The organism is Streptomyces sp. NPDC104226, from assembly GCF_055584085.1.
In genome coordinates this window covers 1-57671 of the sequence record NZ_JBVJMS010000018.1, presented here as the reverse complement: position 1 = coordinate 57671, position 57671 = coordinate 1, and the positions used below count along the sequence as shown (strand labels likewise).

Annotated in this window: 47 protein-coding genes, 1 pseudogene and 1 CRISPR repeat array (1 of these 49 running past the window's edge); of the genes and pseudogenes, 15 read left to right on the top strand and 33 right to left on the bottom strand. The window is 70.0% G+C overall.

What is annotated here, in order from left to right; translation table 11 throughout:
* Together ACZ60J_RS38360 and ACZ60J_RS38355 are read right to left on the bottom strand one after the other, a co-directional pair.
* On the bottom strand, positions 1-938 hold the 5' portion of the coding sequence (locus ACZ60J_RS38360; RefSeq protein WP_469688802.1) for a DNA polymerase Y family protein. It extends 91 nt beyond the left edge of the window; the window shows 938 of its 1029 coding nt (coding positions 1-938); it begins with the start codon at positions 936-938; its stop codon lies beyond the left edge, outside the window.
* Positions 939-940: 2 nt separating this feature from the next.
* Complete coding sequence (locus ACZ60J_RS38355) at positions 941-4393, bottom strand: DNA polymerase III subunit alpha (RefSeq protein WP_469688801.1); 3453 nt, start codon at positions 4391-4393, stop codon at positions 941-943.
* Positions 4394-4684: 291 nt separating this feature from the next.
* Between ACZ60J_RS38355 and ku the strand changes: the two genes are divergently transcribed.
* Complete coding sequence (gene ku, locus ACZ60J_RS38350) at positions 4685-5653, top strand: non-homologous end joining protein Ku (protein WP_469688800.1); 969 nt, start codon at positions 4685-4687, stop codon at positions 5651-5653.
* Between the two features lie 280 nt (positions 5654-5933).
* Here the strand turns inward: ku and ACZ60J_RS38345 are convergent, their stop codons facing one another.
* Positions 5934-6482 (bottom strand): GNAT family N-acetyltransferase, encoded by a 549-nt coding sequence (locus tag ACZ60J_RS38345; protein WP_469688799.1) that lies wholly within the window; start codon positions 6480-6482, stop codon positions 5934-5936.
* Positions 6483-6493: 11 nt separating this feature from the next.
* The gene (locus ACZ60J_RS38340; RefSeq protein WP_469688798.1) at positions 6494-7768 is read right to left on the bottom strand and encodes a hypothetical protein; all 1275 of its coding nucleotides are present in this window, start codon (positions 7766-7768) and stop codon (positions 6494-6496) included.
* 335 nt (positions 7769-8103) lie between these two features.
* On the opposite strand from ACZ60J_RS38340, the gene ACZ60J_RS38335 reads away from it, so the two are divergent.
* Genes ACZ60J_RS38335 through ACZ60J_RS38320 form a run of 4 tightly spaced genes read left to right on the top strand, consistent with a single transcriptional unit; the run spans position 8104 to position 12085 of the window.
* Positions 8104-9015, top strand: a complete 912-nt coding sequence (locus ACZ60J_RS38335; RefSeq protein ID WP_469688797.1) for a zinc-dependent alcohol dehydrogenase — start codon at positions 8104-8106, stop codon at positions 9013-9015.
* A gap of 18 nt (positions 9016-9033) precedes the next feature.
* Positions 9034-10176 (top strand): hypothetical protein, encoded by a 1143-nt coding sequence (locus tag ACZ60J_RS38330; protein WP_469688796.1) that lies wholly within the window; start codon positions 9034-9036, stop codon positions 10174-10176.
* Complete coding sequence (locus ACZ60J_RS38325; RefSeq protein ID WP_469688795.1) at positions 10170-11072, top strand: radical SAM protein; 903 nt, start codon at positions 10170-10172, stop codon at positions 11070-11072. The genes ACZ60J_RS38330 and ACZ60J_RS38325 overlap by 7 nt, the downstream gene beginning before the upstream one ends.
* Entirely contained in the window at positions 11069-12085 is a 1017-nt protein-coding gene (locus ACZ60J_RS38320; RefSeq protein WP_469688794.1) for a nucleotidyl transferase family protein, read from the top strand. The genes ACZ60J_RS38325 and ACZ60J_RS38320 overlap by 4 nt, the downstream gene beginning before the upstream one ends.
* An 88-nt stretch (positions 12086-12173) precedes the next feature.
* On the opposite strand, the gene ACZ60J_RS38315 is transcribed toward ACZ60J_RS38320, so the two are convergent.
* Positions 12174-13115 (bottom strand): phosphotransferase, encoded by a 942-nt coding sequence (locus ACZ60J_RS38315; RefSeq protein ID WP_469688793.1) that lies wholly within the window; start codon positions 13113-13115, stop codon positions 12174-12176.
* A gap of 452 nt (positions 13116-13567) precedes the next feature.
* Positions 13568-14488 (bottom strand): hypothetical protein, encoded by a 921-nt coding sequence (locus ACZ60J_RS38310; RefSeq protein WP_469688792.1) that lies wholly within the window; start codon positions 14486-14488, stop codon positions 13568-13570.
* Between the two features lie 381 nt (positions 14489-14869).
* On the opposite strand from ACZ60J_RS38310, the gene ACZ60J_RS38305 reads away from it, so the two are divergent.
* Entirely contained in the window at positions 14870-15616 is a 747-nt protein-coding gene (locus ACZ60J_RS38305; protein WP_469688791.1) for a DUF5131 family protein, read from the top strand.
* Between the two features lie 44 nt (positions 15617-15660).
* Here ACZ60J_RS38305 and tcmP read toward each other — a convergent pair whose 3' ends face one another.
* The gene (tcmP, locus tag ACZ60J_RS38300) at positions 15661-16845 is read right to left on the bottom strand and encodes a three-Cys-motif partner protein TcmP (protein WP_469688790.1); all 1185 of its coding nucleotides are present in this window, start codon (positions 16843-16845) and stop codon (positions 15661-15663) included.
* 113 nt (positions 16846-16958) lie between these two features.
* Between tcmP and ACZ60J_RS38295 the strand changes: the two genes are divergently transcribed.
* Complete coding sequence (locus ACZ60J_RS38295; RefSeq protein WP_469688789.1) at positions 16959-17285, top strand: hypothetical protein; 327 nt, start codon at positions 16959-16961, stop codon at positions 17283-17285.
* 236 nt (positions 17286-17521) lie between these two features.
* Here ACZ60J_RS38295 and ACZ60J_RS38290 read toward each other — a convergent pair whose 3' ends face one another.
* The 6 genes from ACZ60J_RS38290 to ACZ60J_RS38265 form a co-directional block, all read right to left on the bottom strand.
* Positions 17522-18679, bottom strand: coding sequence for a fatty acid desaturase (locus ACZ60J_RS38290; protein WP_469688788.1), 1158 nt, complete (start codon positions 18677-18679; stop codon positions 17522-17524).
* A gap of 106 nt (positions 18680-18785) precedes the next feature.
* Positions 18786-19565 (bottom strand): leucyl/phenylalanyl-tRNA--protein transferase, encoded by a 780-nt coding sequence (locus ACZ60J_RS38285; protein WP_469688787.1) that lies wholly within the window; start codon positions 19563-19565, stop codon positions 18786-18788.
* Complete coding sequence (locus ACZ60J_RS38280; RefSeq protein WP_469688786.1) at positions 19562-21376, bottom strand: non-ribosomal peptide synthetase; 1815 nt, start codon at positions 21374-21376, stop codon at positions 19562-19564. Before ACZ60J_RS38280 ends, ACZ60J_RS38285 begins: the two co-directional genes overlap by 4 nt.
* 118 nt (positions 21377-21494) lie before the next feature.
* Positions 21495-22763, bottom strand: coding sequence for an MFS transporter (locus ACZ60J_RS38275; protein WP_469688785.1), 1269 nt, complete (start codon positions 22761-22763; stop codon positions 21495-21497).
* Positions 22764-22830: 67 nt separating this feature from the next.
* Complete coding sequence (locus tag ACZ60J_RS38270; RefSeq protein WP_469688784.1) at positions 22831-23583, bottom strand: thioesterase domain-containing protein; 753 nt, start codon at positions 23581-23583, stop codon at positions 22831-22833.
* A 221-nt stretch (positions 23584-23804) separates the two neighbouring features.
* Positions 23805-23939 (bottom strand): hypothetical protein, encoded by a 135-nt coding sequence (locus ACZ60J_RS38265; protein WP_469688783.1) that lies wholly within the window; start codon positions 23937-23939, stop codon positions 23805-23807.
* A gap of 192 nt (positions 23940-24131) precedes the next feature.
* On the opposite strand from ACZ60J_RS38265, the gene ACZ60J_RS38260 reads away from it, so the two are divergent.
* The 3 genes from ACZ60J_RS38260 to dapF all read left to right on the top strand — a co-directional run bounded on the left by ACZ60J_RS38260 (position 24132) and on the right by dapF (position 26530).
* On the top strand, positions 24132-24416 hold the full coding sequence (locus tag ACZ60J_RS38260) for a hypothetical protein (RefSeq protein WP_469688782.1): 285 nt from the start codon (positions 24132-24134) through the stop codon (positions 24414-24416).
* A gap of 200 nt (positions 24417-24616) precedes the next feature.
* Positions 24617-25606, top strand: a complete 990-nt coding sequence (locus ACZ60J_RS38255; RefSeq protein ID WP_469688781.1) for a helix-turn-helix domain-containing protein — start codon at positions 24617-24619, stop codon at positions 25604-25606.
* A gap of 48 nt (positions 25607-25654) precedes the next feature.
* Positions 25655-26530 (top strand): diaminopimelate epimerase, encoded by an 876-nt coding sequence (dapF, locus tag ACZ60J_RS38250; RefSeq protein ID WP_469688780.1) that lies wholly within the window; start codon positions 25655-25657, stop codon positions 26528-26530.
* A gap of 850 nt (positions 26531-27380) precedes the next feature.
* Positions 27381-27872: a CRISPR direct-repeat array (repeat unit 26 nt; unit sequence GTTGTGACCCCTCGGAGGGTCGATGA).
* 42 nt (positions 27873-27914) lie between these two features.
* Here the strand turns inward: dapF and ACZ60J_RS38245 are convergent.
* The 6 genes and pseudogenes from ACZ60J_RS38245 to ACZ60J_RS38220 form a co-directional block, all read right to left on the bottom strand.
* A pseudogene (locus tag ACZ60J_RS38245) lies at positions 27915-28172 on the bottom strand (Dna2/Cas4 domain-containing protein); the annotation flags it as partial.
* Positions 28093-30516 (bottom strand): CRISPR-associated helicase Cas3', encoded by a 2424-nt coding sequence (cas3, locus tag ACZ60J_RS38240; protein WP_469688779.1) that lies wholly within the window; start codon positions 30514-30516, stop codon positions 28093-28095. The gene cas3 and the pseudogene ACZ60J_RS38245, both read right to left, overlap by 80 nt.
* A 63-nt stretch (positions 30517-30579) precedes the next feature.
* Positions 30580-31242, bottom strand: a complete 663-nt coding sequence (gene cas5, locus ACZ60J_RS38235; protein ID WP_469688778.1) for a CRISPR-associated protein Cas5 — start codon at positions 31240-31242, stop codon at positions 30580-30582.
* Positions 31239-32264 carry a type I-B CRISPR-associated protein Cas7/Cst2/DevR gene (gene cas7i, locus ACZ60J_RS38230; protein WP_469688777.1) on the bottom strand — a complete coding sequence of 342 codons (1026 nt, stop codon included), beginning with the start codon at positions 32262-32264 and terminating at the stop codon, positions 31239-31241. Before cas7i ends, cas5 begins: the two co-directional genes overlap by 4 nt.
* The gene (locus ACZ60J_RS38225) at positions 32261-33715 is read right to left on the bottom strand and encodes a hypothetical protein (RefSeq protein WP_469688776.1); all 1455 of its coding nucleotides are present in this window, start codon (positions 33713-33715) and stop codon (positions 32261-32263) included. Before ACZ60J_RS38225 ends, cas7i begins: the two co-directional genes overlap by 4 nt.
* A complete protein-coding gene (locus tag ACZ60J_RS38220) occupies positions 33712-34422 on the bottom strand; it encodes a CRISPR-associated endoribonuclease Cas6 (protein WP_469688868.1) in 711 nt (236 codons plus the stop codon). The genes ACZ60J_RS38225 and ACZ60J_RS38220 overlap by 4 nt, the downstream gene beginning before the upstream one ends.
* Positions 34423-34712: 290 nt before the next feature.
* Between ACZ60J_RS38220 and ACZ60J_RS38215 the strand changes: the two genes are divergently transcribed.
* Positions 34713-35357 (top strand): hypothetical protein, encoded by a 645-nt coding sequence (locus tag ACZ60J_RS38215; protein ID WP_469688775.1) that lies wholly within the window; start codon positions 34713-34715, stop codon positions 35355-35357.
* A 206-nt stretch (positions 35358-35563) separates the two neighbouring features.
* Entirely contained in the window at positions 35564-37327 is a 1764-nt protein-coding gene (locus ACZ60J_RS38210; RefSeq protein ID WP_469688774.1) for a zeta toxin family protein, read from the top strand.
* Here ACZ60J_RS38210 and ACZ60J_RS38205 read toward each other — a convergent pair.
* Positions 37285-37512 (bottom strand): hypothetical protein, encoded by a 228-nt coding sequence (locus ACZ60J_RS38205; protein WP_469688773.1) that lies wholly within the window; start codon positions 37510-37512, stop codon positions 37285-37287. The genes ACZ60J_RS38210 and ACZ60J_RS38205 overlap by 43 nt on opposite strands.
* Positions 37513-37726: 214 nt before the next feature.
* Here ACZ60J_RS38205 and ACZ60J_RS38200 point away from each other — a divergent pair, with 214 nt between their 5' ends.
* The 3 genes from ACZ60J_RS38200 to ACZ60J_RS38190 all read left to right on the top strand — a co-directional run bounded on the left by ACZ60J_RS38200 (position 37727) and on the right by ACZ60J_RS38190 (position 40970).
* Entirely contained in the window at positions 37727-40369 is a 2643-nt protein-coding gene (locus ACZ60J_RS38200) for a YfgM family protein (protein ID WP_469688772.1), read from the top strand.
* A 67-nt stretch (positions 40370-40436) separates the two neighbouring features.
* Positions 40437-40676 carry a hypothetical protein gene (locus ACZ60J_RS38195; protein WP_469688771.1) on the top strand — a complete coding sequence of 80 codons (240 nt, stop codon included), beginning with the start codon at positions 40437-40439 and terminating at the stop codon, positions 40674-40676.
* A gap of 96 nt (positions 40677-40772) precedes the next feature.
* Complete coding sequence (locus tag ACZ60J_RS38190) at positions 40773-40970, top strand: hypothetical protein (RefSeq protein ID WP_469688770.1); 198 nt, start codon at positions 40773-40775, stop codon at positions 40968-40970.
* Positions 40971-41376: 406 nt separating this feature from the next.
* Here the strand turns inward: ACZ60J_RS38190 and ACZ60J_RS38185 are convergent, their stop codons facing one another.
* From ACZ60J_RS38185 to ACZ60J_RS38125, 13 genes are all read right to left on the bottom strand, one after another.
* On the bottom strand, positions 41377-42669 hold the full coding sequence (locus ACZ60J_RS38185; protein ID WP_469688769.1) for a hypothetical protein: 1293 nt from the start codon (positions 42667-42669) through the stop codon (positions 41377-41379).
* A gap of 899 nt (positions 42670-43568) precedes the next feature.
* On the bottom strand, positions 43569-43931 hold the full coding sequence (locus tag ACZ60J_RS38180; RefSeq protein ID WP_469688768.1) for a hypothetical protein: 363 nt from the start codon (positions 43929-43931) through the stop codon (positions 43569-43571).
* Positions 43932-43978: 47 nt separating this feature from the next.
* Positions 43979-46123, bottom strand: a complete 2145-nt coding sequence (locus ACZ60J_RS38175) for a type IV secretory system conjugative DNA transfer family protein (RefSeq protein ID WP_469688767.1) — start codon at positions 46121-46123, stop codon at positions 43979-43981.
* Entirely contained in the window at positions 46120-46590 is a 471-nt protein-coding gene (locus ACZ60J_RS38170; protein ID WP_469688766.1) for a hypothetical protein, read from the bottom strand. The genes ACZ60J_RS38175 and ACZ60J_RS38170 overlap by 4 nt, the downstream gene beginning before the upstream one ends.
* Before the next feature lie 217 nt (positions 46591-46807).
* The gene (locus ACZ60J_RS38165; protein ID WP_469688765.1) at positions 46808-47974 is read right to left on the bottom strand and encodes a C40 family peptidase; all 1167 of its coding nucleotides are present in this window, start codon (positions 47972-47974) and stop codon (positions 46808-46810) included.
* Positions 47971-50262: a hypothetical protein gene (locus tag ACZ60J_RS38160; RefSeq protein WP_469688764.1), complete on the bottom strand. Its 2292-nt coding sequence runs from the start codon at positions 50260-50262 to the stop codon at positions 47971-47973. Before ACZ60J_RS38160 ends, ACZ60J_RS38165 begins: the two co-directional genes overlap by 4 nt.
* A complete protein-coding gene (locus ACZ60J_RS38155; protein ID WP_469688763.1) occupies positions 50259-52775 on the bottom strand; it encodes an ATP-binding protein in 2517 nt (838 codons plus the stop codon). Before ACZ60J_RS38155 ends, ACZ60J_RS38160 begins: the two co-directional genes overlap by 4 nt.
* Before the next feature lie 32 nt (positions 52776-52807).
* Positions 52808-53398, bottom strand: coding sequence for a hypothetical protein (locus tag ACZ60J_RS38150; protein ID WP_469688762.1), 591 nt, complete (start codon positions 53396-53398; stop codon positions 52808-52810).
* Positions 53395-53673: a hypothetical protein gene (locus tag ACZ60J_RS38145; RefSeq protein WP_469688761.1), complete on the bottom strand. Its 279-nt coding sequence runs from the start codon at positions 53671-53673 to the stop codon at positions 53395-53397. Before ACZ60J_RS38145 ends, ACZ60J_RS38150 begins: the two co-directional genes overlap by 4 nt.
* A 14-nt stretch (positions 53674-53687) precedes the next feature.
* Positions 53688-54749: a conjugal transfer protein gene (locus ACZ60J_RS38140; protein WP_469688760.1), complete on the bottom strand. Its 1062-nt coding sequence runs from the start codon at positions 54747-54749 to the stop codon at positions 53688-53690.
* Positions 54746-55012: a hypothetical protein gene (locus ACZ60J_RS38135; RefSeq protein WP_469688759.1), complete on the bottom strand. Its 267-nt coding sequence runs from the start codon at positions 55010-55012 to the stop codon at positions 54746-54748. The genes ACZ60J_RS38140 and ACZ60J_RS38135 overlap by 4 nt, the downstream gene beginning before the upstream one ends.
* A 43-nt stretch (positions 55013-55055) precedes the next feature.
* Complete coding sequence (locus ACZ60J_RS38130; RefSeq protein ID WP_469688758.1) at positions 55056-55961, bottom strand: hypothetical protein; 906 nt, start codon at positions 55959-55961, stop codon at positions 55056-55058.
* 504 nt (positions 55962-56465) lie between these two features.
* Positions 56466-57671, bottom strand: a 1206-nt coding sequence (locus tag ACZ60J_RS38125) for a DUF2637 domain-containing protein (protein WP_469688757.1), incomplete at its 5' end; no start/stop codon positions are given.

Sequence of the window (57671 nt, the reverse complement as noted above, 5' to 3'; positions counted from 1 at the left end):
CGGGCACGGGCGCGGTCGGTGACGGCCTCGATCGCGCGGGCTCGGTCGTCGGCGGGGTCGAAGGTGAGCTGCTCTCGGGCCTCCGTGAGGTGGCGGAGGTCGTGGGCTCGCAGGGTGATGGAGCGGACGCGGGCGCGCTGGAGGCCGAGGAGGTCGTAGAGCTCGTAGGCGGTGGTGGCGAGCGGGCGGGTGTGGGCGGTGGGTTCGGGCAGCGTACGGCTGCGTGAGCTGGCGGAGCGGTCGGCGTACCGGACGGACAGGCTGAGGCTTGTGGCGGCTTGGTGGTCGTCGCGCAGGCGGGCGCCGAGTTCTTCGGCGAGGTCCAGCAGGGCTCGGCGGTGCTCGTCGGGGTCCAGGACGTCGTGTGCGAAGGCGCGTTCCGCGCCGGCCGACTTCGCGACCGGCTCCCTTTGGACGGTGCGGAGGTCGTGTCCTTGGGCGTGGGCGTGCAGGGAGCGGCCGGTGGCGGCGCCGAAGATCCGGGTCAGGGCGGGCAGGGGTGCGTCGGCGAGGTCGCCGATCGTGTGCAACCCGAACGTACGGAGCTTGGCCGCGGTGGCCGGTCCGACTTGGTGGAGGGCTGCGACGGGGCGCGGGCGCAGCCACCGCTGGACGTCTTCGGCTTCGAGGACGGTGGTGCCGCCCGGCTCGGTCACGGTGGCCGCCATGGCCGCGAGCATGCGGTTCGGGGCGATCGCGCAGGTGGTCTGTACCCCGTACAGGGCCAGGGTCCGCATCCGCAGGAGCGCGGCAATGCCTTCGCAGTCACGATCGAAGTAGCGGAGCGCGCCGGTGATGTCCAGGTGTGCGGCGTCCGGCGGAAGGGCCTGGACTTTGGGGGTCAGGTTCTCGGCGAGGGCGAGGAGCTGCTCGTACAGCCCCGGGCGGCTGCCCGGCGGGATGTGGAAGTAGGCGTGGAGGATCCGTCGCTTGCTCATGGTCAGCCTGCCGATCCGGGGCTGGTGTAGCCGAGGGCTTTGAGGTCGGCGGCGCGGGTGCCGGCGGGCTGGAGGTCGGCGTAGGGGTGCAGGCGGGCCCCGCTGGTCCCGTTCGCGAGGGTTCGGGCCGGCCGGCTCTGTGCTGGTGTGGGGGCGAGCTGCTTCTGGCCGAGGAGGGCGAGGACGGCATCGGGGCCGTGATCACGGCGGGCAGCGGCGAGTTCGTCGAGGTTCCACACCATCTGGCCGACGACGGTCCGCCGAGGACCACGGGCCTCCACCGTCCCGCGGACGAGAAGCAGCCCGGAGTGGAAGGTGGTGTGGGCGACGGCGCCGTGGCTGTCGTCGAAGAACGCGACGTCCACCATTCCGAAGCCGTCCTCCAGGGTCACGAAGATGACGCGGCGGCCCGAGGGGATCGGGGGTGTCTGGGTGGAGGCGCGGACGCCCGCGACGAGGACCTGCTGACCGGGGTGCATCTGCTTGAGGTGGGCGGAGTCGGTGGCGCCCACCTCGCGCAGCAGCCGGTGGTGGTGCTCCATCAGGTGCTGGGACACGTCGATCTTCACGATGTTGATCTCCGCGTCGAGCGTCTCGCGGCTGGTCATCTCCGGCAGCCCGGACGGTTCGGCGGTGAGGAGTTCACCGTCGAGGGGCAGCTGGCCGGTGGCAGGCCGGGCCAGGGTGTGGCGGTGGAGCTCGGTGGTCTGCAGGAGGAGGTCGCGTCGGGTGAGGGGTCCGCGCAGGCTGTCGAGGGCGCCGATCTGGATGAGGCGCTCGGCGATGGGCAGGGCGGGGCGGCCGCGCTGCCACAGGTCCTGGAGGCCGGTGTAGGGCTGGGCGGCGGCGATCCGGGCGACCTGGTCCTGGTCGATGCCCTTCACCGAGGCCAGCGACATCCGCACCGCCCACACCCCGGACTCGGTCTCCTCGATGCGGTAATCGGGCGCCGAGAGGTTGATGTCGACGGGCAGGACCGGTACGCCGTGGCGGCGGGCATCGGAGACGATCACACGGGCCGGCCACATCCCGGGGTCGTGCTCGAGCAGCCCGGCGTAGAGGGCGGCGGGGTGGTGGGCCTTGAGCCAGGCCGACTGCAGCGCGGGGACGGCGAAGGCCACTGCGTGCGCGCGGCAGAACCCGTACGCGCCGAAGCTCTTGATGACCTCCCACACCTCATCGAGGACCGCGGGGGAGTAGCCGCGCGCGCCGGCGTCGCGCCGGAACCACGCTTCGACCTTGGGGAGCCGGTCGGGGTCGGCGAGTGCGCGGCGGGCGACCTCGCCGAGCGCGCGGTCGCAGCCGGTCATGACCGCGAGGATGCCGATGATCTGCTCGTGCCAGATCGTCACCCCGTAGGTGTCGGCGAGGACTGGTTCCAGGCTGGGGTGGGGGTAGCGGGCTGCGGCGCCGTGGCGGGCGGCGATGTAGAGGGCGGGCATGCCGCCCTTGACCGGGCCCGGCCGGAAGAGGCTGATGTCGGCGATGACGTCCTGGACGTCTCGGGGCTGGAGCCGGCCGACGAGGTCCTGCTGGCCGGGGCTTTCGAGCTGGAACATGCCCACGGTCGCGCTTGCCCGGATGAGCTCGAAGGCCGCGTGGTCACCGAGGGGGACGTGGTCGGGGTTGTCGAGGTCGAGCTGGCGGCCGGTGGTGCGGCGGATCTCGGCGACGGCGTGCGCCATCGCCGACTGCATCCGCACCCCCAGGACATCCAGCTTGAGCAGGCCCAGGTCTTCAACGTCGTGCTTGTCCGCCTGGACCATCGGGTACTGGCCGCCCGGTGTCGGCTGCACCGGGAGCCGGTCCAGGAGCGAGGCGTTGGAGATGATGACGCCGCAGGGGTGCATCGCGTAGCCGCGCGGCAGGGCATCCAGCCCTGAGGCGAGCTCCCACAGCGGCCCGTACGCGCCGGCTTCCGCGTTGAGGTGTTTGAGTTCGGGCAGGGTGGTGAGGGCGTCGCGGATGTCGCAGGCCCGGATGTGTGGGAAGGACTTCGCGATCATGTCCACCGTCTGCGGGGCGATCCCCAAGGCGAGGCCCGTGTCGCGCAGGGCGTGGCGGGCCCGATAGGTCTCCGGCATCCCGGTGACCGCGACCCTCTCGAGTCCGAAGCGCTCGATGATCCGGTCGTAGACCTCCAGCCGGCGTGCGGACTCGACGTCGATGTCGATGTCCGGCATCGAGCGCCGTCGGACGCTGAGAAACCGTTCGAAGAGCAGATTGTGGTCGAGCGGGTTGGCGGTGGCGATGAACAGAGCGTGGTTGACCATGCTTCCCGCCCCCGAACCGCGCGCGGCGACCCTGATCCCCATCGCCCGCACGTCCGCGACGACCTGCGCGATCGCCAAAAAGTACGCCTCGAAGCCGAGCCGGCCGATCACACCGAGCTCGTACTCCAACTGCTGGACCGCCCGCTCGTCGCGGTCCAGGCCCCGCGCGAACATCCCGTCCTCGCAGCGGCGCCGCAGCAACTCCAGCGCCCCGCCCTTCCCGGGCCGGGCGCCGACGACGGACGGCTCGGGGAAGTGCGGGGTCCCCATCCCGAGATCGGTTCTCGGGTCGATGACGCACGCCTGCGCCGCGGCGGTGGTCTCGGCGAGCAGAGCGCGGCCGCGGTCGCGGCCGGCACCCGCGGCCTCCGCGATCCGCTCGGCGGCCTGCGCCATCGCCTGCGGCCCTTTCAGCCAGCGCTCGCCGCAGTCCAGGCGGCGGCGGTCGATCGGCCTCAGCAGCCGGGCCGCGTCCAGGACATCGGCGATCTTGTGCTGGGCGGGGTCCGCGTAGCGCACGGCGTTGGTCAGCACAGCGGGGATGCTGAGTTGGTCGGCGAGGCCCAGGGTGCGGGCGGCCAGCCGAAGTGAGCCCGGGCCCGTGCCCGCAAGGCCCCACCACACCGTCTCCAGCCGCAGCCCCTCACCCACCACCTCACGCCACGGAGCGAGCAGGTGCTCGGCCAGGTCCGGACGCCCTCCGGCCAGCGCCCGAACCGGCTCCGAGGAGGGCCCCAGCAGGACCAGGAGGCCGTCGTCCGCGTATGTGCGCAAGCCCTCCCAGGACACCACCGGCCACCCGCCTGCCGCTTCCGCGTGCGCGGTGGACAGCAGACGGCACAGCCTGGCCCACCCCCGGGCATGCTGCGCCAGCAGCGTCACCCGCAGCCGCGGCTCCACCACGTGCGCGCCGCCCCGGTCCGGAGTTCGCACACGGGCGGCACTTCCCAGTGCGGGGGGCACCGCAGGTTCGACGGCGACGTCGACGCCGAATACGGGGCGGATCCCGGCCGCCGCGGTCGCCTTCGCGAACCGGACCGCGCCGGCCACGGTGTCGCGGTCGGTGAGAGCGACCGTGCTGATGCCCCGCTCGGCGGCACGTTGCACCAGGTCAGACGGGTGAGAGGCGCCGTAACGCGCCGAGAAGCCTGATGCGACGTGCAAGTGGACGCCACACGTCATGCCGCCACCTCCACCCGTCACCCGGTTCCAGCCGGGGTGGCCGAATCGCACCTCCAACGTACCGAACAAACATTCGAACAGTCGAATTGATTGGCCCATCGGAGACACCACACGGACCCATGCGGGTATGCGACGGGTGCGGGGTGCGGTCCGGCCACCTGGCCGCGACGGGGCCGCGCCCCGCCCGCCCCCTTCACCGAGGGCGGCCGCCGAACACCTCGGGGCCCGGAAGCAAGGACGGTGAGCTCCATGGCGCGTCCGGTATGGAGTGGCATCTTGAGCTTTGGCCTAGTGAGCCTGCCCGCTGGCCTGTACACGGCGACCGACAGCCATACGATCCACTTCCACCAGCTGCAGCGCGGCACTTCCGACCGGATCCGCAACCGCCGGGTGAACGAAAGCACCGGCAAGGAGGTCGAGCTCGACGAAATCGTCAAGGGCTTCGACACCGGCGAGGAGTACGTCCTCGTCGAGCCCGCCGAGCTGGACGAGATCGCCCCCGGCCGCTCCCAGGCTCTGGAGATCACCAGCTTCGTCGACCTCGACGACGTCGATCCGATCTTCTTCGACAAGACCTACTACCTGGGGCCGCGCGGCAAGGAGTACGCCAAGATCTACGCACTCCTGCAGAAGGCACTGGCGAAAGCGAACCGGGCCGGCGTTGCGACCTTCGTGATGCGCGGCCGCGAGTATCTCGTCGCCCTCAAGGCCGACGAGGCGCTCGGCCTCCTGACCGTCCACACCCTTCACTGGGCCGACGAGATCCGCGACCCTCACAAGGAGATCCCCGACCTGCCCGGCGCCGTGAAAGTCTCCGAGAAGGAAATGAAGATGGCCGAGCAGCTGATCAGCGCCCTGGCCACCGAGTGGGACCCGGAGAGCTTCCGGGACACCTTCCAGGAGAAGGTCGCCGCACTCATCGAGTCGAAGAAGACCGGTGAGGTAGTCGAGAAGGCCGAGCCCCCGGCGAAGGCCACCGGCGCCGTCGACCTCATGGAGGCCCTGCGCGCCAGCGTCGAGCGGGCCCGCAGCCCGAAGGACTCCAGCGAGAAGGCGACCACCGCGGCGAGCTCGAACAAGAAGAAGGCGCCGCCCGCGAAGAAGCGCATCACCTCGAAGGGCACGTCCTTGCAGTCACTGACGAAGGCCGAGCTCTACAAGAAGGCCGCAGCCGCCCACGTGCAGGGCCGCTCCTCCATGACCCACGACGAACTCGTTGACGCGCTCGCGACCGGGAAGGCCAGGCGGAGCCGGACCTGATTCGGCGCCGGCTGGTGCAGGCCACGCGAGCTGGGGTGTGTTTCAGCCCTGCTGGGCGAGGTGGGCCTGCAGCTCGGCGGTGAGCTCGGTGGCCGTGCGGGTGCCGTCGAGGACAAGGTCCGCGTGCTCGCGGGTGGAGGCGACGTGACGGGTGTCGGAGAGGGGGCGGACTCGATGGCGGCTCTGACCGGCAGGCTGGACGGTCTTGTCCTTCAGGACTCCCTGCGCACCGTGTCATACCGCGCGGTTCATTTGAGCCCCGGTGTCCGGTAGGGCGTTGTCAGGCGGCCGCGGCGTGGAGGAGAAGCAGGTCGAGTTCCGGTCCGTCTGGGCCCGCCTTGTACGGGCCGGCGTACTGGTAACCGAGCTGTCGGTAGAGCTGTTGGGCAGGGGCACCGGGCATGGCGAGGAGGGAGGCCCACTGGGGGCGTAGCGCGTCGAGGAGCGCGGTGTGGATGCGGGTGCCGATGCCATGGCCTTGCCAGCCGGGGCGTACGGCGAGTTCGCAGATTCCGGCGAGGGAGTCGGTGGTGCGGGCTTCCTCGGGGGTGATGTGGGGGAGGAGGGCTTCGCCGTACCAGTAGGCGGGGGTGCAGCGGAAGCCGTAGCCGTAGCCGACGAGGTGGCCGGCGACGTAGGCGGCAATGAGGGTGAAGTCGTCGCGGCGGGCGTGCCCGAGGATCTGGCGGCGCAGCGCGTCAGGGGTGAAGCCGGCTTCGGCGACGTCGAGGTGTTCGGCGTGAGCCTCGGCCCAGGTGTCGACGAGGGTGTCGAGGAGGAGGCCGGCGTCGCCAGCGCCGTAGCGGCGCAGGGTCACGGGGTCGGGCATCAGCAGTCCCTTCAGGCCGCGGGGACGGCGGCGCGGTAGGTATCGAGGTAGCCAGCGACGGCCCGGGCATCGTGGTGGGGCTGGAGGGTTCCGGCGATGTCACGCAGGGAGCGCAGGAGCCGTTCGGAACGGACGTCGGACAGGTAGGCGAGGGTGCGGTGCGCGGCGTCGGTGGCGGCGTCGAGGTCCGGGGTCTTCTTGCGGGCGTGGTGGAGGGCGATGTCGGCGGTGTAGAGGGCCCGGTTGCGGTGGTGGCCGTCGGCGAAGAGCATCACGGCCTGCTCGGCTCCGCCGGCTGCGCGCTCGTGCTGGCCGAGGTCGGCGCGGCAGAGGGATTCAAGGCCGGCGAGTTCCGCGGGGACGTAGAAGGTGAGCCAGCCGGGGTCCGCGTCGCGTGGTCCTTGGGCGTAGAGGTGATGTGCGTGGACGAGGGCCTGCTCGGTCAGGGTGCGGTCACCTTGGAGTGCCCAGCCGCGGGCTTCGCGCATCGCGAGGAGGGAGAGCCAGCGGGGGGAGCCGAGCGGGGCGACGAGGTGTTGGGCGACCTGGGCGGTGGTGACGGCTTCGCGGGGCCGACCGGTGGCGTGGGCGAGGAGGGACAGGCAGGCGAAGGCGTGGGCTTCGAGGCCGGGGTCAGCGGCCTGGCGGGCGGAGGCGAGGGCCTCGGTGTAGTGCGAGCGGGCGTCGTGGGGGCGCCCGGAGTCGAGGGCCAGCCAACCGGCGGCGACGGAGAGGTTGCCGGTGGCGGAGTGCAGGCGCCTGCCTGTCGGTTCGCTGTAGCGGCCCTGCCTCAGCCAGACGTACGCAGTGTTGAGCATGCTGGTGGCCTGGCGGCCGAGCTCGGCGGAGCCGTGGTCACGGTCCTGGGTGTAGAGGACGTGCTCGGCGTCTCGGAGCTGCTGGAGGTGGTCGCCGCCGATGGCGGGTCCACCCCGTGCGGGCTGGGCCGTGGCGGTCAGCAGCGCGGCGCCGGTTCCCAGGAGCACGGTGCGTCGCCGCATGGCCTCTTCCTCGCTTTCCGTCGGTGGCTGGGCCGTTCGCGCGTCGGGCAGGGTGAATCCGAGCTCGGCGACGGTCCGGCCGGTGACCTTGTGGAGCAGGCGCCGGTACAGCAGAGAGGGACAGGCGGTGGTGCCGTCCTCCCAGGTGGCGATCGTCCGGGTGACGCAGTGGACGGGTTCGCCGTACTCGACCGACTTCTTAACGAGGAACTCGGCGGCCTCCCGGCGGCTCAGCTGCCATTCCTTCTCGCGTAAGCGCCGGAAGATGTCGTTCGGTCTTCCCATGGGGACCCCCGCGCCGTAGCCGCGCCGAATGCTCTGCCTCGACGGTAGCGGCCCGCCCGCCCACGGCGACAGGCCCAGAGACTTGGAAATGGGTCGACAAGGCGGCGATTTCATCAGCATTTCCAAGCTGCCTGACATCGCATCAACCCTGCTCCAGCCGCTTCTCTGATCCCGGCCTCGGCAAAAGCGGGGCAGGGCGTGACGGCCTCGTCGTCACCGGCGGACAGGGGAAACGCGTGAGCGCGCCGGCACGTGCATGGAGGGTTCTCGGCGGAACGCCGGAACTCGCAGACACACCCGCACCATCTGCCCGTCCGCCCTGTGGCGACATCACCGTGCGGGTCGCGTACGCGGGCATCTGCGGCAGTGACCTGCCCAAGCTCTCTCCGGCCTGGAACGGCCCGGTGCCCGTGCCCTGGTTCCCGGGGCACGAGATCGTCGGCACGGACACGAGATCGGGCCACTGGGTCGTCGTCGATCCGCTGATCGGCTGCGCGCGGTGCGAGCACTGCCACAGCGGGCGACCCCATTTATGCCGGGGTCTTCGCCGCATCGGATGGGACCTCCCCGGTGGCTTCGCCGACCTGGTGCAGGTTCCGGAAACCAACGTGGTGAAACTTCCTGCCCTACGCGACCTCGCCCACGGGGTACTGGCCGATCCGATGGCGGTGGCCGTCCACGGCGTGCGCTGCGGGCTGCCCGCCCCGCACGGAAGGCTCGGCGTCATCGGCGCGGGCACGCTGGGCATCTGCACCGCGATCTGCGCCGTGGCCGCGGGCTGGGACGTCCACCTCTCAGTCCGGACTGCCGCGCGCCTCGAGCAGCTGACCGCCGCCGTCGCCCGGCCCGGCCTCACCCTCCACCACGGCGCCCTGCCGCCCTGCGAGTCCGTCGTGGACACCGCTACGGGCCAGGACGACTCCGCCCTGCGCCAGGCCGCCACCGCAGTACGGGACGGGGGATTGATCCTCGTCCAGAACGCCTACGCCCCCGGCGTCACCCTCTCGGTCCCGCTCCGTGACCTCTTCCGCCGCTCGGTCACCCTGCGCGGCTCCTTCTCGTACTGCCGGGCCGACGGACGCGACGACTTCCGCGACGCGCTCACTCTCCTTGAGCCGGGCGGCACCTGGGCCGACCTGCTGACCCGCCACCGCTATCCCCTGGGCGAACTCGCCCGCGCCCTGGAGGCGCTGCAGCACCAGAGCGCGGACCGCCCGATCAAAGCCCTGCTGACCCCGCACACCTGAACAGCTCGGAGGAAAGCCATGGCCGTCTTCATCCACCCGCTGATCCACAAGATCAACTCTCGTGCGCCGATCGAACCCCAGGACGTCTACGACGGGATCCTCGCCATCCTCGAACTCCCCGCGGGCAACACGCGTGATGTGACGCTCGGAAGCGTTCTGACCGGCCTGCTGCTGCGCGGCCCGAGGATCGAGGAGGTTGAGGCCGCCGTCCGCGCGGCCACCCACCTGGACCGTGACGCCTGGGACTACCACCAGCCGCCCCCGGGGCTGCACGTCGTCAGCTATACCGGCAGCGGTAAGAAGACCCTCAAGACGATCAACCTGAGTTCGGCCGCCGCGCTCGTCGCCGCGGCAGCAGGCGCGCACATCGCCAAGCTCGGTTCGCGCAGCGCCTCCTCCAAGACCGGCTCGCGCGACTTCATCGACCTCGTCGGCGCGGACGTCGTATCCGTGCCCCACCGGGAGATGGTCGCCATCACCGCCGAGGCCGGCTTCGGCTTCTTCTCCATCGAGCAGCGGGTCCCCCGGTTCGACCGCCGGTACGGCGGGCGGTTCCAGGCGGTTCATGCGCTGAGCCTGGCCCTTCCCGCGCTGCTGGGCCCTGTGGTCTGCTCCGCCCACGTCTACGGACTTTCCCACCCCGCCGTCCACGTCTCCGCGCAGCTCCTGTCCCGGCTCGGTCTGTCCGACGTGACCGTCATCAACTCCGACGCCGGGGCGACGGTGGAGGTCGACGAACTCCTGCCCGGCACCACCGTGCGAGCCTGCCGGATCAGCAACAGCCGACAGGACCCGGGGCTCGCCGCCGACCTGGAGGAGGTCGCCGCGTCGATGCCCCGCCGCCTGAATGGGGTCACCCAGCACCCCGACCCTCGGGCCAACGTGGCTGCCGCCCTGCAGGTTCTGGCCGGCGCCGGGGATCCAGGGGCCCGTGACGCTGTCGCCCTCAACGCGGCCCTGCTCCTGCGCGCCGCCCGCATCACCCCGACGCTGCGCTCCGGACTCGACACCGCGCTGAGCATCCTGCGTGACGGCGCCGGCCTGGACACCCTGCTCCGCTTCGTCCGCCTCACCGGTGGCTCGCCCCGAGCCATCGACGACCTGCTGCTTCGTACCCACTCCGATCTGGCCTTGGTACCCGTCAGGAGGACCGCATGCTGACCCGCGACGAGCTGGGCATCATCCACCTGGTCCTCAACACCGACTGCAACGCCTGGGACCTGCAGGCCACCTCCGCATCGCCGGGGGTGTGCAGGTTCTGCTACCGCGAACGCAACCGCGTCCAGACCGACGCCAGCACCGTCGCCCGCGTGATCGACTGCCTGCGAGCCGAGTCGCAGGCCGACCGGATCGTCTTCACCGGAGGCGACCCGCTCATGCCCTACGACAACCACCTCGAAGCCGCCCTCCAGCACGCGCACACGAGCGGCTTCGAGACGAACCTCCACACCAACGGTCTCCTCCTCCAGGACCGGTACGCCCGCATCCGCGAGTTCGTGAACGTCTACTCCCTGGCCGTGGACGGCCCGGACGCCGAGAGCGCCGACTGGTTCCGCGGCCAGGGCTACTTCCAGCGCTTCCACGACAACGTCACGATGCTCGCCGCCGACCGGCGCACGCTCGCCTTCAACACCTTCACCACCGAGCACTCCGTACGGGCGCTCCCGCGCCTGGCCCGCCTCATCGGTGATCTCGCCGACGCCACCAGGGTCGAGTACTGGCTGATCTCGCAGTACCGGCCCATCGGCCGCGCCACCCCCAAGAAGGCGCAGCTCTACGGTTTCGGGCGCGAGGACTTCCTCGAGGCCGTGAACACCGTGCGCGCCCTGGTGCCCGGGATCCCGGTCTTCGATCAGCCGACCCGCGACCCGCAGGACACCTACCCGCTGCGGATCTGGGTTCTGGCGGACGGCACCGTCACCGCCGACCTCGGCAGCGTCACCTCGGTACGCAACGCCGTGCTCGGCAACCTGCTGACCGACGGCTTCGAACCGCTCGTCCGCCGCGCCTTCGATCTGCGTGCCCAGCGGCCCTCCCCGAAGGAAGTGACCTCGTGAAGTTCGACGCCGCCTACTACGACCACGTCATCGACGCACACCGCTACGAGCGCCTGGGGCTGGGTGCCATCGACTTCGACCTCGCCGGCATGACCCGCGGCGACATCTCCACCAAGTGGGTCTGCCACACCGGCGCCCGCGAGTTCGCCGACGCGGTCGCCACCGGCCACAGCGCGACCGTTACCACCGGTGTCGGGCTCGGCGGCCCGCCCCACGCGGGCACCGTCTTCCAGCTCCTGCGGGCCATCAAGCTCCAGCAGCAGGGCCTCGACGTGCAGATTGTCCTCGGAGACCTCGACTCCTACAACGCCCGCCGCATCCCCCTGCAAGCAGTACGCCACCTCGCAGACCAGTACGAGGAGTTCGTACTCCGCCTCGGCTTCGACGCGCAGCGCGGCATCCTGCGCCGCCAGGAAGGCCACGCCGACGTGCTGGCCACCGCCTTCCTGCTCGCCCGGCACCTCGAGGACGAGGACTTCCGCTGGGCCGAGGAAGACCTCTCCGCCCTCTACCGCAGCCACGGCGTCTTCGACCGCCTCACCTACGGCATGAAGCAGTCCACCCTCCTCATGACCGCCGACTTCCTCCACCTGCTCGCCGAGGGCCGCCACGTCCTGGTCTCCCTCGGCGTCGACGAGCACAAGTACGTGGCCCTCGCCCGCCGCGGAGCCGAACGCTCAGGACTCCCCGCCGAGCGCCTCGCCGGCATCTACACCAAGATGATCCCCGGCCTGGGCGGCCTGCCGAAGATGAGCAAGAGCATCCCCGGCTCCGGCATCGACGCCTCCATGAACGCCGACACCATCCGCGCCCTGCTCACCGCCGACACCGACACCGCACCCGAGGACAACGGCTCGGCCATGCTCCAGATGTACGCATGCCTGCCCGAGGTCGACAGCAACGACTACGCCCGCGCCGCCGCAGCACGCCGCAACGGCAGCCCTGAGTGGCAGACCCTGCGCGAGGAGATCACCGAACACGTGATCACCATGTTCTCCATGTGGCCCAGGTAGCCAGGCTCCAGAACGTTGCCGCCACCGCATCCGTTGCCCCTCGCAGCTGAACCGGGGACAGCCGCTCGCGGGCAGCGCAGGTGGCCGGCTACACCCAGCCGGTCCGGTAGGCGATCCAGGCTCGTGCCGCCTCGGCGGCGCGGGCCTGGTAGCCGCGCAGGAAAGGAACGTTCTCTGGGGCGGGGTTGCGCGAGGACCGCTCCCAGAACCCGCCGAACGCCGCAGCGAACGAGGTCACGACGTCGAAGTCCGCAACCGACCCCATCAGCGGCTTAACGACGGCTTCGGCGGAAGCAGGGTCGTGCCCGGCCAGGATCAGGTGCGGCACAAGGGATGCCCCGTCGCACCAGTCGGCCGCCTGGCTCAGGTACGACCAGTCCACCACCACGGCCTCGCCGCCCCGCAGCACCATGTTGTCGGGCCGCAGGTCCCCATGGGTCAGCGTGGATCCGCGCGCCGCATCCAGCCACCCCTTCTCGATACCCCCCAGCCGCCCCAAGTTCCTGCGCGCCCACGGATCCAGATCAGCCGGCACGTCCTCGGCGAGCTGGGCCCAGCCGCACAGGTAAGCGCCGTGGACATCCGGAAACTGGGGCGCCTCCGGGATCGGCGACGGTGTCAGACACTCCTGCATGCGCAGCAGCGATTCAACCACCGCGCTCAGGTCAGCAGAGCCCGGTGACAGGTCAGGGTTCCCGTCCGGGAGATCCTCCAGGCACAACAGCGACCACCCATGCGCATGATCAGGCGCCGCCGACCACAGCACCGTGGGCCCGGGCGCCGCCCTGGGCAAGGCCGACGTGATCCGCACTTCCTGCCGGTAGACGTAGGCCAACGGGTGATCATCAGGGAGACCCTTGACGAACACCCGGGAGCCGTCGGCGAGAAGAAGCCGTGCGGCAAGGCCCGGGGTGAACCCGCCCCCGCACATGTCAGCCTCTGCGACGGCGCAGCCCAGACGGTCCTCGATGTACCTACGAACCTGCTCCGGAACCGCGTCCCACTCCGGCCTTACGGCTGTGGCAGTCATGGAACCCAGAATACGGATACCGAAGCACCCCATTGCGGAATTATGCGCCCAAAGATCGGCCGTTGCCGATTTGGACGCCGACGGCGCCGGAGATTTCGCCTATCTGGAAAGCGCCCGCCTCACCATCGGTGATGTCCCGTGCTCTGGTCGCCGCGGACACCACCGCATTCCTGCAGGGCGACGGGGATCCGGGAGCGGCCGCTTGGTGGCCGCCGGCTACGACCGGCTGCCGCCCGCCTACCGGACAGGCCTGGTGCACTACGGCGATCAACTTTGATGCCCCGTGGAGACCGGGCGAACCCGTGCCGGCCTCCGGCCTGCGACGACAGGGTTCGTTGAGAGAGGACAGTTGCGCTCCCTGAGGGTGGCGTAGCGAAAGGGCGCGGCCGCCGTTTGCATTGGAAACGGCGGCCGGTGAGTGGCTTTGATCGCCGGGGGCTGACCCGGCGGGATCAGGCGAAGACCAGCCGATTCAGGTCGGCGATGGTCTGGCTGCGGCGGTCGCTGTGGGTGCGGTTCCACTTGAGGTTGCTGTAGTACACGAACTGGCCCGTGGTGGGTTCGAGGAAGTCGATGGTGCAGCCCATGCCGGAGTGGGTGTGGTCGCACAGGCAAGTGCAACTCTTATGATCGAATTTCCAGCCCAACCCGGTGGGCCCGTCGCCGAGGAGCCGGATCAAGTCGGGGCACGGCGGTCCGTCAGTGGTCTCCAGCCGGAAGGAGCCGCCGACCGCGTGCCAGGCATCGGTGCCGTTGAACGGGCTGGGGCCGGCTGTCGCCCGGATACGGCGCAGCAGAGGCGAGAAGAGCGACGGCGGCTCGAAGGGGGAGTTCACTGCTGCGGTGTACGCGGTTCGCTCCGTGGATGTCCAGTCCGGCTCGGACTGGAGCAGGCCGTAGTCGGTGGTGAGCCGCTCGGCGATCCGCTCCCACCAGCGCGGATTGAATCCGGTGAGCAGAATGCGGGCCGGCGTGCCGGGGCGGTGCAGGCCGATGCCGCCGCTTTCGCGGCGGTAGCGGAGGCCGGCCACCCCCAAGACGCGGTCCAGGGGGTGGTCGCTCTCCTCGCCGGACAGACGGGGGAGTAGGAACTCCGCCCAGTGGTGGACGACGTACGGCTCGTCGAGGAGCCGAAGGGTCAGCTGGTTTTCCTCTGGACGCACGCGGACGATGCCGAGGGGGTGCTCGGAGAGGCTGCCGATCTTGCAGCAGGCGAGGAAGACCGCGGCCTCCAGCTGTGTCTGCTCCGGGTGACGGGCTGAGGGGATGGTGAGCGGCTGGTCGGTGTCCGTGAGGAGGGCATGGAGGGCTTGGTGCGACTCGCCGGTACAGCGGCGGCGGTCTTCGGTGAGGGCCAGGGCGGCCTGAGGCATCGTGGTCGCTGTTCCGCGCCAACCGGCCCCCGGCGGTGAGCGCTTTGGTGAGGTGGGCCAGCAGGTGTCGTACGGGTGGTGATGCTTCTGGCCGGTCCTCGGCGAAAGGGTGCGGGGGCGTCTTCCATCGCGCGGCCGGGCGTTCACGAGCCCGCGCAGATGAAATCCGTGGGGCGCCAACGGAATCAAGGCGCCACGGCGAGGGATGCCCCCATCGAGTGAGGGAGCACGCCGTCTGACGCTGGCGCCCAGCCAACGGCCCCCGCCGTTCCGGGGAATGAGGTGGCTCAGGGATGGTTGTATGGCGATGCCCGTTCCGATAGCTGTGCCGCTGATGGCCCAGGGGTGCCGGAACAGGCGCGGCGAGATGGAGGCGAACCAGTGGCTGACCGGAGTTCCATCGAGTGGACTGAGGCAACCTGGAATCCAACGACTGGATGTGACCGCGTCTCGTCAGGGTGCGACAACTGCTACGCCCTGACGCTGGCGAAGAGGCTCAAGGCGATGGGCGCGGCCAAATACCAGAACGATGGCGATCCGAGAACGTCCGGGCCGGGCTTCGACCTCACGGTCCACCCCGACGCCCTGGACATCCCGTACGGCTGGAAGAGCCCGCGGACCGTGTTCGTGAACTCCATGTCCGACCTCTTCCACGCCCGAGTCCCGCTCGACTTCGTTCGCCGCGTCTTCGAGGTCATGGCCGACACCCCCCAGCACACCTACCAGGTCCTGACCAAGCGTGCCCGCCGCCTGCGGCAGGTCGCCGACCGGCTCGACTGGCCAGCCAACGTGTGGATGGGCGTGTCGGTGGAGACGGCAAAGGAGCTGCCGCGCGTGGACGACCTGCGGCAGGTGCCGGCCGCCGTACGGTTCCTGTCCTGCGAACCGCTGCTCGGCCCGCTCGACGGCCTGCGCCTGGAAGGCATCCACTGGGTGATCGCCGGCGGCGAGTCCGGACCGAAGCACCGGCCGATGGACCCCGAGTGGGTATCGCAGATCCGTGACCAGTGCGTACAGGAAAACGTGGCGTTCTTCTTCAAACAATGGGGTGGCTACACCCCGAAGGCCGGTGGCCGCACGCTTGAGGGCGTGACCTGGGACCAGATGCCGCTGACGGTCCCGGCCTGACTGGGACCGTCAACTGCCGCTGGATCTACGCGGGGTCGCTTCGGTCAGGCCGCGCGGTGACCGGGGTGAAGGGTGATCTCCCGGGTTTTGCGGACGCCCACGCCGTTGCTGGGCGTCTTGCCCTGTCCATGCAGAAGCTGCACGGCCTTGCGCACCGCCGGCTCGGTGACCTGCCCGTAAAAGGAGCCGAAGATCTCCAAGGGGTGGTCAACCAGTTTGATCGGCCGTCCCTTCCGCAGCAGAAGCTGTTCCAGGTTGTCCGCGATCTGCGGCACCGCCTTCGTCTCGACCTCTTTGGGGTCTGGCCGCGTCACCGATGTCACCGAGAACAATCCGTCGTCCTTCTCCTCGCGGAGCTCGAGCGTCTTCCACCACTCGTCCCGGGCCCGGGCGACGGTGTCGCCGAACACCCACAGCCCGTAGGGGCTGCGAGTGGCGAACACCAGCTGGTACACCGCTCGCTTGCGCGGTGAGTGCGACACCGGAACCGACTGCACGAGCATGCCCGTGCGCTCGGCCAGGCGACGGCAGTACTCGGCGGCGACCGCCTCGATCGCGTCCTCGGCCGCCCCTTCCTTCTCCCGGGAGGCCGTCGCGTCGGCGAAGTACTCGCGCCACCAGGTGCCGCCGCACACGTCGTCGAAGCGCTTCAGCGACTTCTCGTTGCCCTGCGGGGAGCGCACGTGCCCACCCAGGCGCCAGACGGCCATCATGCTGAAGTTCATCAGCAACTCGGTCGGCGGCCAGTCCTGCGGTCGTTTGCCAGCCAGCACGCCCACCAGCCGGTCCTGCGGCAGAACCAGCCCGCACGGGTCCAGGAAGAGGAACAGCGGTTCTCCCTCGGCCCGCTCGAGGACCTGGTCGAGAACGCCATCGACTTCACCGCGGTGGGCGTGTGCCAGCACACCGCTGGCGCGATACTGCTGGACGACTTCCTGCAAGCGGTCGAACGACTTCGGCTGGGATTCCGAGAAGAAGCACTCCAGCGTCAGGCCGGCCCGGGAACGCAGGTCTGCAGCGATCTGCAGCGCGAGCTCCCCGGAGGCTGGCTCGCCGTTCTCGTATTGGCCCTCGCCCGCGTACCCGTCCAGGTAGACGACGCGTTTGTCGTGCGAGCGCGAGCCCGTCATGCCGCCGAACTGCGGCAGATAGCGCTTGAGCAGCTCATGCTTGAACACGCTGGGCAGCGCCTTGTCCGCCCAGTAGCTCCCGCCCGTACCAGACGACATGCCCACCCCCGACTCCGCCGTATCTGCCTGATTACAGATGGTGAAGCACGGCGAGGAGCTCCGGCAAGACCGTCGCTTCTCGCCAACCCGTCCCGCTGGACCCGGACGCCGCCTTGCCCTCACCGCAGTCGCCGGGGCCGGCCGTCACCCAGGCTTCCAGCGCCATCCCCTCCATCGCCCTCTACACCGTGTTCCTGCGCCCTGTCCTGCGCGACGGCTTCCGTACCACCGCCGAGCAGCCACCGACCTGTGGGACCATCTCACCGGCCAGGCGGACCTGGTCCTCGACGAGCAGGGCGGCATCCGCTGGACGGCTGGGAACTCGACAACGCCGTCCAAGAGCAGGGCGCGAGCTCTGGGCCGACCCGGAGGCCGGGCTGGAGCGAGCCCGGGCCGGCGCGGACTGGTTCATGACGCAGATCCGCGAGCTGTACGGGTGAGGCGTCGACGGCGTCGACTATGAGCACCCGGCGCAGACCACCGTCCCGGTGGCCGACACCCATGGCCCAGGCATCAGACGCTCCGATCTGTGCCGATTCGTACGGACCCATGGGGCCCCACGAGAAGCCCCGCCGATCCGGGCACTCCGCGCAAGCGCTGGCTCGACATCCGAGGGGCCAGCACCATGATGAATGACCTGGACCGCACTGCACGACGGCGCGTGAAGCTCTGGTGGTCAGCGGGCAGGTTCTGGCCTGCGCCTCACTGGCTGCCCACCGTCGGTAGCAAGTTCCAGCGCGCTTCGATCTGACATCCGTGAGGAGTCTTGATAGCCGTGGGAGAGAGCCGAGGTCGTGACGGCCGTGTTACTCGTTTCTGCCGGGGTGAGAGCGCGTTGATGGTGCCGCAGAACGGCGGATTCGCCCATCAGGAGACCTCTGGGTGTGTATGCGGGGGTTCCGATGACACGTTCCAGGGCGGGGAGGTAGTTCCAACGAACTGCTGGGTGGGCTGAGTGGGCGTAGTGGAAGAGGTCGCCGTAGGGCAGCCACGTGCCGCGTGCGAGCAGCGTGAGGGCCTTGTTGTGCGGGTACAAGCGGAGGCAGCGTGCGGCTTCCACGACGGCCGGGGGGCCGGTGACGGGCTCGGCATCGAACCAGCGGTGTTCGACGAGCAGCGACATCCAGGCCAGCTGGGGGTAGAGCAGAAGCCGGGGGATGACGAAGACGAAGAGTGCGGCCTGCCAGCCGACGGCCGCGGTCATGGTCACGGGCACCACCGCCAGGGCGGCCAGCCGCCGACCGGTGGCGGGGGACGTACGCAGGTTGGCGCTGATGCCGCGAACGGTGTCGGCGAATCCTGCGGGAGTGAGGGGGAAGATCGTGGCGAGAAGGAATCGCCGTGTGCTGACTCCGGGGTGCAGGCCGGCTTGGTCCAGGTCGCCGAGGTTGGGGTCGATGCCGGCGAGCGTGGCGTTGGGGTGGTGCTCGCGTACGTGGCGCTGGCGGCGTACGGGGACCGGGACGAAGCCGAGCGGGAGGTGCACCGCCGCTTCGGCGAGGAATGTGCTGAGCTTGCTGCTGCGGGTCAGTACTCCGTGGACTGCGAAGTGGCTGACCTCCTGCAGGTGGCGCATTTTGACTGCGCCGGCGGCCGCGGCCAGGGCCCAGGCCCAGGGGCCGCCGTGTACGGCGATCAGGCACCAGCCCGCTATCTCGAGCCAGTGGCCGGCCAACAGCAGCGCCGGGGAGGCGTTGTTGAGCCGCTGGCGCTGGAGGGACATCACCTCCCGGAGCGTTTGCGGTCGGTGGCGGCCGCGCTGGGGACTGAACCACCAGCGGTCGATTTGCCGCACGGCGATCCCCGCGGTGATGAGCGACAAGTAGACGAGCATGAAGGCTCCTGGGGTGCGGTCGAGGTTCGTTTCGGGCAGGTGCAGCAGTCTGCGGAAGGGCCGCAGCCTCCGCGGACAGACGTCCGCGGAGGCGATGCCTGTCAGGTCAGCCGAGCAGACGATCCGTGGCGTGTCTGCCGGTTGTGACGACTCCTGGCAGGTGGTGCCCGCGGTGCAGGTGCTCGAGGTAGTCCGGGCGCGGCATCGGGCGGGCGCCCAGGCGCACCGTGTACTCCGACCGCACCTGGGTGTCGATCAGGGTGATGTTGCCCGCCGAGGTCCGGTGGGCGAGGTCCGCCATGGCGGTCTTCGCCGCTCCGGCCATCCGGTGGAAGGCGGAGTCCCCGAGGAAGACGTTGTCCAGCGCGCAGCCGAACAGCCCGCCGACCAGGTCGTCGCCGTGCCAGATCTCGACACTTCGCACCCACCCGGCGACGTGCAGAGCGCGCAGCGCGTGGATGAGTTCGTCGGTGAGCCAGCGGGGCTCGCGTTCTTTGCCGCACGCGGCCACCACACGGTCGAAGGCGGTGTCGATGGTGCTGGTCCATCCGGCGGCCCTGATGTCCTTGCGTAGCGTGCGCCCGATTTTGATCTCGCCGACCGGCATGACGTAGTGGGCCGTCGGGGACCACCACAGGGTGGCGTACGGGTTGCCGGGGCCGGGCAGGACCGGGATGTCGCCGGCCCGAACGTCGGGTGCGTAGGTGTTCTCGTTGTCCGCGATGTCACAGCGTTCCACGCGCGGCTGGCAGAACATCCCTCGTCGATAGGCGCCAAGCAGGGTCTGCGGGGTGATTTCTCCGCCGATGGCCACCGGGACGCCGTATCCACTGCCCAGGGCGACCCCGTTCCAGGGGTCGGTGATCGTCGGTGCGGGCGCGGTCATCGGGGCACCGCCGCAGCGGTGAGCGCGCCACAGAAGTCGGTGAACTGCGAGTGGTCGAAGATGGTCCGGATGGGGATGGTGAGCGCGAGCTTCGCCCGTGTGGAGACGATCATCTGCGTCGCGGTGATCGAGTCGCCGCCGAGGGCGAAGAAGTCGTCGGACTGGGTGACCTGGGTGACGCCCAGCGTCTCGCGCCAGATCGCCCGGACGGTATCGGCGACGGGCACCTGTGCCGCGTCGTCGGCTGCCGGCGGGGACGGCGTCACGGCCAGTGCGGTGAGGTCGGCTTTGCCCGATGTGCTCATGGGGATGGCGGCCACAGCGGTGAGCCGGGGCAGCATGTGCTGCGGGAGCCGTGCGGCGAGACTGCTGTGGACCTGTGCGACGTCGGTTCCCTCGGCCAGAACGACCCAGCCGGCGAGGCTCTTCGCGCTGTCCCGTTCCTGGAGGCCGATAGCAGCGTCGTGGACGCCGTGGCATGCCCTGAGGGCGGCCTCGACCTCGCCGAGTTCAACGCGGTAGCCGGAGATGGACACCTGGCTGTCGGCTCGTCCCAGGAACTCCAGGACTCCAGCATCGGTGCGCCGTCCGAGGTCTCCCGTGCGGTAGCAGCGAACCATCTGCGTGGTGCCGGGGACCGCAAGGTCGGCGAACCGGGCGGCTTCGGCGGGTGCGGGGCGGGTGTAGCCGCGGGCGAGACTGGTGCCAGTGATGCATAGCTCTCCCACTTGGCCGTCGGGCACGGGCCGCAGTGCTTCATCGACCACCCAGACCCGTGATCCGGGCAGCTCCGTTCCGATGACGGGGTCCGGATGTTCCGCGAGGCTGGCGACGGTCACGTCGACGGTGCATTCCGAGGGGCCGTAGAAGTTGTAGACCCTGACCCCGGGCAGGGCACGCAGTTGCTGCCACAACCCCGGGTCGATCGGCTCACCGCCCAGGATCAGGGTGTCCATGGATGCCAGCACGTGGGCGCGTCCTGCCACTATCAGGGCCCTGACCTGGGTGGGTGTGCTGTCGAGGACCTGCACGGCGTGGTCGGTGAGGGTTTGGGCCAGCTGCTCCGGGTCCCTGCGGGATTCTTCGTCGATTACCACTAGCGTGCGTCCGAAGGCCAGGTTCACCAGGTCGGAGAAGAACGTGTCGGAGCTGGCCCCGCCGTTGAGGGCAACGCGCTGAACGGGGCGTGACGGCCAGGAACGCAGCGCTTCTTCGTGTCCGGCGGCCATGCCAGCCAGACTTGCGTGCTCCACCATCACGCCTTTGGGCGTGCCGGTGGTGCCGGAGGTGTAGACGATATAGGCGAGGTCCTCTGCACCTACCTCCCTGGCCAGTGCCGGCAGGTCACGGCTGTCGAGGAGCAGTTGCCCACTGGTCTCGGCCCACGGCGACACCATGGTGAGGTCCGCGAAGTCACCGGCGAGGTCGGTGCTGGTGACGGCCGCCTGGGCGTTGCTGTCCCGGAGCATGTGCTGGCGCCGATGTACCGGAGCACCGGGCTCGATCATCAGGCAGGCGGCCCCGGCGAGCCAGGTTCCCAGCACGGAGGCCACGAGATCGACGCCGCGCGGCAGGCAGACCGCCACGGCGCCCTCGCGCCGCACGCCGGCTGCCCGAAGGCGGTGGGCCAGCGCGTGGGCTTGGTCCACGAGCTGGCGGTAGGTCAGGGCTTCGCCGTGGCAGACCACCGCGGGACGGTCGGGGTGCAGGTGGGCCTGCCGTATGACGGCAGCCGGAATGAGCTGTCGATCACGGGTTGCCGGGGCGGTGCGGGTGCCGTCGGCGGGCTGGTGGTAGATGTACGGACGCATGGCGGTGTCCCCCAGTCGAAAGCAGGAATGGGCGCTGGGTCACCAGCGGGTCAGACGCGGATCTGGTGCGCGGGTGCCAGCGGGGCGGGGCGGATGGGCCCGGGTGGCGGGCCGTAGGTCACCAGCGGACGGTGTTGAGGCGCTTGACCGCTGGGTGAAAGGCGACGCAGGCGCACAAGGTGACCATGACCGTGCCCCCGACAGTGAGGACAGCGCTTGCTCCGACGTGCTGGGCCAGCAGACCGGAGCCGGCGTAGGCCAAGGGCAGCATGGAGTACGAGATCACCATGTTGACGCTGTAGACGCGCGAGAGTAGATGTTCGGGGACCAGGCTCTGGAGCAGGGTGTTCTCGAGGACGTCGAAGGACAGGCCGATACCGACGAGCAGTGCGCCCGTGAACAGTGCGGCCCGGTGTTGGCCCGAGACGCCGAGCGCGAGGGCGCCGAAGCCCAGCCCGGAGGCGAGAAGGAGCAGGACTTTTCCGGCCCCGGTGCCTCCGCCGAGGCGGCCTATCACCGCTGCGGACAGCACCACCGCGGCGACTTCGACGGCGCTGACCAGTCCCAGGGTGCCGATCCCTCCGCCGGCGCTGCGGACCAGTTGCGGCAGGAGGACGGTGTACGGGGCCAGGCACAGGCAGTTGGCCACGAGCGAGATCGCCAGGACGAGCAGCAGCCAGCCGGTCCGCCGTGTGTAGGTGACGCCCTCCGCCAGGTCCCGGTGCAAGCGCTGAGGCTCGCCGACGCTTCGGCGGCGCGGTGTCCGGGTGAACGCCATGGCGAATGCCGCCACAGTGAAAGACGCTGCGTTGAGGGCGAACACCGTGCCGGCTCCGCCAAACGCGTAGAGGACGCCGGCCAGCAGTGGGCCGCCCAGGCGCGCGAGGTTCCCCGAGACGGTGAAGAACGCGTTGGCCTTGCGGAACTGCTCCTTGTTCACAAGATCCTGGTTCATCGCCGCGTAGGCCGGGCCGTAGAACGCGCTGATGATGCCCAGCAGGAGCGCCGAGGTCGTCAACAGCCAGAACGACAGTCCCCCGGCCGCTGCTGCCACTGCCAGGGCGAGCATCGTGAGTGCGGCCGCGCTGTCGGCGACGAGAATGACGGCGCGGCGCGGGAGTCGGTCGGCGATGGCTCCGCCGACCAGGACGAATAAGACCTCGGGCAGCAGGTTCAACGCCAGCAGCGTGCCCATGGCGGCTGCCGACCCCGTGAGCTGGTACACCGACCAGCCGAGGGCGACCTGGTAAGCGCCGTTGCCGAACTTCGAGACGCTCTGGCCGAACCAGAACAGCAGGAAGTTCCGCTGCGCCAGAAGCCCGCCGGGAGCGCCGGAGCCTGCGGGAGGCGGAGTGTCGGGACGCAGGGGTGTGGCGGTGTCGGTCATTCCCGGTCTCCCCGCGGTGCGCGTGCCGGGACCGTGATCGCAAGGCGTCGGATTCGCCGTGCGGTGCTCATGCCTCGACCTTGGCGAAGGTCTCCCGCATGGTGGCCACGAACGCGGGGTGCGTCATGATCTCGCTGCTGGTCTCCGCGTCGAGCGACCGCACCATGCTGAGCGGCGCGATGTCGTCCCACACGACTTCCGGATCCGCCGCCCCCGAACTGGCCACGAAGACGTTGACGGGGCCCGCGTACGGGCGCAGCACGCACCGACGGTGGGCGTAGGCCCCGGCCGCGGACAGGACCTGTCGCCAGAAGAAGTCATCGGCCGGCATGTCATCGTCGAGCCACCGCAGCTGCCGCATCTCAGCCATCACGTGCGTCAGCCCGGTGACCAGGTCCGGCACCTTGAACTGGCGGCGCAATGCGGCGAGCCGCAGGTCGTATTGGTCTTCCACCTCCAGCAGCGGTTCGGAGGCGAGTTCGCCGCGGGCCGCGTTGATGAGGGTGATGGGGCCGACTTCTTGGCCGGCCTCGGTGAGCTGGGAGGCGATCTCGTAGGCCACCTGGGAGCCCGAGCACAACCCGCCCAGGAGGTAGGGGCCTCGGGGCTGCACCTCCTTGATCTCCCGCAGGTAGCGCTTCGCCATTTCGGGGACCGACAGGAGGGGGTGCTCGTCACGCCACAGGCCGGCGGCCTCGAAGCCGTAGACGGGATGCCCCTGGTGGAACACCGCGGCCACCTCGCGGACGAAGGCGATGTTTCCGGATCCCCAGGGCGCCAGAAACAACGGGGTACCGGAACCGGCTGCCAGCTCGATCATGGGCCGACGTTCGGGAACGGTCGGAGTGATGGGGGCATCCCACAACGACCGGAAGTCGGCAGCTCCGGTGGCGAGAGGGACCGTGGGGGCGTACAGGGCGCTCATCAGGCAGATACCTCAGCTATTCCTGGAGGAGGGGGCGTCTGGACGGAAGCGGGCTGAGGAGCCCGCCGCGGTGAGCGGCGCAGGTGCAGGGCGGTGCCGGCATACGCCGGTGCCCCTCACGAGCCCCAGGTCACGTCGTCGAGGGACACCGGCGTCCCTTCGTCGGCCGTCATCGCGAAAGGCACCGACGTGGCAGCCGCCGTGCTGTGGGTGGCGGCCAGCGGTGAGCCGACGATCAGCACGCTGATCACAGGAAAGAGGGCAGCACGAATGAGAGTCACGGCATTCCGTTTCCATCAGAAGAAGAAAGCGGAGTCCAGCCGCCCTATTTGATAAGCAAGGGCATCGTCGGTGGAATTGGATGACCGGCGCTCCGCGTCGAAGACGTTCCCTAGCGTGGTCACTTCCCGCACCGCGGGGAAGGGCAACCCACTGTCCTAATCGTGACGTGGCATATCCCGTCCAACGGGGCCATCGTCGTTCACCTGCTGCTCGTAGTAGCCCGGCACCATCCGAACCCCAAAGCGCTGCAGGGCGAAGCCTTCCAACTCAGGCAGAGTCCTCAACGCCCGCTGGCAGACCACCCCAGCGATGCGTTCCGCTTCCTCCACGCAAGAGGCAAGGACGAACACCCCCACGAGGTGACCGTGACCCGTATCAGGGTGCACCACCACGTGCTCGACCCCCTCGCCTGGGCCGGAGCACCCGACGATCAGTCGGGCGGCTGACGGAGGCAGAACGGCGCCGGCCGCCCGCACGAGCTCGGCGTGAACCAGATACATGCCAGGAGCATCGGGGCGCCGGAATTAGCCGCGCAAGCCCATGCCGGGGACTAAATATGCCATTGCATAAAGCTGCCCTTGGAGACCAGACTCTCCCACCGAACACTCAGTACACTTCCCAACTTCCCCTGCGCGAAGGAGAAATAGTGCTGGCGACCCTCGGGATCAACCTCACGGCAGAGCAGATATACCGCGCAATGCTTGCATATCCGTCCGAGGGCGTTACGCAACTTTCCGCCCGCCTGAACACCACCGAAGACACCATCCGTGACAACCTGGACCAACTCAGCGCCCTGGCCATCGTCCAACCGTCACTGCACGAGCCCAGCGGTTTCCGGGTCCTCGGCCCTGAGGCGGCCATGGAGCTGCTGCTGGCACGCCAGCACGAGCAGCTGGCCGCACAGCAGCTGCAGGTGGAGGCATCGCGCGCGGCCGCGGCCCAGCTCATCGCGGAGTGCTCCGGCACCCGCCCCCGCGCCTCGGACGACGAACGGCTCACCGGCCCTGACGCCATCCGCGAACGGCTCAGCCAGCTCGCCCAGCAGACCGACTCCGACGTCATGACCTTCGCCCCCGGCGGCGCCCACCTGGCCGCCGATCTTGAAGCCAGCCGCGGCCCGAACGAGGCCCTCCTGAGCCGAGGGATCCGGATCCGCACGGTCTACCTCGACAGCGTCCGCAACCATAAACCCACGCTGGACCACGTCAGCTGGCTCAACGAGCACGGCGCAAGCGTCCGCACCGCCGTCGCTCTCCCCATCCGCATGATCATCTTCGACCGCCGTCAAGCAGTCCTGCCCCTCGACACCGCAGACGCCCGCACCGGCGCCGTCGTCCTCAGCGGCGAAAGCACCATCATCGCCCTATGCGCCCTCTTCGACGGCATCTGGGCCACCGCGACCCCTTGGGGCGCCACCACACCCCCCGACGCCCTGGGCATACCCGCCCAGCAAGCGGAGATGCTGCGCCTGCTCGCCGGCGGAATGACCGACGAAGCGATAGCCCGACGCTTCGGGATCTCCCCCCGCACCGCCCGCCGCATCGCAGCCGACCTCATGGAACTGCTGGAAGCCGACAGCCGCTTCCAAGCCGGCGTCCACGCCGTCCAGCGCGGCTGGCTCCCCAGCACTGCCTAGACCCGTCCGACCGCGCCCCGACACGCATCGACCGAATCGGAGAACGGCATGCCGCAGCAGACCGTCCGCTTTTTCAAAGGGCACGGCACCCAGAACGACTTCATCGTCATCCCGGACCCCGACGCAGCCCTGGACCTGCAACCACACCAGGTCATCGGCCTGTGCGACCGCCGCCGCGGCATCGGCGCCGACGGCCTCCTGCGCGCCGTACGGTCCGTGCACCACCCCGATGCCTACGCCATGGCTCCAGAAGCCGAATGGTTCATGGACTACTGGAACCCCGACGGCACCACGGCAGGGATGTGCGGCAACGGCATCCGCCTGTTCGCCACCGTCCTGGCCGAAGCCGGACTCGCCCGTCCTTCCCTCACCGGCCTCCCCATCGCCACCCGCGCCGGCATCCGCCATGTCCGCTTCACCGCCGACGGCCTTGAGAAGACCGAACAGGTCACCGTGGACATGGGCAAAGCCCTCCTCCCCGGACCGGACACCATTACGGTCACCGTAGGCACCCGGCAGTGGCCCGCCGTGCACGTCGACATGGGCAACCCCCATGCCGTCGCCTTCGTCGACGACCTCGCCCACGCTGGCGGCCTACTCACCGCCCCCGACGTCAACCCCGCCACTGCCTATCCCCAGGGCGTCACGGTCGAGTTCGTCACCCGCCTGGCTCCCGGCCACTTGTCGATGCGCGTACACGAGCGCGGAGTGGGAGAGACCCGCTCCTGCGGAACCGGCGCGTGTGCAGCCGTCACCGCAGCCCTCCTGAGCGACGGGACACCCCCGAGCACGCTACGCACACCTGCGCGTTACACAGTCGACGTGGCCGGTGGCACTCTGCAGGTGACGGTGCGCCTTGACGGCAGCATGGAACTCAGCGGACCCGCCGAGATCGTTGCCGAAGGCACGACTGCTCTCGCGTAGCTCCACCAGGGGGTGGGCTGCCGACGGTGCGTGTGGCGGTCACGGGAGAGGCGCTATCAGCAGTGCGAGGACGGCGGGTCACCCCACCCGCGTGCGGAGCACGACCTGTTATGACCCCTCGGAGGGCCGATGAGGACGCGGGTGGTCTGTCGGCGCAGCGCTTCACGGTGGACGTATTCGGAGGGGCGATGGGGACCGAGCCGAGCTCGAAGCGGAGCTCATCTCCAACTACAAGTTGTGACCCCTCCGAAGGTCGATGAGGACCGGCGGACCCTCGGGACCGGACCGGGTAAGCCTTAGCGTTGTGACCCCTCAGAGGGTCGATGAGGACGCGGTCGCTGACCGACGAGCACATGCGCCCGTACACGTTGTGACCCCTCCGAGGGGCGATGAGGACTCCCTCCTCTCCGCCGGCGTGCTCCTGCGCCAGGCGTTGTGACCCCTTCGAGGGTCGATGAGGACTTCCCGCCCTCGCCACGAACTGGGCCCAGCCCATCTAGTTGTGACCCCTCGAAGGGTCGATCAGGACCCTCATCGTCCAGGCCGAGGGGCAGTACCGGTTCATGTTGTGACCCCTCGAAGGGTCGATGAGGACCCCGGCCCAAAGACCCGCCGGCCCGGTGCACAGGGTGTCGTCGGGCAGCCAGGTGTGGTGTTGTGACCCCTCGGAGGGTCGATGAGGACGCCTCCATGAGACCGCGGCACGCCTCTACGCCCTGTTGTGACCCCTCGGAGGGGCGATGAGGACACGTTCCCCGGGATTCCTATCGGCCGGTCGGTGCGGTTGTGACCCCTCGGAGGTCGATGAGGACCGGCGCCCCGTACATCCGCCGAACCGCGTCGGAGACGGTGTTGTGACCCCTCGGAGGGTCGATGAAGACTCAGAGGTGATGGCCTCAATCGGGGCTCCCTCAGCGTGTTGTGACCCCTCGGAGGGCCGATGAGGACGATCCGTTCGGCAAGCTGCTCGGGCGTGCGCTGCTGGTTGTGACCCCTCGGAGGGTCGATGAGGATGCCCAACCCCTCGTCCTTGACGTCCTTGAGGTCCTGTTGTGACCCCTCGGAGGGTCGATGAGAACGGCCCGACGCCTGCACATCTCGGAACCCCAACCATCAGTTGTGACCCCTCGGAGGGTCGATGAAGACTCGTTGATGTCCTGGGCGTACCGGCCTGGGCCATCACGTTGTGACCCCTCGGAGGGTCGATGAGGACGCGTCCTCTGGCTGATGATCAACGGCTGCACCCCGCCGTTGTGACCCCTTCGAGGGTCGATGAGGACGCACCTCGTAGGCTACCGCCACGCCGCGCACGTCGCGTTGTGACCCCTCCGAGGGTCGATGAGGACTCCGTACGCGCAGCGGGTGCTTCAGCGAGGATGAAGTCGAGATGTGCCGCTCCGAGGTCGGCGGGGGTGTTGCGGGTGTATGAGGCGTCGTGGACGGCTTCGCCGAGCTGGACGGGGCACTCAGGTACTCGCCGGATGCCGCGAAGGTACAGCCACAGCTGCCGGGGGCAGTGATACAAGTATTTGATGGGACACCGCCAATGTCCTCCTCGTCGATCACAGGACTTCCCCGGCCCGGTAGGTGTGCTGGGGCATATCGCGGACGGCGGTGAGGCCGAAGTCGGGGTGGTAGTCACCGTTGATGATCCGGACCTTGAGTCGCTTCTCGTAGCTGCTGAGAGCGCCGGCCCAGTGGGGCATGGGGATGAGGTATTCGTCCGCGAGGAGCCGGCCGGCCCCGGAGGGGTGGTGACCGGCCGCGGTCAGGGCGGCGGCATAGGCGTCTTGGTCCTGGGCGAGGATTGCTTCGGTGCCGTCGAAGAGCTCGTCGAAAGTTTCGGCCAGGGGAGTGCGGTCTTCGAAGGGGTAGCGGAACTGCAGGAACGCGCGGTCGAAGCTATCCCGGCGCTCCAGGACCTCCTGGTGCCATTGGCTGCCCCAGTGGGTTGCGTAGACCTCGTCGAGCCAGGTGGTGGCGTCCGCCTCGTCAACGGCACAGCCTTGATGGCGGGTGAGGATGTTCCACGCGGACTCAACCGGCTCGCGTGGGTAGATGCCGTCGGCGTACTCGCCGGGATGTCCGCGGCGGGTGGTCCAGGTGGGGTGGTGAACGATGACGTCGGCGGGCGGCCGGGCACCGATGCGGTTGATGCGGCCGAAGCGCTGCAGCAGTGCCTCAAGGGGTGCTGCGGATGTGAACAGGGTGTCGAAGTCGACATCGAGGCTGACCTCGACGACCTGGGTCGCGACGAGAAGACCCGGCCGACGGCCGTTCTGGGCGTCGGGTGTCACGGTCCCGAAGCGATCGGCGATCTTCTTCTCGATACGTGAGCGGTCCATTCTGCGGAACCGCGAGTGCAGCAGGAGCGCGGCATCTGGCCCGTGCTGTGCGAGGACGTCGGGAGCGAGGTGTTCGTAGAGGGTGGTGGCGTGGGCGACGTTGTTGGCAATGACTAGGACGGACTCGCCCCGGGCCAGTCGCAGCCGGATCTCCGAGAGCGCGGCGGGATCGGTGATCGGGTGATTGCGGGTGTTGAGGAGGTGCCGGGGCGGCAGGCCCAGGTCCGGGGTGTTCAGCAGGGTGGTGGGCGCGGTGAGGGTGTCGTCGAACAGGCTGGTCAGGGCGTCGGGGAGGGTCGCGGAGAGGACGGCGATTCGTCCGCCGAGGCGTTCCCACAGGCGGGCGCTGGCCAGGATGTAGCCGAGGCGGCGGGCGTCGTAGGCGTGGAGTTCGTCGAGGATGAACACGGAGTTCGCCGCGTCGATGAGGATCCCGGAGTGGGCCGGTCCGGCCAGGGCCGCTCTGAGTAGTTGGTAGGGGGTGGCGACGCGGACGCTCTCGCGGAACAGTTTGGTCGCCGCGGCCCGGGACAGTGCTTTCGTGGCGGCGTCGACGTGGCAGGGGTTGCCGTGTTCGTCTTGTTCGTCGCCGTCCTGTGGGGCGATGGCCTGGGCGAGGTGGTAGGAGGCGGCCCGGGAGTGGGCGACGCCCACGGCCTCGCGGTCGCCGAGGGTATCGCCGAGACGGATGGCCATGGCGTTGATCGAGGCGAGGTAGGGGAGGGTGAAGAACACGCGGGGGACGCCGCCCGTTGCTGCCGTCAGGGCGTCGGCTTGGGCAGCGGCCCAGAGCAGAGCGGCTTCGGTTTTCCCGCTGCCGGTCGGCCCGCGTAGCAGCATGTGCCCGGTGACCTTGGCGGCCTGGAGCTGGTGTGCGCGCAGAGTTCGGCCGCGGTCGGCGAACTCCTTCTCCAGCCGGGGACGAAAGCCGGCATCCAGCGGTTGGACGGTGGAGAGAGTCTGGTGGGCGGAGGACAGGTGGTCCGACAGGGTGACCGCTCCCTGCAGCAGCACGGCGGCCAAGCCTTCCTCACGCCCGACCCGGTCCTCCCACTGCTCCAGCACCTCTTCCAGTAGTTGGTGGGCGCGGCTGACCAGTCCAGTGGTGCTGAGCTTGGTTTCGCCTTGTGGGCCGGCCGCCGGGAGTCCGGCCCGGGTCGCCGCCTCGCGCAGCCAGGCTTCGAGGGCGGTGGCGGCGTGGGGGTCGAACGGGCCGAAGCGCTCCGCGAGCTCGTCGGCGCTGATATTTCCGTAGAGGGTCTGGAGGTCGCGCCCGTTCTGGCCGGTCAGCGGGCGGTGGTGGGTGGCGACGGCGGCCGCCACCCACGACAGCGTGCTGGGGTCGTCGATGAGCTGGGGCAGGAAGCCCAAGGAGGCGACTTCGTGGCGCTCGCCCCAGGCCCGGATCTGTCCCGCGAGCATCTGCTGGAAGCCGTCGGGAATCTTGCCGGCGTCGTGGGTGAGGGCAGCGAGTCCCACAATGGTCCAGAAGATGCCGTCGAAGACGTCCTCGGCCGCCTTCAGCCGGCCGACGCGCTGCCGCAGGAGAGCCGCGGCAGCGCGGGTGTCGGCCAGGTGAGCGGTCAGGAGTTCGCCGGGATGCGTTCCTCGGGGGCTCTTGGCCCGCAGTGTGGACAGCATGTCCGTCATGATCTCGATGGGGTCCGTATCTGTCGTGCGGCCGAAGCGTCAGCGTGGTGTGGGTCAGGGACAGGTGACAGTGTCGGGATGGACCGGGGGCAGGAGGGTGACGGCCTGCCCCGTGGCCGTCGACCAGCTGTCAGCGACCTGGTGGTCGCTGCGACCGGATCCGTCGAACCGGTAGGAGTCCCAGCGAGTGCGATCCCGCCCGTTGGAGATCGCGGTGGGCAGCCGCAACAACGCGCCCGCCTTCCCCACGGACTCCGGCACCACAGCCGAGCCCTGCGCGCCGGTCTCTTGGTGGAGGGGGACCAGGTCGGTACGGATGCCGACCAGGTCCTGGCTGCGGCCAAGCCGCAAGGGCCACACCGGTCGGCGCAGCCGGGCCCTCCACCCCTCCGGGTCTTCCACCAGCCACACGGTGAGCTCGGCCGAGGTGAGGAACTCCCGGTTGCGCGGGGCGGGGGAGGTTTTCTTCCCCGCCCCGTCCAGCGGGTGGTACGTCTCGAAGTCGACCGCTTTGCCGCCGGCGCGGAAGGCCATGGCGAAACGCAGCCTCGGATTGACCCTCGGCCAGCCCCCGGCTGCGGCGGCCAGCAGGCCGCCGACGGTGGCAGGCGGCGGGCAGGGCAGTGTGACCTGCACCCCCGCATAGAGCGGATTGCGGAACGAGACAACGGGCGCTGTGATCGTGACCTGCAGCGCTGTGACAACGGTGCTGCTCACGCGGACGGGTCCTCGAACCACACGTCATGATCGCCCTGCTCGATGCGGTCGGCCAGCTGGTTGAGCACCACCCGAGGGTGGTCCAGGACGACACTGCCTTCCTCAATCAGGTCCTTGAGCTCCCCGCGGACGCGCTCGCGCTGGTCACCGAGGAACCCCGGCGCCCAGCCGAGCAGTACCGGACCGTCCAGCTCATCGGCCCAGGCATCCAGTTCCTCGCGCAGGACCTCGGTCAGGAACACCGGCTTGCCGTCACGGCCGGCCAGAATCCGGGTGAAGGGGTTCACACCGCCCTTGAGCGGAGCCAGCAGGATCAGCGAAGGGGTGCGGTCCCCGTAGTGCAGCGCCTGCTTCGCCCCGCCGCGCACCGTAGCCAGCGTGCGCAGGAGCGTGGCGATGCGGCGGCGGCGTTCGGCGAGCGGGAGGCGTACCGCGGCGGTGCCGCGGAGCGTGGTGACCTCGGCACCGTTCTTGGCGGCTTCCTCGGCGACGGCGGGGCTGATGGCTACGCGCAGGCCGTTGCCGTCGCTCTCGAAGACCCCTGCGCGCGGGAGGTCCAGGAGGAGGTCGCCGGCGAGGGTGGCGCTGTAGAGCTCATGGGAGTGAATGACGGGATGTTCACCGGCGGGGAAGTCGCGGCTCATCGTGCCGAAGTCGAGCGTGGGGCGCTGCGGCACCACGGAGACCAGGGTGCCGGTGGCGAGGACGGTGTCGCGCTGGTAGCTCTCCCTCTTCACCGCGACCATGTAGCCGAACAGGTCGTCGTCCAGGTGCAGGTCCGGGCGGCCCGCGGTGTGTGCCTGCTGCTTCGCACCGGTGCCGGAGCGGGTGACCACTGAGCGGGACTCCTGCGGCGGCAGGGAGTCTCGTACCCACCGGCGGAATGCCTGCGCGGACACGTACGGGAACTCCTCACGCCCGACCTTGAGCTTTTTGACGCGTCCGGTGTTGTCCTCGCCCTCGCCGTTGTTCGGGGCGCCCGCGACTACGTCCAGCACGATCTTGCCCACCAGGAAACTCAACGCGACTCCTCATTCTCTTCTTCGTCGGTGATGAACGTGCTGTCGACGGCGTCGAGGTCCCCGGCGCCGTCTTCGTCGGCATCCGTGTCCAGATCGCTGTCGCCGGCTTTCCAGCCGAGCCGGGACAGCTCCTCCAGGACTCCCACCAGGAGAAGGTCCCGGTGGAACCAGGCCGGGTTGTCGGAGCCGGGGTCGAAGAGCAGAGTGAAGGCCCGCTCGGTAACCAGCGGCCCTGGGCTGCCGTCGGAAGGATTGATCGCCCTACGTACACCTTGGTCGGTCAGCCAGCGCCGGAGTTTGGGCGAGTCCCTGAGCAGGGCACGGAACTGCCGGAGCTTGCCTCCGGAACTCTCCTGACTGAGGAGCAGGGCGATTCGGCCGCTGGTTGCCCGAATCTCGGACAGGTCCTTCTCGTTCATCAGCATCACCTCGGTGACGAAGGAGTAGAGCAGGGCGACCAAGTCGGCCACCCGCTCGCGGTCAGGGGCTGCGCCGGCAACCAGTCGGCCCAAGTGGCGGGTCCCGCTGCCGAGGATCCGCGCCGGGTCACGGAAGGCATTGCGGGCCAAGGCCACCACGCCCGGATCGGTTTTGGTGGCGTGAGCCTGCAGCAGGGCGGTGAACCCGCGCCGTAGCTCGGGGTCACGCGAAGTGCGACGCAGCCACTCGGCAAGGGGCTGTTCCAGGCCGTACTGCTCGAGAGATTGGCCGCGGTTGTTGTTGTTGAAGACCAGCAGCTCCGCCCCGTCGGCGATCCGATCGCTGTAGCGGCGCAGCGCGGTCAGGGCGACGACCTCGCGGACCTCGGTCTGCCGTCGGGCGGGGTCACCGGTCTCGGCCAGGGGCAGGTTGCGCTCCACCTGGCGGGTCACGGCACGCTTCAGGAAGCGGTCGTCCCAGCTGTGCACGGCGATCGACGGCCCGCCGGTCAGCTGGCAGCCGTAGGGCAGTGCGTGGAAGCTGGCCCGGCACGGGCGGCACATCGCCATCCCTGCGTGGCCACGGGGAACGTTGTTGCGGTACGTCGCGCTCTCGGCGAGGGCGACGTCGACCTTCCCGTAGAACCCGACGGCCTGACGGCCGCACAGGGCACAATCGGCCTCGGGCCAGGCACCGGGATCGGGCAGAGCCCGCCAGCCACGGATCGCATCCCGCACGACGCTGTCGGATTTCTTGCTGTTTGCTGGGTGGTTCATCGGCGAAACCGGAAAGAACGAATAGCTGACCTTGAGCCAGAACCCGCTCGCGCCCTTGCTGTCACGGACCAGAGCAGCTGCCACAGCATGCTGGGTGACCTGTTCCATCGCGCGCTCGAAGTCATGCGCCGAGAGATCCCGCGGATGGCCGTCGCCAGCGAGTGCTGCGATCGCGTACGCGCCGACGCGCTGGAGCGGGTGGGCGGTGAGCACTAGCCGGGACTGCGATTCGAGGTCCGGCTCGTGGCCGCTCACGCGGATATCCAGCCGAAGCCCGCGGAGTTCGCCTGCCCCAGTCCCCAGCTCCACAGGGCCTGCAGGGTTTCCGGCGCTCCGGCCACCTCCACCTCCACGGCGGCTCCGGGCTTTACCCCTTGGCCGACGCGGAAGCCGCGCTTCGGGCCGATCCAGGTGACGGATTCCAAGCTCACCCCGGGATCGCTTCCCAGCGTTTCGGCCTTGCGGCGCAGGTTGCCCTGGAAGTAGCCGGCCCACTCGGGTTCTGCTGGCAGTAGCCAGTCCTGCCGGGTGGTCCGGATGCCGTCTTCGCCACGTCCGGATCCCTTCATCACCACCGGCGTCGCGGTCTTCAGCATGGCGCGGCCGGAGGAGAAGTCCGGAGGGCTGAGCACGGTGATGCCGGTCAGCCGCAGGGCGACGCCGCCCCAGTCGAGCACCTCCCGCTGGGCGAATCCAGCGGCGAGGGCTTCCACTACCTCCGGCAAGGGGCTGCCGAACTCGACGACGCCGCGGCCGCCAGCTGCGTACCGGCCCGGCTTGCGGCGGGCGCCGGCGAATACCGGGGCACCGTGCCCGAACGGGACCATGCCGTGTGTACCGAAGCCCTCGGCATGGAGCTGCCTACCCAATTCGGGTGCTGTGCGGGCCAGGGTGTCGTAGACGAGCCCGCGCCCCGGTGCGAGCACCGCCTCCCACGGAAGCTCGGTGGCAGCGGTCGTCACAGCCAAGCTCAGTCTCATCCCGCTCGCTTTCTGGCACCTAGGCAGCGTTGAGTACAGGAGAACGAAGATCGAACTCCTAGACGATGTTGAGACTAGGTGAGCCCTCTGACAGTCCCTGTGGGAGCCCGTCCGGAAGGCTGGATCACAGTGTTCCTGGCCCGTTACCCACCTCGGCCAGCAAGGGTGGCGAGGAACCATGGCAACCAAGAGTTCTACGTACCCCCGTTGCATTCCGACGGGGGTGCGTCGATACTGGGGTTCCGCACCACACCAAACCCCTGGGGGGCACCATGTGGGAACCCGTGCAGCCGCTGCACACCACGACCGTCGCCGACCTGGAGACAGCCGAGGAGTACATCCGCAACCATGCTTCCTCGGCCGCCTACCGGCTGACGGAACTGACCCGCCACCACGACGAAGACCTCCACGAGATCGTCCTCGACCCCGACAGCCGCACCATCTGGTGGGCCTACCGCACCGAACCGGGCAACCAGGACGACAGCACCTGGACGGTCGCCCAGCTCACCCCCCAGCAGGCCGCCGACCGGGCGCAGCCCCGTATCGGGCTGGCCCAGGATCGGACAGCCAACCCCTCGAGCTACGTGACGTCCGGCGGCCTCAAGGCCCTTGATGACGACCAGGACCTCCTCGACGAGTTCACCCGGCTCCTCCGCCTCGGACTACCGGACGACCCCCGGGAGGCGGCTGCCCAGATCAAGGCCGAGCGGGAGGCGCTCGCCGCGCAGGACGCCCTGTGGCAGCGCACGTACGCGGGGATGGTTCGCGAGCTCACCGGCGGTCAGTGGGGCGGCAAGACGAAGGCCGCCAAAGCCCTGGGCATCAGTGACGTGCAGGTGGGCCGGATCATCACCGACGACGACCGGCGCCGGAACACCCTCACCGAACAGGTCAAAGAGGCACAGGCCGGCATGTAGCCGCCCTTGCGCAGGAAGCAGCCACGAAGGCTTCTCCGGCACCCCACTAGGCAACCTCAGGGAGGGACCCGTCCTGTGGAACGGGCCCCTCGGCATATCCAGGAGATCCAGTGAACAGAGCGGGCACTGCCGTGAGAGGGCTCTCCGGCACAGAGAATGAAGCGGACCTAGAGCACGCGCTCCTGTCCGCCGCTGTACTGGGCGCGGTGGCCCAGGAACAGCCGGTCGTGGTGTTCGTCCTCGGTCAGGCCGGCAGCGGCAAGACCCTAGTCATGGACCTCGTGCATGGCGCCCTGGCCAAGCGCGGTGGCGCGGTGAGGGTCGAGCGTGACCTCTACAAGAACGTCCACTCGCAGTACGCCACCTTCTTAGCGCAGGACGTGCGTACGGCCGGGGTCCGGGTCCGGCCGGAGACCTACCGATGGCAGGCCACCGTGGAAGCCCGTGCCCGAGCATGCCGGTTCGATGTGGTGGCAGAGGAGGCACTGGCCGATCCGGCCGCGCTGCTGGCTTCGATCGCCCTCTACCGGCAGGCCGGCTACCGGGTCGAGGTCGTGGCATTGGCTGTACCCGAGGCGGTATCCCAGCTCGGGGTGCTGGACCGGTACCTGCGGCTCGCCGAGGAGGGCCGGCCCCGATATGTGTCCTGGGAGAACCAGGGCGGCTGCGCGGCCGCCGTGCCGGACGTCCTGGCCAACATCGAGGCCGGACGCCTAGCCGACCGTGTCGTCGTCGTGCGCCGCGGGGCCGAAGTGCTGTACTCCAACGAGCTCATGCCCCAGGAGAGGTGGCTGCGCGCGGCGGGCGCCAGCGAGGCGGTGCGGGCGGAGTGGCTGCGACCGTGGAGTGCGGCAGAGACCGGGGTGTTCCGGCGCCAGCTCGCCGACGCCGACCGGCGCGCGTACGACCCGCGACTCCCCTCGGACTGGGCGCTGGCCGTACGGCGGGACGCCGAGCGGGCCGCGGCGCTCGCCGAACCCGTCCGCCGAATCGCCCAGCCGTGGCGGACGGCGCCCGGCGTCGACTACCACCGGCTCTCCGCCGAGGAACACCGCTGGACCTTCGACGAGCTGATCGCGCCGTACTCCCTCGCGAACATCACCCCACAGGAGCATCCGGTCGTGGTGTTCCTGCTAGGGCAGCCCGGCTCCGGCAAGACCTCTATGACACCGATGCTGCGCCGTGCGCTGCGCGGGAGGCCCACCCAGATCAGCGGCGGCGACTTCAAGAGCATGCATCCGGACTACCGGCAGCTGCTGAAGGAGGAGCCCCGGACCGCGGGGGAGCGGATCCGGGCAGACTACCGGGCGTGGCAGGCCATGGCCGAGGCGTACGTTCGCCAGCGCCGCGGCGATGTGGTCGTCGAGATGGCCCCCTCCAGCGTGGGCACCCTCCTGAGCAGCATCATGCTGTACCGGCAGGCGGGGTACCGGGTGGAGCTGGTGGTCCTGGCCGTGCGCGCGGCGGACTCCCGCCAGGGCACCGCCCACCGCTACGCCCAGGTACAGCGCCTCGTCGGCACCGGTCGGTACACGACCAAGCGAGGTCACAACAACCACTTCGCGGTGCTTCCTGAAGCGGTCGCGGCCGTCGAGGAGTCGGGGATGGCCGACTCGGTCGTCGTGCTGCGCCGCGATACCACCGTCTTGTACTCCTCTGCCGCCAAAGCATCCGTGGCGCAGGCCTCTGCGCCGGGAGCTGCGGCGCTGCGCGCCGAGCATGCCCGGCCGTACACCGAACAGGAAGCCGCCGTGTTCTGGGCCGGGCAGCGCCGACTGCGCCTGGAGATGCCCGAATACCGGGCCGACGTGGAGGAGGTCTCCGCTCTGGCCAGGCCGCTGATGCCCGAGCGGCTGCGACCGAGGCGGCTTTCCGGCCCGGCCGCGGTGGCCGCGCTGCCTCTGCGCGCCGGGAGCACCGACTACGGCTACGACCCGCTGTCCTCCAGTTCCTTGAGCCGGGCCGCGTAGAGGACGGTGATGCGCTCCTGCTCCTGGAGGTCGGCGTCCTCCAGGAGCAGCTGGTCCTGCACGCATGCGGCGTGACCGGCGATCAGCTGCCGAAGTCGCTGGGGGTCGGGGCCGGGGGAGCGCCGCTCGGCCATGATCTGCTCCTGGTACCAGGCGATTACCTCCCGTACAAGCTTGGAGGCCACCGGGCCGGCGGAGTCAGAGGAAGGGGAGGAGGGTGGTGTGGGAGCGGGCATGGAATCAACCTTCGAGCCGGGAACAGCAGACAAAAGGAATCATTGTCGGCTGTGGCTGGTTCACCGTCCACTACCGGCGATTCCCGGGCCCCGCCCACACGGAGTGCCTCCACCAAGCCCGGGAGCCGCATAGGTTGGGCGGGACGATCACCCTGGGGGGACCATGGCCGACCTGCGCGCGCTGTTCAGCTCGAACGACCCGTTGTTCACCACGGCGGAGGCGTTCACCGACCGGCAGCACCAATGGGCCGTCGTCTCCGGCGTACTTGAGGAGCACCTGCGCCGGATCGCCCTTCCCGCATTCGACGTGGAGGACCTCGAAGCGCCCCGCCACAACGTGCTGATGCTCCACGGGGTGGGCGGCGTGGGGAAGTCCACCTTGCTCCGCAAGATCGAGACAGCGCTGGCGGGCGGCGACGACCGCCCCGCCCAATGGGGCACACCAGCCTGGTCACGGCGGCTCCTGCCGATCCGGATCGACTTGTCCCGGGCCGCGTCGACCGGCTCGGACTTCGAGCGGGTCATCCTGACCATCCGCCTCGCACTCGCCGGAGCGCTGGGCCGGACCCTGCCCGGCTTCGACATCGCGCTGCGCAACTACTGGGAACACGTCCACCCCGGGGAACCGCTGGACGAGTACATCCGGCGCACCGGGCTCACGGGACGGTTCGCCAGCATGTTGCCCGGGCAGCTGCAGGCCGGGGTGAGCGAGATCGCCGGCGCCCTGCAACTGCCCGGCCTGGTCGGCTCCGCCGCCGGACAGCTCACCTCCGCTCTGGTCACCGCCCTACGCGAACGCCAGGAGAAGGCCCGGGCGCTGGCCGGCGCCGCCCGGACCGCCGCCCTGCTGGAGGCAACCCCCGACCTGGAGGCGCTGTCCTTCTACCCCCACCTGCTCGCCTGGGACCTGGAGAAACTGCCCGCTAAGAAGAAGCTCACCCCGGTTGTACTGCTGGACACCTTCGAGGACACCGCAGACCGGCACCGCGACTTCGAGCGGCTTCTCCAACGCCTGGTCTGGCTCATGCCGTCCGTCCTGTTCATCATCGGCGGCCGCGTCCGGCTGCAGTGGGCCGATCCCGCCCTGCACGGCGAACTCGACTGGACCGGCCCCACCGCCTGGCCGGGCCTCGACAGCAGCTCCCACTCTGCTGTTCCCGGCCCCCGTCCGAACGGGCCGGCTGCCCGCCAGCACCTGGTTGGGGACCTCGCGGCCGAGGACTGCGACCTCCACCTCGCCCGCCGCCTAGTCCAAGACGGCCAGCCCCTCATCCCCGCCGACGTCCGGGCCGCGATCACCGCCCGCTCCCACGGCCTGCCCCTGCACCTGGACCTCGCCGTCAGCCGCTTCCTCGAGATCCGACGCACCGGACGCACCCCGTCGGCCGCGGACTTCGACTGCACCTTCCCCGCGCTGCTGGCCCGCGTCATGTCCGACCTCAGCCCCGAGGAACGGCATGTCCTGCGCAGCGTCGCCCTGCTGGACGCCTTCGACCTCGACCTCGCCACCAACGCCGCCGGCCTCACCCAGCAGGCACCCGCCCGGCGCCTGACCGAGCGGCCCCTGGTCACCCAAGATCCATACGCGCTGTGGCCCTTCCACCTGCACCGTGCGATCCGCACCGCCGTCCACGACGACAACCACAGCGAAGACCACTGGACCGGAGCCGACTGGCAGCAGGCCGCCGCCCGGGCTCTGGCCGCCCTCGGGGGCCAGTGGACGAAGTCCACCACCGGGTCCAGCCGGATGCTCCTGGTAGCGTGCCTGCGCCAAGGCCTGCGCCTGGCCCGCGACCACCACCTCACCGACATGGGCTGGCTCACCGAGGCCGCCTTCACCTACACCGACGACTCCGTCTGGGAGCCGCTCGCGCTGCCCGCTACCACGGAGCCGGACACCCCTGCCGACGCCCTGGCCGAGCTCCTCACCGCGATCGCCCGCCGCCAGCACGAACACCGCGCCCGCACCGCCGAACGACTCACCAACATCCTCGACACCGGTCTGCTGCCCGCGGAGCTCACCGAGCTGGCCCTGTATTACCGGGCCAAGGCGTACAAAGACCTCAGCGACAACCAGGCCGCCCGCGCCGGGATGCAGCAGGTCGCAGAAAGGGGCGGCCGTCTGGCTCCCAAGGCCCGCCGGGGCCTGGCCAACTTGTCGAGGCTGTCGGGGGACTTCCCCACCGCCCTCGCGGCCGTCCCCTCCCTGGGCTGGAAGGGCCGCCACCACCGCGTCCTGGGCGACATCCACTGGTCCCACGCCAACACCGACCATGCAGTCGCCGCGTTCGAGGCCGGCCGCGCCGAAGCCGAACAGCACGCAGCCGCCGGCGAGCGGGCCATGACGCAGGTCCGCCTCGCCCTCGCGGTGTCGTTCGCCGACCCCAACCGCGCCGAGGACGAACTCGCCTACGCCCACCAACTCCTCGAAGGTCTCGACCAGCGCTCCAACCGGCTCCTCGCCGACGTCGTCGGCCTGATCAAGGACGCGGGAACCGACGGCATCACCGGCCGCGCCGAGGACCTGCGCAACGAGGTCGAGAGTGCCGGACTCCCCTTCCTCCTGCGGTTCATCGAGCTCGCCTGTGCCTTCCACCACGCGATCCTCGACGAGGAGCAGCAGGTGGCTGCCACCATCGACCGCCTGCACATGCTCACCGCGAGCGGTGACTTCGCGTACTTCACCGACATCGCCCACTACATGACCGGCCTCCCGACCCCCAGCACCTCTACCACCCAGTGGATCGGCGGCGAAGAACCCGTACGCACCGCCTGGCGGGCTCTGGTAGCCGCCCGGCAGGCGTGACTGACAAGGAGAGCAGCTGACATGAGCTAGCACGCCATCGCGTACGTACACAGCCAGTTCATCGCCGATGAGACGGCCCTACAGGTGTTCCTGGCCGTCGCCGAGCAGAGGAGAGTGCGACATCCTCGGCCTGAACCTGTGGGACGCCGACAGCCCGGGACTCGCCCAGCGGGCTGGCCTCACCGCGGAGGAGTTGCGCCGCCAGCTGCGCACCCTCAAGCGGCACGTACGGATAGATGTCCTCGGGCACTCCGACCGCCTGGGGGAGATCGTCTACGGCCCCTCGTACGCGCCCGGTCCTGCCTAGCCGAAGCCGGCGGCGTCGGAGCTGACACACGGCGGACCGCACCCGTCTGGATGCCGGGTTGGACCAGCAGAGCATCTGGGGGTACGAGGAAGGCCAGTGCCCCAGCTCTACGCCAATCAGGACGACTCTGATGCGGCACCCCGCATCTGGATCACCCCGCCGGACTACCTGGTCCGCGACGCCGACGAGCTCGCCGCGGCCATTGCCCAGGCTCTCACCCCGTACGTGCCGGTGCGGTTGTCAGCCGAGGTTGTCAAGGCCGGGCAGACCGCCCCGCCGCTGCCCGCGTACTGAGCCGGATGGTCGGCCACCGCCGACACCAGCCGTGTCGTGTTGCTACGAAAGCAGTGGTGTCGGGTCACCCGTTCCTGCTGGATGTACCTCCAGGCCGCCGTCGGCGTTCAGGATTGGACGGCGGCCTGGGTAGGTACGTCTTGCCGTTTCCAGGTCGCGTTCCTCGAAGTCTCCAACGAAGACGAGCACTCCGCGGACAAGCTCTACCTTCTCTGCGCTGGTGGGCCACCGGCTGAGCAGCGCTTCCACCGTCATGGGCTCCGCCGCGGGCGGCAGGTCTGGTCCAGGCATGCGCGCCATCCTCTCCGTGCTCAGTCACCCTGATGAATCCAAGGATCCCCATCAACGGCCGCAGTCGACGGCCATCACCGTGCCGGCGGCCCGCGCGCATCATCGTCGGGCAGCGCTACCGCCAATAGGGCTGCTCTTCCTGCTGGGCCTGCCAGGACTGCAGATCTGCCCTGAGGGCCGCGCATGCACGCTCCGCGTCCAGCTGGTCCTGCATGTGGGCGAGCCACCGGGCAACATCGGTGCTCGCTGCTCCGCTCTGTTGCACAGGCCGGTTCCAGGCCCGCGCCTCGTACAAGTCCCGGGGAGTGGTCTGCTGTCCGAACTGCTCCAGGGGGGCTTCGGCTCCTGGGAAGACGCCGTGAGGCTCCCGGAGCCAGGCCGGCGGGTCGTACGGAGCCAGGACCGGCTGATGTCCGGCGGCTGCTTCCCGGATCTCCGCCAGGCGCTGCCGCAGCTTGGGGCCGATCTGAGCCCTGAACCGAGTCATTACCGGTGTCCTGTACGCCGCCAGCGCATCGAGGAGGTCGGTGTACCGCTGCCCGGTGTCGTCGACGAGTTCGTCGCGGACGGTGGGAGCCGCGGGGTCGCCGAGGCGGCCGAGGCGCTGCTGGCGGTCGAGTTCGTGCCGGACATAGGCGGCCGCATCGCGGAGATACCCCGGGACTCCCCAAGTCTGGAGCTCGGCGGCGAGTCTCTGCCAGCTCCAGCCCTGGACGATCAGCGGGCGCAGTGCGTGGGCTAGTCGGCGGGTGCAGCCGCGGCGCAGCCACCAGACCTCGTTCTGGAGCCGCTCGGCAATGGAGATCGCCTGGGCGCACTGGGCCGGCGAGAGGCGTGGGCTTGCCTGACGGGTGGGATTGGGGGACTTAGTGGCACCCGCGCGCTTGCGGGTGTAGTTCTTACCCTCCACTACCTGCAGGTTTCTGTGGTCCTGTGGGACCACAGAAGAAGGGGTGCACCGTCGGCCTTGCTTCGGCTTCGCCTCGGTGCGTCGACGGACATCGGCGACGGCCTGTGCTCGGCCGTGGCAGGTGACCCCGATGATGCGGGCGCCGTACCCGCTTCCGTCGATCCGTCGGCCCATGGCCGCGTCCCACACGGGCGGGGCGACGGCGGCGAAGAGCGTGGCGGTCCCGCGGTAGCCGTGTGCGGCGGTCCACGCCGCACCGTGCCGGGTGCGCAGTGAGTTGGTTCTGGAGCCATGCTCGACGTACGCGAGCAGTCCGAGCTCCCGCAGCACCTTGGCGTGCTTGAGGACCGTACGGCGCCCCAGTCCGAGTTCATGCTGGGTCGCTTCGATGCTGAAGGGGAAGTGACCGCGCCGGCTGCGCCGCATCCGGGCAGCGAACGCCTCGGCCAGGCGCACCGTGGTGGGACCCGCGCCGGGGTGGTAGCCGGCGGAGACCATGAAGCGGACCGCGGGAAGGAAGTCCCGGGCCCGGCGGAGGTGCCGAGACGCGGTGGTGTCGGCCTCGTGCGAGGAAGCGTCACCAACGAGGTCAAACGGGATGTCCGCGGGCCGTGATCCCGCGGACGCGTCGGGGCATGCCGCCGGGTCGATATGGCGGCATGCCGAGACGTCGTGCATCATTACCTCCGTTGTCAGGACTCCGTTTCAGGCAGCACGAAGCCCCGCTTGCGGGTGTTTCGGGTTCTGGGTGAACCGAATGAATGTCCGGCCTTTAGGTCGGACACTTCGCCGGACCAGGGATTAGGCCCCCTGGGGATGGCGGTGGCAGATGGCCAGCTGGCCCGACGGCAAATCGGGCACGGTGGCCGGGGCAGCTAAGCGAGGCCTGGGGAGGCTCTCGCGGATGGGCTGCCCCTCAGATGGGTTACGTCATCCAACCCCGCTCACGGGGGAACAGACGGGTCCCGGATGCCGGAGGGCATGGGGAAATCCACCAGGTGGCCGGAGTGGACACGGCGTCGGCCTGGCGGTGGCTGTTGTGTCCCGGAGGACGGTTGCGGGTACGCTGCATCGCAGCGAGACCTCGATTCCGCAAAGCATCGGTCTCGCACTGTGCGAGGCCTTTTTGAGAGAAGCTTTCTCGCACCGGTTCAGCCCCAGTGGCGCAGTTCAGGCCGGCCAGCCTGATGCCGTTGGGGCTTTGGCCGTTTACGAGGTGGCTGATGTCCGTCTCCGGGTGAACACGGAAGCCAGCGCAGGCCCACCCTATGCCCCTCCCGCCACTCCAGTACAAACCATGGATCACTCTCTCCGCCGTGTCGGCTGAGCCCTGCTGACGGCGTGTCGCCCGCACGTGAGGACGGTGGCGGGGGCCGGGTTCGGTCAGCGGCGGGAGATCAGAGCGCACGGTGGTGCTCCCGGACGTCGGTCTGGACGGACCACCAGGGGAAGGGGCGGACCGGCCGGGGTTCGAGGAGGAGGTCGTCGACGGTTCCCTGCCCGTTGGTCTGGCGGCTCCAGGCCTCCAGGACCGAGCCGAGGATGGAGCGCGCGACCAGGCGGAACTCCTCCGGGGAGGAATTCTGTTCGGCGAGGGCCGGCAGATGGCGGGTGTGCGAGTGGACCGCGAGGAGCTCGCTGACCAGGGGGCTGAACGCCAGCAGCGCGCTGACGTCGCCGCAGGCGCTTCCTGAGGCGGCGGGCGCGGAGGAGCGGGCGGTGGCCGGGGAGAGGACGCGGCCCAGGAGTCGACGTATCACAGCGGTTACCTCATTCGGGTCGGGGCGAGTAGGCGGGGCAGGACTGGCTAGCGGTTGCTGTGGTGGTCACGGATCACGGCGTCCAGGCCTTCGAGTTCGGCCAGGATTTCCTTGACAGGCCGCCGGTGGAGGTTGGTGTCGATGGCCTCGTCCAGGGCGGGGATGCCGTCCGGGTTGTTGTACTCGGCGAAGATCTCTTCGACGGGCAGTCCACGGACGCGGAACGGGCGGGTGGGCTTGCCGTTCAGGTTGATAGACATGAGGTAGTGGTACTTGGGGAGTTCGGTGATGGTCTCCGCCGTGACGTGGCCGTTCCACCGCTTGGCGATGAACGCCGCTTCGTCGTAGTCCGCGGCGCAGGTGGCCAGGAGACTCTGGTTCTGCAGCAGGGACTGGCGGGTCATCGCGGACAGCCGCAGCGCCATCTGCGTCATGCCGATGAAGCGGATCTCATATTTTCTGAGCTGTTCGGCGATGGAGGCGAGGAAGCCCTTGCTCGAGGAGTCGAGGGCGGTGAGTTCGTCGCCCCAGGCCCAGAACGTGGCGCGTTCTGCGCGGGGGGTGTCCTGGCGGGCGAGGCCGTTGCGGTAGAGGTCGTGGATGAGCAGGCAGCTGACCAGGGCGTCGGACTCGCTGCCGGAGGGGCACACGAACACGATTCGGTTGGTGTCCATGGCGGTGCGGATGTTGTACGCGGAGCGGGGGCTGCCGAAGAACGCCTGCAGGCTCTGGCTCGTGTCGAGGCGGTCGATGGCGTAGGTGACGGTGGGCACCGACACCGGGTCCAGTTTGGTGAACGTCTTCGTCCAGTAGGCCTGCACGCTCTCCGGGAGCCGGTGCAGGACCTCCTCACGCCACTCGTCGTCGGTCAGCCAGGTCCGGATCTGGAAGAGGGTGCACTGTGCCTGCGGCTTCTTGTCCTTGACGGCCTGGAGGTTGAGGAGGGCGAGGGCCTGGGCGGTGCGGGCGAGGATCGTCTGGGCGCGCGGCGCCTTGTCGCCCCAGCCCTGGGCTGCGGCAATACCCTCGACGACGGAGCGGACCACGTCCTGGACGTCGCGGATGGTCTTGCCCTCCATGGCGAGCGGGTTCCAGGAGACGACGAGGTCGTCGTCGCTGACCTTGGCCAGGTTGATCTCCCACACCCGCGACTGGATGCTCGGGTGGGCCAGGTAGGCCTTCGCGCGGGCCCAGCCCTCGCCGTGCGGGTCGAGGAACCAGGTGCCGTAGCCGGCGTGGGCGAGTGCGATGCACTGCACCAGGGCGGCCTCGGTCTTGCCGTGCCCGGACTTGCCCAGCGAGAGCCCGAACAGGAGGTCCTCGACCCGGGCCGCGCCGATCCGCTCCTGCCCGTCGGGGAAGATGACGGCGCCGAGCGGGACCAGGCCCCGCTGGCCGGTGTAGACGGGAAGCGTCGCGGGAGCCGGCGGGACGAGGCCTCCGGAGCGCACGACGTTGGAGGCATGACACCGCGCGGTCGGGGGCTTGAGGAACCCTGCGAGTTCCGGGACGGTGAGCCACTGCCGCTTGTACGGGCGGAACTCGCCTGTAGCGAAGCGGCGCTCGAAGCCGGCGATCGCACGCCGGCTGCGGGGCTTGCGGGCCTTGAGGTAGTTCTCGCCGCTCGTGGTCGCGAACACGGCGAGCAGCTGGTGCATCCGGGCGAGCGCCGTCTGCGGGTGCGAGGCTTCGGTACGCAGCAAGATCTGGACGGCGAACACGGCGCCCGCCGTGGGGTCGAACTTGCCGATCCCCTCGCGGAGATCACTGGCCCTGGGCATCTGCCGACTCGCACCGCCCGAGGAGCCGGTGGTCTTGCCGCCGGACCAGGCCGCCATGAACGTCCCCCAGGCGCCTCCTCCTCCCATACCGCCGCCCAGGCGCTCGCCGTATGCGGAGGGACCCTGGCGGCGGGACTCGGCAAGAAGACGCCGCCGGCGCAGGGCCAGCTGGCGGTCCCGTACGGGAACCAGGTCCAGGACGACGTCGGCCCGCTCCCCGTCCTTCGCGCGCACGGCCGCGAGGGCCGCGGCCAGCTGCTGCAGCGGATCAGGGGACAGCCCGAGCGAGGCGAGTGCCTTGTGGTCGGACCGGCCCAGGACGAGCTCGGCCCGCTCCACATGCGCCGCACTCTTCTTGCGGCCGGATCCGCCGCTCGGCGCGGGCTTGGAGAGAGTGGTGGGGGCGCTCACTGGGAGCCTCCCTTGCGCTGCAGGGGCGCAGAGAAGCGGACGGGCTTAGTCCCCTGGCTGCGGCGGGTGACGCGGACCTCGACCTCGGCGAACCCGGGCATTGAGAGCACGGCGCCGGCCTGCGCGGAGCCCTCGAGGAAGCAGCGCATCATGCCGTCCGGGTCGACCGAGTACCGCAGCCGCACGGCCGCGCCGCGCGATGGCGCCTGGGCGGCGTCCACGACGCGGCCCAGATGGTGCGACCACCGGGAGACCTCGCCGGCCTGCGGGTCGAAGGTGCTGGTCGGCACCAGCTCTACGCACGTGCGGTGTGCGAGCGCCTCCCGTACGCGCCGTGCCTGCTGGAACGCCTTCCAGCCCCACACCGCACCACCCACCAGCACGGCCGTGGCGAGGAACGGCGCCGACACCGCGATGGCGTGCACGCCGGTGAAGAACACCTCGGCACTCGGCACGGTGGCCGTCATGCCGAATTCCGAGAAGTGAAGCGGGTCGTGGTGCCACCTCTCACGGAGGCCTCCTTAGTCGCGTCGAAAAAGTCCCTTCACTTGGACCAAGTACGGCTGGAAGCCCCGTTCGGACATCAGCCCTCGAGGCTTTACCATTTCATTGCCAAGAGGGTGTGCGAATAGGGTCATTCCCGTCGAAGGCGGAGTTCGATGAGCGTCGCGCGCGCTGCGGTGTTCACATCGCTACCCGGCGGACGGCCAGGATGGTGATCGTGTCGAGCCTGACCACCTCGACGACGCGGCCTGGCCTGGGGGCGTGGACCACCAGCCCGCCCCCGATCGACATCGCCACGTGTTCCGGGACGGCCGCGCTCCCGCGGCTGAAGACGAGGTCGCCGGGAAGGACTGCGTTCGCCGGAACGGGACTGCCTTCGGTGACCTGGGTGTAGGTGGTGCGGGAGATCTCGATGCCGGCGGTCCCGTACGCGCGTTGCATGAGGGAGGAACAGTCGCAGCGGCCCATCACGTCGCTGCCGTGGGGGTTGGTGCAGTGGCCGCCCCACTGGTAGGGGGTGCCGAGCTGGCCCAGTGCCCAGCGGATCGCGCTCTGGACCGGCACCGGCGCGGTGGCGGGGATCTGGTAGCCGGCGGGCAGGGAGCCGGCCGGGATGGTGCCCCAGTCGGTATCTCCGGCACCGGCACCCGGGCATCCAGCCCCGGAACCCGCCCAGCCGGGGCCCGCGGTGATGGGCAGTCCGGGCGGGGGAGTGGCGCCGAGCGTGGGGCCGATGGCCATCTGCAGGGCGGTCGCCAACGGCTCGTGTTTGGCGTACGCGTCGGGGTAGCCAGACTTCTGGACCTTCTGCGCGGCGACCGTCAGCGGCATGAACTCCCAGTCCTTCAACGCGGTCAGAGCCTTGTAGAACTTCGTGGAGGCATAGACCGGGTCAAGGATCTGCTCGCGGGTCCCCCAGCCCTGCGACGGACGCTGCTGGAAGAGGCCGAGGGAATCACGGTCCCCGTAGTCGAGATTGCGCAGGTTGGATTCCTGCAGAGCGGTGGCCAGCGCAATGATCTGCCCGCGGGCCGAGACCCGCATCTGGATTGCAGTGGCCACGATGACCCGGGCCAGGGGAATCTGCTCACCCGGCGACGACAGCCCCGCCACCTCGACGTTTCCCGCACTGCCCCCCGCGAGCGCGGCACGGACCTGCTGCGCGATGCGTGCCGTTTCCGCGTCCAGGCCGGCGCCCGTGGAGCAGCGGGACTGGGTGCGGGCCGCGTCCTGGGCTTCGGCGTCGGCGATGCCCGCGACGTGAGCGGCGATCGCCGCCAGGAGGAGCAGCACGAAGGAGACGAGGGCGCTCCCGCTGGCGATCCACGCTTTGCTCTTCTTCGTCACGGCTGCCGCCGGCCCGGTGGCGGGGTGCGGCGCACGTTGCGGTCCAGGCGCTGGCGGAGCTGGCGCTGTCGGGGCGAGGCAGGAGTCTGGGTGGGGACCGGATGGCGCGGTGCGGCTGCGGACCGGGTGGCTGCGGTCGGTGCTGGCGTCGGTGCCGATGTCGGGGCGGGGCCCGGGCCGGGACGGCGACGTGCGTGGGAGCCGGGCCGGTGGCTCGGGCGCGGCGGCGGCACGGACGAGGGTGCGCCCGCCGGAGCCGCGGCCGACGCTGGGGCGGGTGCCGGGGCCGGCACGGGCCGCGGGGCGGCGGTAGGGACGCGAGGAGTGGCGCGGGTTGAGCGCGGCGGGGCGCCGTTGCCCGGCCCTGCGGCGGGTCGGGGGCGGCCTGCGGGCCTGGCAGCCGGACGGGCAGACCCCCCGCGGCCGCCGCGTCCGGAGCCGAGTCGGGTGGCCAGGACGGAGGCGCCGACGGACTGCGGCATTGCGTAGGCCATGGCGGCCAGCGGGTTGCCGCTGGCGAGGGAGACACCGACGAGGGCGGTGCGCACGAGCGCGCGCGCCGTGGTCCGCGCGACGCGCGGCTGGGTGGTGGCGGGAGTCGAGGAGGGCGCGGTGAAGACGGAGCCGTGGGTTCCACCGATCCGGCTCGTGGCGAGCTTGGTGCGGAGGTTCTGCGAGATCTGCTTGGAGCGGGTCAGGATCTTGCGGCGCTTCATGACCGCGCCGATGCAGACGAGGTCCACGATCAGGAACCGCAGGGTCAGCTCGCGCCCCCATTCCGCCTCGGTGGGGTCCAGGACGGCCTGGATGATGACGATGAAGGTGGCCAGGGCGATGATGCTGGCGATCATCTGGCCCAGTGAGCGCATGACGGAGGCGGCCCAGTCCCACAGGTACGCGCGGCCGGCGCCGGGGACGGTGCCCAGCACGAGGGCGGGCTCCGCCCGGATCGCGTCCCAGGCGAGCCGGCACTGGGCGATCAGGAAGCTGCCGGTGAGGCCGGAGATCAACACGGTGACGATGAGGGCGGCGATCAGGAGGAAGAGAGCGCTGATGGCCTTGTCGAGGGAGGCCCTCTTCGCCGAGCCGATGTCGCCCTTGACGCACTCCTTCTCGAAGGCCTCCATCGGCGGGTTGCCGAAGTGGTCGACGGCCCACCGCTGGACGATGGGCGTGGTCCAGTCGGTGATGGCGGCGCCCTGAGGGTCTATGTACCAGCGCCACTGGTTGTACTTCTTCAACTTGGAGGTCTGCTCAGTCATCGCCCGGTCGAAGGCCAGTTGGGACAGCTTGGTCTGGCTGTACTTGGCAGCGCACTCCCCTTCGAAGACCCGGCCGTACTGCAACAACATCGCCGGCTTGACGACGAACGCGTCGGTGAGGGAGTCGGTGAGCGGCCGCGTCAGCGCCTCGCTGCTCGCCTGGTCCCCGTCCTTCCACAGCTGGCCGGATGCGGTGGGGCTGGCGTCGAGGATGACGCGCGCGACTTCCAGAGACAGCCCGCGGGCCGCCGACACCGCGCCATCCTCGGTGCCGAGCAGCAGCTGCGGCGGGGAGGCCAGCAGCGTTGTGGTGAGCGCGGCGATCACCAGGGACAGGGCGGCATCCCCCCAGCCCCTGGCCCGGTCCCCGAAGAAGATCCGCGCCACGCAGACGAGCGCGCACACCGCCATGGCCAGACTGGGCAGGCCCATCTCCAAAATGACGCGCGTGTGCAGCGACTCGGAGACGGACAGCGCCGGGGCGATCAGCAGCTTGGCCAGCCAGAACGACAGCGCCTTCAGCACCAGCCAGCAGCAGAACGCGAGCACCCACTTCGTGGCCATGAAGCCGAGCTCGGCGATGAGGTTGTAGATCCCCAGGTCCCAGTCGGTCAGCCCCCCAGTGTCGGAACGCACCGTGTAAGCGGAGATCGGCATGCCGTTGCGGTCGGTCACGTTAAAGACGCTGAGTACACCGCCCTCGTTGGGCAGCAGCTGCCGGAGCCGCTCCTGCTCCCCCTGCAGGTACGCCTGCTGCGCAGCTTCCGAGAGACGCTCGGTGAACTCGGCGATGAGGTCCTGGATCTGCTGGAGCTCCTCGGGGGTCGGGGTCTGCTGAAGGCCGCCCCCCGGCGGGAGCGGGCCAAGCGGCGGAGGTGGCGGCTCCGTGGCCGTTGCCGTGGGATCGGGGGCAGGGCTGGGCGCGGCGTGGGCGGGCAGCGAGGTCAACAGCGTGAAGGCGGTGGCGACGAGCGCGGCGACCAGCAGGGCCAGGCGCAGCCGGGCCCGCCACGTTGCGGGGCTCACGCCGCGACCCCGAGGGAGGCGGGGGTGGTGTGGATGACCCGCGCGACCTTGTCGTCCATCGGGATGATCACCTTCATCAGGCCGATCCGGCCGGGCAGATCGCGGTGCAGGCACTCGCCGGCCCGGGCGATCTTCTCCTCGTCACGCAGATGCAGCGGGGAAAGCCGGGTGGTGACCAGTTCGAGGAGGTCGGCGTCATCGGCCTCGACGCCCAGGAACTCAAGGGCTCGGGCGGCGAGGGACCGGGTGGTCTGGCGGAAGACGAACCTCAGCGGAATCAGACCGCGGATGATCACGCCCTTCTCCGAGTCGGCCGGCCCGAAGTCATCCGCGTCGTGGCTGCCCAGGTAGGCGGCCGCGTTGCGCTTGCGGCCGTCGCGCAGGAGCTCCAGGAGCAGCTCCAGCCCCTCGTCCGAACTTGTCAGCCACCAGCACTCGTCGAAGACGGTGACCACGAACTCGTCCGTGCTCGCCATCGCCGTCTCGCGGGCGACCGCCGCGATCAGGTACATCACGGCCCGGCCCAGGACCTTCTCGAACTCGAGGCGCTCGATGCGGTGATCGGAGGCCAGCTCGCTCTTCTTGGGCAGGGCGAGGGCGTTCACGGCGAACACGACGCTGTCCGCGCCGGCGGTGTCTACGACGGGCAGGGTCTCGTCGAACACCACCCTCGAGAGGTCCTTGCGGGCGACAGCGGACAGCTTGCGGGCCAGCGTCCGGGCCGCCGGATCCGTACCTCCGCGCGCCTCCAGCTCGGTGACCAGGGCCCGCATCGTGGGGGAGGGCCGTCCCAGGACGGCCTCGACCGCCTCGGACATGGCCACGCCTTCGAGTTCCATCGGGCGGACCCCGAGGAGCAGGGTCAAAAACGACTCGGTGAACCGGGCCGCCGTCTTGGGGCTGTGCTGGTGGAAGAGGCGCAGCGGGTCGAGGGAGACGGCAGCGTCGTGGTCGATACGGACGACCTGGGTGGTGCCCGGGCATGCCCTGGCGAAGCGGACCCACTCCTCGTCCTTCGTCCGGTCCACGATCACAGCCCGGCCCCGGGACCCGGGGCGCCCGGTACGGCGCCCTCGTGCCAGGACCTCGTAGGCCGCGGACTTGAGGACGATGGACTTTCCGGCTCCGAGTTCACCAACGGCGGCCAGAGAGCCCGACGCGTTCTCCCGGGGACCACGGGGCGCGTCGAAGAGGACAGGCCGGGCGCCGCCGGAGGCGATCTGCAGGCCGAGGAGGCCGCCGGACTCGTCGCCGAGCGCACTCCCGCACCAGGGCATCGCCATGGAGAAGTCCCGCGCGAGGAGGGTCTGCGCGTAGCCGAGCATCACCCGCGGGGTACGGCAGCCGGGCAGCATCGCGTGCCACAACTCGGTCTGCTTTCCCACCGGACTGCGGAAGGTGTACTCCCCCGCACCGAAATCGGAGGCGAGGGCTGCGGCGCGCGCCTGTGCTTCATCGGGGGTGTCGCCCCAGACGGCGAGGGTGACCATGGCGCTGATCTCCACCTCGCGGGCGTTGGAGGTCAGCCGGTCACGGAACTCGTCGTTGTCCTCAACGTTCCGCTCGATCGCCGCTGGCGGCCCGGCCGGGTCACCCTCGTACTCGGCCGCCTGCGCCCTCAGATGCCGGGCCCGGCGCCGCGTCTTGGCCTCGGCCTTCGCACCAGGGGTGATGACCAGGCGGGCCGTCCAGTCGACCGGGTAGGCCAGGTCGTCGAGCTGCTGCAGGTACGCCGCCCCGGGCAGAGCGAACGCTTCGGGCATCTGGGAGAGCGCCATCAGCGTCTGGTAGGAGTCGCCCCACTCACTGGAGACCTGCAGGAACCGCCGCTTGAACGGATTCGCCGGCAGAATCCGCGTCGGTCCGCCGTCCAGGTCGGCGCCGCCCTCGGCGAGCAGGACGTCGCCGAGCGCCGCGACAGTACGGCCCCGGCCACGGACAGCCGGCTCGGTGCCGTCGGGCAGGAACGGCTCGGCCAACCCCCTACGGGCGGAGTGCCCGTAGATCCACAGGATTTCTGCCTCGCTCGCCGGCCGCATCGAAACCCCGCTCGGCCACTGGGCCTGCATACGCGCAGCCTGATCGACCCGCGACTGGACCTCCGCCGCGGAGATCGGGGCGGGAAGCAGGCCCAGATGCAGAGCAAGTTCCGCGCCGGCCGCCGAGAACGCGTCCCGGATCCCACCCGTACGGGACAGAGCGGGCAGCGGGATGGCGAGCCAGTCGGTGCGCCCGGTCAGCTCCATGGACTCCAGCTGGTCCAGGACGGTGTGGCCCAAGGCCTCGTAGCGGGGAGAGGCCGGCAGGTCGACGTCGGCGACCATCGCGCGGACCACGGCGGCCGGATCGACCTGCGGGCACAGCGACATCAGCATGGGCTCGCCGGTCAGGCTCTTGAACAGTGCCTCCAGGGACTGGAGGCGGCGCCTTTTCGCGGCAGACGCGGCGTGGGAGTAGTTCGCGGCGGCCACCCGCCACACCGCCCACACGGTGCCGTGGGTAGTGAAGATCAAATTCTGTTCCACGTGGCGGATGGGCAGACGCATCAGTACTCCGAAGGGGAAGAGGGTCGGGCCGCGCGGCGGGCGAGAAGTGCCTGGACGCCCGAGGCCACCACCGGCCCGCGCGCGGGCTCAAAGGGGGCGGCGGCGGTCGCATCGACCGGGTCAGGGGCGACCACCGGTACGTACGTGCCGGGTTCGTCCCCCGCACCGCCATCGAAGACGGTGACGGTGCACCCCGTACGGCGGGCGGGCGCCGGCCGGTAGACCTGGCCGCGCAGCCGCCCCCGGCGGGGCGCGGCCAGCATGACGAGCACGCTGGCCGCGGCCGCGGCGGGGTTGCGGCCGTCGACCTGCATGCGACGGAGCCCAAACGCGGCCGAGAAGGGCCCGGCGATCAGCACGACGACGTCGCCGTAGCCGTGCCCGCCCCAGATGGGACGGGTCAGGACCAGCAGGCCGACGGTGGCAATGATCGAGGTGAGCTGGGTCATCGTGTACGGGCCACCCGGCAGGCGCAGGCCGTTCCCGCCGCGCACGTCCCGGATGACGCCGTACACCAGCGGGGAGCGGCGGGCCTTGGTGTAGCAGCGGCCGATCAGCTCGGGGTCGGGGGTAGCGCCGGCCCCGCTCACTGGTCACCCGAGATCGTGGTGCCGTCGTATGTGGTGATGTCGTCGGTGACCTTGCTCTGCAGGGTGCCCATGTTCGCGGACAGGCCCCACACGACGGCGCCCAGGATGCAGGCCACGATCGTCGGCCCGGGCGCCTTGGTCTTCCACCCCACGATGAACACGAACAGGCCGCACAGGCAGGGGATGAGGACGAGGAAGATCAGCTTCTTGATGTCGAGGCCCATGCCCCAGCCGGTGCTGATCCATCCGGCGGCGAGGGTGACGGTGTCGTTCATGGCGAAGACCTCTTTCAGGAGGAGGGAGAGGCGGAGGGCGGAGCGGAACGGGCGGGGGCGGCGTCGAGGGAGGAGATCTCCCAGCGCCCCGCTCGCGCGGTGAGAGTCAGTGCGTAGGAGAGCGGGACCCGGATGCCGTCGTGGCCGGTGCCTCGCAGTAGGACCAGGACCCGAAGCCGGGTTCCGTCCCTCGGCACCGCGGTGACCGCGGCTTCGCCCGCCTCGCCCTCGACAGCGATCTGGTCGACGGCCAGGGCCGTGTACGGGGTGGGGGTGATCGGGGTAAGGCGGGTGCCGGGGGAGAGGTAGCGGTCCAGTGGCCCGGCCTGGGTGAGGTAGGCGCGCAGGAACTCGGTGACCGCGAGCGTGCGCGGATCCTTCGGCAGCGCAGGGTTCGACGGCCCGTACACCAGTCGCGGAGCCTCAATGCGCGCGGGCGCCCCGACTTCCGCCGGCAGGCCCAGCGCGATGTACCCCGTCGCTCCCGCCTCGGCAGGCGCGGTGGCCACCGCGATCTGGAAGTAGTGGACGGCCGCAGCCGACGCCGCGCGCGCCTCCGCCTTCACATCAGGGCGGGCCGTGTCCGGCGACGGAGCCGGCGCCGGGTCGGCTTCGCTGATCCGGGCGGCCACGGTCACCGACCACACGTCACGCTCGCTCTGGCGCAGCCGTACGACGGTCAGCTGCTCACCGTGGCGCCGGCCGGACTGACCTTCGAGGCGGAGTTGGGCGGCCGCCGGGTAGTACGCGGCGAGCTTGCCCTGGTCGCCGTCCCCGGCGCGCAGGAACGCGTCGAGGTAGAGCGTGGCGAACCCGGCCGCCCCCTGAGACCCCGCTGTGGCGCTTCCAGCGCTGGCAGTCGACTTCGGCTGGGCGAGGGGGGCGCGGGTCGTGGCCGATACGTAGGCGGCCGCGCCGAGAAGGGGACCGCAGAAGAGCAGGATCCAGGCCGTCCAGCGGATCAACGTGGAGGCGTTGGCCTGGGCACCGGTCGACCAGCCGCCCGCGTACTCGATCTCCGTCTCCTCGAGGTCGGCGTTTTCCTGGTCCGGCTCTCGGCGGGTCAGCAGCTTCATGCCGCACCCCCGGCGTGGCGGGGCCGGCGGGCGAGCTCCTCGATCCGCGCACGCAGCTCCGCCTCGGGCCGCTGCTGCAGGGCATGGAGCGAGGCGAGGACGGACGTGACCTCGTCGGTGAGGAAGACGCGGAGCTTGTCGTGGGTGGTGGTATCGAACGGTCGGGAGACCAGAGCGGCGCCAAGACCGATCAGCAGCCGCTGCGCGCGGGTGACCTTCTCCTCGTCGGCGTCCAGCAAGATCTTCGGCGTAGTGGCAGGCATGCGGTTCCTCCTGGGTGTTCGGATGCGGGGTCTGCGTGCGGCCTCAGGCCGCGGTCTGCAGAGAGGACTTGAGGGCGTTCACGGCGCGCGAGCGTCGGCGGCACCACGCGGCAGGGGATGTTCCTGCGTGGATTGCAGCTGTCGTGTCCGGGACCGGCTCGGCGGTGTAGTGCCAGGCGATGGCGCGTCCGTCGGCGGGCGAGAGAGTCTCGGCCTCCATCGCGTCCAGGACGAGGCCGAGCAGTTCCAGGCGGGCGTGGCTGACCTCGCCCTCGCTGACGGTTCCGACAGGCAGGAGGCCGACTGCGGCCGCTGCGGCGCCCACAGCCCAGGCCTCGGCGATCTCGGCCGGGCCGGACACGCGGTCGAGCAGGTCCTCGGCAACAGCGAGGTCCTCGCCGAGCTCTTCACGGTCGGCGGCGAGTTCGGTGCACAGGTGACGCAGCGTGTCCAGGGCGAGATTCGCGGCGGGCCTGCCGGGCCGGCTGTGGATGCGTCCGGAGGACGCGACTTCGAAGAGCGCGGCCACCGCGGCGTGGCCGACGTTCTCGAAGGACCGGCCACCGAAGGGGCGGACCTTGCCGCGCGTCATCCGGACAACGGCGGGGAGCATCGCCTGCACGATGATGCGCGCGGCCAGGGTGGCCGATCGGTCACGGCCGGCCGCACGGCGCAGCAGTGCCCGCAGGACCGCATCGGTCAACTCGTCGGACAGCCGCCCATCACGAGGGCGGAGCGCGGCGAGCAGCTGGGCGGGGCCGAGGGCCCGCACCCAGGAATCGGTCACCGCGTCGGTCACGGCCGCGATGCCGTCGGCCAGCTGATCGGTCACCAGCCAGTCGGTCACCGCCGCCTGGACGGCGGCGTCGGCGCACAGCGCTTCCCACTCGGTGTCCAGGCGGTCAAAGATTCCGCCGGCGGTGCGGGCGGGGTGCAGTACGTCGAGCACGGCACGTTCTCCTCTCGGATGTCGTGCCGTGAACTCTCCTCACCGAGGCCTACCCAAAGGCTTACCCAAACGGCCAAAAGTGCAGGCTGGGGGCTTACCCATTCAATGGGTAAGCCCCCAGCGGTCGATTGGGTAAGCCTCCCGGGGGGTTGGGTAAGCCTCGCGGGGCCCGCTTGGGTAGGCCCTCCCGGGGGTTGGGTAAGCCTGGCCTCGAGGATGGGCCCCTCTGACCGATCCCGCCGGTGACCGATGTGCGGTCATCGGCCATGACCGGTGACCGATGAGTCCCGGATCGGCCACCGGCCACCGGCCACCGGCCACCGGCCACCGGTCACCGGGACAGGCCACACCCCAGTCGGTGACCGGTCATCGCACCGGGCACCAGCCACCCAGCGATCGGGTCACGGATCGGAGGGCGACCAAGGCGGTAACCGGTGACCGATGCGATGACCGGTCACCGACAAGTGAGGCCTGGCCGTCGGTCAGGCGCGGGAAGACCCGGCGTCAGCCGCCGACCGACCGGAGGCGCGCGCGTCCCTGCTGGCGGCGCTGCTCCTCGAGGTACTCGGCCGCGGCCTTCACACGACGCTGACCGCTCTTCGGCGACAGCCCGAGACGACGAGCAACTTCCGCACCAGCGAGCTTCTTCCCGGTTTCCTCAGCCTCCGCCAACCAGCCGGCGACCGTCACAATCTGTAGCTGAATTGCGTCCGGCTCCGGCTCGTCGGCCACCTGCTCGGGCAGACGCACGGCCGCCGCACCACCGTCGTCGACCACCGACTCCCATCCAGCCGCCTCGCCCGCGGGAGCCTCGTCGTTCCCCGCCTTCAGGCCGTGACGCGTGGTCTGCTCCGGCACCGCCCCGCCCGCAGTCTGGACCGCCGAGGTAGCGGAAGCCGGGGGCCGGTGTCGGTGCGAGGGAGCCTCCACCACGGATGCCACGGATGCCACGGTGGTCTGTGACGTGGCCGGCCCGAAGAACGGGTGGGGCTCTGCAACGGTCCGACGCTCACCGGCTCTCGGCGAACGGGACTCGTCGTCGGCCACAGCCCCGTTCGGATCGGCCAGCTCGGACCCAAGCAGAGCTTCCTGCACTGGGGGCTGCTCGAGCTGCTGCTGCTCTGCCGGGAACGCGCCGCGGGCGGCCGCGAGCGCGCGATGCGCCTCGAAGGAGTCTCCCGAGAGGTCCTGGTTCCCCACTGGATAGGAGTCGTGGCCGCCTTCGTCGGCCCCCAGCGACGAGACAGCCGATGCGGACACCGTGCCGCTGTCGGCCATGAGAGCTGCCAGGGCACCCGGCGCCGTGGGGAGCAGATCTGGTTCCGGGACTGCCTCGTCGAGCGGAGCCTGCTCGGGCTGCACTTGGGGGTGCGGGAGCGGCGGCTCGCCTTCGGGCCCGGCCGCGCCCGCCAAAAGCGCGGGAGGTGACGGCCTCTTCACGAGGGCCGGTGAAGTCGTGCCGGCCACCGCACCGTGGAGGAGGGGGTCGATGCCCGCCGCAGCCAGGCCTTCGGGGGCGGTCTGCGAGAGAGGGACGCCGATGCGGGCCAGGCGCAGCGGCATCAGTGCCTCGACCGGGGCCTTGCGGCGCCAGGCCCGGCCGTACCGGGCCTGGAGGCGGGCCTGGTAGATCAGCCGGTCCTGCTCCATGCCGACGGCCTGCTCGTAGGAGCGCAGCTCCCACAGCTTCATCCGGCGCCACAGCTTGAA

Coding starts and splice junctions, on each gene's coding strand:
- ACZ60J_RS38355 (WP_469688801.1), bottom strand. CDS start 4,393: ATGACGTGTGGCGTCCACTTGCACGTCGCATCAGGCTTCTCGGCGCGT.
- ACZ60J_RS38345 (WP_469688799.1), bottom strand. CDS start 6,482: ATGCCCGACCCCGTGACCCTGCGCCGCTACGGCGCTGGCGACGCCGGC.
- ACZ60J_RS38340 (WP_469688798.1), bottom strand. CDS start 7,768: ATGGGAAGACCGAACGACATCTTCCGGCGCTTACGCGAGAAGGAATGG.
- ACZ60J_RS38330 (WP_469688796.1), top strand. CDS start 9,034: ATGGCCGTCTTCATCCACCCGCTGATCCACAAGATCAACTCTCGTGCG.
- ACZ60J_RS38325 (WP_469688795.1), top strand. CDS start 10,170: ATGCTGACCCGCGACGAGCTGGGCATCATCCACCTGGTCCTCAACACC.
- ACZ60J_RS38315 (WP_469688793.1), bottom strand. CDS start 13,115: ATGACTGCCACAGCCGTAAGGCCGGAGTGGGACGCGGTTCCGGAGCAG.
- ACZ60J_RS38310 (WP_469688792.1), bottom strand. CDS start 14,488: ATGCCTCAGGCCGCCCTGGCCCTCACCGAAGACCGCCGCCGCTGTACC.
- tcmP (WP_469688790.1), bottom strand. CDS start 16,845: ATGTCGTCTGGTACGGGCGGGAGCTACTGGGCGGACAAGGCGCTGCCC.
- ACZ60J_RS38290 (WP_469688788.1), bottom strand. CDS start 18,679: ATGCTCGTCTACTTGTCGCTCATCACCGCGGGGATCGCCGTGCGGCAA.
- ACZ60J_RS38285 (WP_469688787.1), bottom strand. CDS start 19,565: ATGACCGCGCCCGCACCGACGATCACCGACCCCTGGAACGGGGTCGCC.
- ACZ60J_RS38280 (WP_469688786.1), bottom strand. CDS start 21,376: ATGCGTCCGTACATCTACCACCAGCCCGCCGACGGCACCCGCACCGCC.
- ACZ60J_RS38275 (WP_469688785.1), bottom strand. CDS start 22,763: ATGACCGACACCGCCACACCCCTGCGTCCCGACACTCCGCCTCCCGCA.
- ACZ60J_RS38270 (WP_469688784.1), bottom strand. CDS start 23,583: ATGATCGAGCTGGCAGCCGGTTCCGGTACCCCGTTGTTTCTGGCGCCC.
- dapF (WP_469688780.1), top strand. CDS start 25,655: ATGCCGCAGCAGACCGTCCGCTTTTTCAAAGGGCACGGCACCCAGAAC.
- cas3 (WP_469688779.1), bottom strand. CDS start 30,516: ATGCTGTCCACACTGCGGGCCAAGAGCCCCCGAGGAACGCATCCCGGC.
- ACZ60J_RS38215 (WP_469688775.1), top strand. CDS start 34,713: ATGTGGGAACCCGTGCAGCCGCTGCACACCACGACCGTCGCCGACCTG.
- ACZ60J_RS38200 (WP_469688772.1), top strand. CDS start 37,727: ATGGCCGACCTGCGCGCGCTGTTCAGCTCGAACGACCCGTTGTTCACC.
- ACZ60J_RS38195 (WP_469688771.1), top strand. CDS start 40,437: ATGAGACGGCCCTACAGGTGTTCCTGGCCGTCGCCGAGCAGAGGAGAG.
- ACZ60J_RS38185 (WP_469688769.1), bottom strand. CDS start 42,669: ATGGTCTCCGCCGGCTACCACCCCGGCGCGGGTCCCACCACGGTGCGC.
- ACZ60J_RS38170 (WP_469688766.1), bottom strand. CDS start 46,590: ATGACGGCCACCGTGCCGAGTGCCGAGGTGTTCTTCACCGGCGTGCAC.
- ACZ60J_RS38145 (WP_469688761.1), bottom strand. CDS start 53,673: ATGAACGACACCGTCACCCTCGCCGCCGGATGGATCAGCACCGGCTGG.
- ACZ60J_RS38140 (WP_469688760.1), bottom strand. CDS start 54,749: ATGAAGCTGCTGACCCGCCGAGAGCCGGACCAGGAAAACGCCGACCTC.
- ACZ60J_RS38135 (WP_469688759.1), bottom strand. CDS start 55,012: ATGCCTGCCACTACGCCGAAGATCTTGCTGGACGCCGACGAGGAGAAG.